We start from the raw sequence: 57,671 nt of genomic DNA, 5'->3' as shown, positions 1-57,671 counted from the left end.
CAAGAGAAAATGTCCCCTTTCCGCCAATTGTGGAGGCACTCATCATGGAGATAACGATTGAGCTGCTGCGGGAAGCTGGTTTAAGGCTGCCAAATCCGCTCGGTCAAACGATTGGACTTGTAGGCGGAGTCGTCATTGGGCAGGCGGCCGTTCAGGCTCATATTGTGAGCTCGATTATGGTGATTATCGTCAGTGTGATTGCCCTTGCTTCCTTTACTGTGCCTCAATACGGAATGGGCATGTCCTTCCGCGTGCTCCGCTTTGTGTCCATGTTTACGGCTGCTACTTTGGGTTTATATGGGATTGTGCTGTTCATGCTCGTTCTCCTTACCCATTTAACACGGCAAAAAAGTTTTGGTACGCCTTATTTCTCACCAGACTTTGTGTTCAGCTATAAAAATGAAGACAATTCCATCATTCGATTGCCTTTGAAAAATCAAAAGAAAGGAGAACGATATGGTCAATCATAAAGAGTCGATTTCCAGCTATCAGGCAAGTGCCATTATTGCCAATACAACATTAGGTGCAAGTATGATGATTCTGCCCAGAGCAATGGCACAGGCTGCAACTACACCTGACGGCTGGATTGCACTCTTACTCATGAGTGTCATTTACATTGTATTTATTTTTGTGAATGTCCTTATGATGAAAAAAGTCCCCTTCTCCTCTTACTATGATTATACAAATGAGGGGCTTGGAAAGTGGATTGGTGCTCTTGCTAACCTGCTCATTATTGTTTATTTTCTTGGCGTTGCCAGCTATGAAGTACGGGCTATGTCAGAAATGGTGAAGTTCTTTCTGCTTCAAAACACACCTGTAGCGATGACCATGATCAGCTTTATTTTGGTTGGTCTTTATCTCGTAGTCGGCGGGATTGGTGATTTTGCCAGACTGTGCCCTTTTTTCCTCATTGTCACCTTGATTATCTTATTTGTTGCATATGGACTCAGTGTTCAAGAATTTAAGTTAGATAACCTCCGGCCTGTTTTAGGAGAGGGATTCTCCCCTGTCTTCAAATCCCTTAACGCATCAGCCATTTCGTTTGTCGGCATTGAAATGATGCTGTTTATGCCTGTCTATATGAACACGCAAAAACACACCTTTGCTTATGGCGCAGTCGGCTTTTTGATTCCTGCGATCATCTATATTTTCACCTATATTCTTGTCGTTGGTGCGTTCACCGTGAAAGAAACTGCGACGTTGACTTGGCCGACGATTGCTTTATTTCAATCATTTGATATACAAGGGATTTTTATTGAACGGATTGAATCATTTTTGCTCATCGTTTGGCTTGTTCAGCTTTATACGAGCTTTGTAGGATATACGTTTTTTGCTGCAATGGGGGTATCTAAACTAACAAAATTACCAAAAAAGATCGTGCTCGCGTTGATGGGAATTGTCATCTACTTTGCCGCCGTTTTCCCAAAGGATGTTGATACAGTGCGTGATTATTTAACCTATGTGAACCATTTATTTTTCCTTTTATTCGGCATCCTCCCCTTTCTCTTATTTATCATCGTGTTTTTTAAAAGGAGGCGGAAAGCAGCATGAAAAAAAAGGCGGCCTTTGCATTAATGGCCCTTGTTCTATTAAGTGGATGCTGGGATAGTACCAATATTGAGGAGCTCAACATGGCGATTGGTTATGGCTTAGATAAAGGAGATGACGGTCATAAGCTTAAAGTATCTATGCAAGTCCTTGTTCCTCAAAAAATTGAGCAAGAATCCAGCGTAAAAGACCCAACAAAGATTATTGAAACTAGTGGTGATTCCGTACATCAAATATTCCGAACAACAACGCTCAAAAGTCACCGTATTTTCGCCCAGCAGCTGAGGGTGTATTTATTTTCTGAGGAGCTCATCACTGAGAATAATTTCGACCTCGTCATTAATCAATTTATTCGCGACAATGAAACACGGAGAGGAAGCCTTGTCTTTATGACCTCTGAGAAGCCTGGGGACTTGCTGAAAATCAATGACGATGGACAGCCAGCTTCTTCTACATTATATGATATTTCTAGGAATACTAAATCGACTATACGTATGTTCAAGCCCGTTTCATTAGGAGATATTTCTTCTGCTATGCAAAACAACGTATCTTTTGCTGTTCCAAAAGTCGGTGTGGATCAAGGGAAATTAATGCTGGACGGAGCCTCTATTATAAAGAACAGACGATTTCTCACCGACATCTCTCCGTTAGCCGTGCAGTCATATAACCTGTTGACCGGAGACGGAGAAGGAGGAGTCATTGAATTTGAATATGATCACAGCATCTATTCGTTTGAAATTTTTAAACTGAAACACAACATTGAAACGAATAAAACAGCCAGCGGAAAATATCAATTTAATGTGTCAGTGGCGCTTGAAGGAAGATTATCTGAGGATTGGAATGAGCGGGAAAATGCATTTAATGAAAAGTATCTCCAAGAGATTGAAGGTGTTGTGGAGCGTCGATTAGAGAAAAACGTAAAAGATTTCATTGAGGAATTACAGCATGAGATCAAAGCAGATATTTGCGGGTTTTATCAAAAAGCGAGTATTGTGTATCCAAAGGACTTTCGAAAAGAAGCGAAGCATTGGGATGAAATATTTAGTGAATCGGACATTCGTTACAAAGCAAATGTGAAAATCCGTGACTTCGGGACTAAGGGCGCAACACAATCTTTATAGAGTATGTTAAAATGGTAAGAAAAAAAGGGTGTCAATCATGAAACGAGCTTTACTTTCGGCCGGCATTCTATTTTTGATTCTGGGGATACTTCTGTTAATCGTTGTATTCACGCAATCAAAAGAAGATTTCTTCATTGAAGCCGACAGCTTTTCAAGCACATTTTTGATCGTGGTTTATTATGGACAAACCCCTGCGCTCCTTCTGTTGGGAGGCGGATTATTCGTAGGACTTTCACAGATCATTGATTTGCAGGAAAAAAAAGCGGCAGCAGCAAAGGAGAGCGTAAAGCTTTTATCCGAAATGAAGAAAACCCTGGAAGAAAAATCGGCCAAGGAGCAGGAGGCTTTTCCAGTTCCTGAGCTCCATCAACTATCCGAACGTCCGATCACAGGACAGAAGGACTAATTTTACGCATGTTCTAGCAGCTTTCACATGAAAGCTGTTTTTTTATTGAATCAGCTTATGACGGTGCGCATACACAGCCGCCTGCGTTCGATCTTCCACATCAAGTTTGGAAAGAATGTTGGTAATATGGGTCTTCACCGTTTTAATTGTAATAAATAATTCCTCGGCAATGACCTTATTCGATTTCCCATCCGCAATCAGCTTCAAGATCTCCATTTCTCTTGCTGTTAATGAATCGTGAAGGATGGACCCATTTGATGAATGACGGAGTTTATTCATGACCTTTCCAGCCACTTTTGATTCAAGTCTTGGTTCGCCGATACTTGCAGATCTGATGGCATCAGCAATTTCTCCTGCCTTGGATGTTTTTAATAAATAGCTTAAAGCACCCGCCTCAATCACCGGATAGACTTTATCATCGTCAATAAAGCTGGTCAAAACGATGATTTTGGCATCTTCAATTTCCTGACAAATTCTTTTCGTTGCTTCGATGCCATCCATCCCCTCCATGACAAGATCCATTAAAATCACATCTGGCTTTAACTCAACGGCTAGCTCTACACCTTTTTGTCCATCTGACGCTTCACCAATGACTTCAATATCAGCCTGCGCCTCTAAAAAGGCCGCAAGCCCCATTCTCACCATTTCATGATCGTCGATTAAAAGCACTCGAATCATCGAACGTTCTCTCCTTTTCCTTCATCAAAAATGGGAACCTTCACATCAATTTGTGTGCCTTTTCCCTCAAATGACATAATCTCTGCGACACCGCCTACTTCACTTGTTCTCTCTCGAATCGATTCAAGTCCGTAGGAGGCTGTCTTCACATGATCTGTTTGAAAGCCGATCCCATTATCAATAATCTTTAGCTGCACTTGCCGGTTTCTTATGAGCAGGCGCACAGTTACCTTTGTCGCCTTTGCATGCCTAAATACATTAGACAGGGCTTCTTGCACAATTCGGAAGAGGTGGTCCTCTACTCCTTTAGATAACGGAACATCATCTTCGATTTCCCAATCAATATCAATCGGCTGCTTTGCTTGGAATTCATTTAGCAGCTCAATTAAGCCTTTTTTCAGGTCTTTTCCTTCTAGCGTGATCGGTCTTAGGTGAAGCAGAAGAGCACGCATCTCATTTTGTGCATCGCCAGCCATTCGTTCGACAAGCTGCATTTGCTTTAATATCTTTTCGTCCTTTTCCTTCATGCCTTCAAGAATAGCTGAAGTCATCATTGAAATCGCAAATAACTGCTGACTGACCGCATCATGGAGCTCTCGTGCAAGCCGCTGCCGCTCTTCTGAGACGACCGATTTCTTCATTTGAACCTGCCATTCAGCCCGTTCATTTGAAAGTTTTTGCAAAGAGGCTACTTGCCCTTCGACCCGCTTCGCCATTTCATTTAATTGATCGGCGGCTAAGCCAATTTCATCGTCGCCAAGAGACGGCAGTCTGTATGCAAAGTTTCCATTTTCAAATTTCAAAATCGACTCTACAAGCTGATCGAGGCGTTTCTTATGCTGATAGCCAAATACACTCCCGGCAGAAATCCCAATCGCAAGACTAACGATGAGTAAAATACAAAAAAACGGTATCCCAAACCAGCGGGTAGAAAGCAGGATCATCGGATCGAGCTGATAATAAAAAAACATCGGCAGTGTCGTCATCGTCACAACACCTAGCGAGATACCGACGCCAAGACGAACAGATTGCCACTGGAGACCTAAATGCAATTTCCTCATAAGTATCTCACATCCACATCTCCGATCAGCAGAGAGATGGAGATTTTCACTTTTCGTTTGCTCTCATCGTAATCGTTGGTCATCACGTACACTTTACTGCCAAACCCGCTTCTTTTTTCATCTATGATTTTCATATCACCAATCGCGGCGGAAGCACTCACACATACTTCAATATCCTGCGGTACGTAAATATCCACATCTCCGATCAGCCCGCTAATCACGATCGTACTCTCTTCTTCTGCGATGATCGCCTTTGATAAATCGATTTTAACATCGCCAATAAAACCTGAAATCGTCAAATCACTTAATTGAAACGGCTTTTTCATCAGCCTGACTTCACCAATAAAAAAGTCATGCTCTTTGCGCGGCTTTGTCTGGCTTTTTGTTTTCTTCTGATCGCTCTTTTTTTCAAGATTGACTTTCAGTGAAGGCTTCCCGTCTTCTGATGTTTCCTTTTTATCGACATCAAAAACAGGTTTATTTTTCAATAAGCGATAGCCGGCATAAATCAAAAAGGCCGCAAATAAGTAACCTGTTAAACTAAATGTAATATTGAGCAGAAATTTTAAGAAGAGAAAGCCGGCAAAAATATAGGAAACTGAACCGAGCCAACGTTTGGATCGTGAGTGCAGCCAATAACCCGCCAGCGCAAAAAACACAGGCCAAAACAAATCTGCTCCGATCCCAATAATTTTGAGAAATAAATTAATACCAAATATCACGACAATGATGCCTAAAATTTGATTCCTTGTAAAACGCAGTTGACTCGCCTCCTTCCTTTCTTTCATTCATTACCGCAGCTTGAGGTTACCACTTGTCATTTCAATATCGACTAAATGTGTCCCTTTTCCCCGCGTACCTGTAAAGCCTCGACCTTCACTATCCACTTGATCAAAGTCATACGAGTGATCGACGCTTCCACTTGTTTTTTTCACCTGAACGTTGAAATCTCCGTCATCTGGCAAATTAAATTTCGCGCTCCCTGATGTCATATGAAAGGAGACAGGTGACTCAATTGTATCAAAACTTGCTGTCAATCGGCCGCTTGTCATGCCCAATTGCAGCTCGCCTTTGACATCATTAATATCAGCACGCCCTGAAGTTGCCCCAATATCACTATCCTTCGCATCAATGTGCGACACTGCCAGTCTGCCAGAGGTTGCTTTGATTTCTACATTTTTTGCTGAGAAATTCTCGGCTGTGAGGTTTCCGCTCGTTGATTTGAGTATCACATCTTGAAGGGACAGCTTTCCTTCTCCGTCAATCTCACTGACGCCGCTTCCACCCGTAATCTTCACATTTTTATGATAATCTGTTGGAATTTTAACTAAAAGCTCTCCTTTTTCAAATTGAGTAAAAAACAAGAAGCTTTTATTTTCAGCACGAATTTTGAACGTACCGCCTGTTTGCTCCGCATACATTTTCCCTTTTCCATTGACAGCAGTCACGGAAATATCGGAACGATTTTCAGGTTTTACCTTCACGCGAAACCCAGAAAGAGAAATATCTAATTGATCAATCTCCTCTTTTTTCGCTGAAGCTGTTGTCACTGGTTTTTCACGGGAAAAACTTAAATGAAAGAGATTTTCATTTTTGAAAAGCATGCCAATCATTAAAAAGATACCTACCAGTATACAAATTAGACCGATTAATCGCTTCATTCATACCATCCCTTTATCTTCTGACCTTTTCATTATAAGGAAAAGCGAAACAGAAAGAAATCAAATATCGGAAGAAAAAGCCTGCTTTTCTTCCGATGTGATCTCTATACGTTTGCTTGCTGTTGTTCAGGCTTTTTCTCGAGCTTGAGCTTCTGCCATTCTTTTTCAACCTCATCGGCATAATCTAAATGAGCATATGCCCCTTGATCTGCAAATTGTGCATAGCTGCCTGCTTTTGTTTCCATTTCTTCAATACGGTTCTCCATTCGCAGAAACTCTTTATATGCACTTTCACTGTCTACTTTATTGATGGAATCATTCATATGCTGCTTTGCCTGTGCGGCATTGGCTCTTGCAATCAGTGCCTGCTTCTTGTCTTTTATATCACGCAGCTTCGTTTCCAAGTGCTGCAATTGCTCTTTCAGCTCTTTTAATTGTTTCACAGATTGCTGATAGGCTTCCTGATATTCGTTGTGCTTTTCTTCAAAATACTTCATTTCTGTGAGCGCTTTTCGTGCAAGCTCCTCTTCTCCCGCATGATATGCCAGCTCGGCCTGCTTCTTTCGCTTTTCAGCAAATGCTTCCGTCTCTTCTGCTTTTCGCAGGAAGCCTTGCTGAATCGTTTGCTGTTTGATGATGGCATGTTTCGCTTTCGCAACATCATCCTCCATATCACGAACGTATTGATTCAGCATGACACGCGGATTCTCCAATTTATCTAAACCTTCATTGACAGTTGCAACAAACATATCTCTTACTCTTCTTAATACCATTTGATATTCCTCCCTTTATTTTTTCTTTAAAAAGTCTTCCCATTCTTGATCAAAAGACGTATGAATCGGTTCTTCCGTATTAGGTGCCGTGTTTGGCTCCATATATGCTCTGCTTGATGAGTTTTTGGTAGATTCACCATTGATCATCGACCAGCCAAAATAAAGAAGTACCCCTGCAAATGCGATGCCGAGTATAAACGGCAGAAATTGCACGACGATCAGTACACCAATGACTGCTAGAATGATCCCTAAGGTTTTACTGCCTTTTTCGTATTTTTTAACACCTACATAGATGAGGCCTGCCCCAATTAAAACCGGGATCAGTCCACCAAATGAACCACTAAAGAAGATGGATAAACCGACAAACAATAAAATTGAACCGATAATGGTTTTACTTGTTATTTTCATCTTCATGCCTCCTTTCTTGCTCCTTGCTTTAACTATAGTCAAAAAAGAAAGCCGGCAAAACGTGTCACAGATTGATCTTTGATTGCGACTAGAGTCGTAACAATGCTCAGACTGAGCGGCAGAACCTAATAAAAAAGCACTCTTCTATTTGAAGAGTGCTTTCCTTATTTAGAACGAAACACGTCGGCACTTCGTTCATATTCAACATCAGCTTCACCAAGCCGATGATTCACGATTCGGGCGGCTGCAAATAAATAATCGGATAGACGGTTTACGTAAGTGAGCGCAACGGCTGGTATCTCCTCCTGTTTCGCAAGCGTCACAATATGCCGCTCGGCTCTTCTGACGACTGTCCGCGCCACATGTAAGAGAGCAGCGCCTTCCTGACCACCCGGTAAAATAAACTTGGTAAGCGGCGCGGCCTCTTCTACATAGACATCCATTCTTTCCTCAAGGACTGTCACAGAGGCTTCTGTTAATTTGCCTTCCTTACGTGGTTTGACTGCTGCCAAATCACCGCCGCAGTCAAACAGCTCATGCTGTATAACGATCAGCTCTGACAAAAGGTCCGGAAACAATTCGCCATGCTGCCGTAATTTTGCATGCGCGAGTCCAATAAAGCTATTCGCCTCGTCTAACGTACCATACGCCTCTACTCTCACATCATCTTTATCGGCTCTTCCTCCGATCAAGCCTGTTTGGCCCTGATCCCCGGTTTTCGTATAAAGTTTCAACGGTTTTCCCTCTTTTCTACTGCTTTGTCTTTTTAGTATAACCCGAACTGAATAAGATGCAGTTGTTTTACTAAATCATGAGGAATGAATGTCATCAATGAAAAAGAAAAGTGAACCATTTGTTAAATTAAGATATTAAATAATAGGATAGATAGTCCATTATGAAGGCAAACCATCCTTTTTATTTCATTATAAAATAGTGATTGAAGATATAGTTTATAATGTAAAACATGATTAAGACAAAATGAAGGAGGATGGTATGAGTAAATTTAGTTTATTTAACAAGTTTTTGGTACAAGAAGGCGAAAGAGAAAAAATGGTTGATATTCTATTAGAAGCAGCAGAATCAATGAAGAATTTGGATGAATGTGACATATATCTTGTGAATATTTCCGAGAATGAACCAAGTTCTGTTTATGTTTATGAAGTGTGGGCAAATGAAGATGCCCATCAAGCGTCTCTAGGTCTCGAAGCTACCCAAACATTAATAAGTCGTGCGAAACCAATTATGACTGGCATGGAAAGAATCCGCACTTTAATAACAAAAGGCGGAAAGGGCATTTCATCTAATAAGAATTAAACCGCCTTATATATAAAATTAGAACTAGCTGGCATAGTTGCAATTTTTTCTTATTTAAAACAAAGATTAAGAACTATTGTAAGGACTACACATTTTAGATATGTGTAGTCCTTTTAATACCAACTGTCTTACTCAACTAACCTAAATATAATTGTACATTCACTTTTGAATGACATTCAACGTTTGAAGAAGCCTTTGTACCTTTTGTCCTAATCTTTCGTGTAAATGGTCAGCATCCTTCGTTTCTTGCGTATTGAGTGCAGCGATGCACAGATGATGGATTGGAATGCTTGTTTCTTGCTTCATGATATGCATAAGCTGCCCAATAAGCTGAACAGCTGCGCCGTCAGCTAAAGATCGTTTCAGGATAAGCCAAATGGTCAACGCTTCCTGCTGAAGCATGCCGTAAAGGATCATATCGTCTTCGGCGTCTTCTGCGGCATATTGCGCTAATCCGTTAGCTTGCTCGAAAAACAGCATATCTTCAGCTGACTCTAGCTGCTCGTGAAGCGTCTTCGTTCCCGTTCCAATAGACCTTTTCCAAAAGAACCCGCCGTTTTTCTTATGTGAGGAAAGGATGCGAAGAGGCTGATTAATGGAAAACGTCATCCCTTCTGAGCCATATGTCCTCCAGCCATCCGCTATGTTTACAATTGATGCTTTAGAAGGGGCTGCAGGCTCAACCATCAGCTGAGGGTTAGCCCTAAATGGATGCTGGAGCGGTGTCACATTTGTTTCATACACACGGTTGATTCGTTCAGTGGTCAAGACGTGATGCGGCATTCCTAACATGTCTGTCTTTCCTTCATGAAGCAGCAGCAGCCGATCACAATATAAACTGGCGATGTTTACATCATGGAATACGCCAATGACCGTTAATCTAGAGGAAGCAGTTTCTTCTTTAATTAAATCAAGCAAATCTTTTTGATAGGCTAAATCAAGGAAACTCGTTGGTTCATCCAGCAATAAATATTCAGGCTGCTGCGCCAATGCCTGTGCTAAATACACACGCTGCTGTTCTCCTCCGCTTAACTCGTGGATGGATTGATCCTTAAACTGTGCAACACCCGTTTGTTCCATGACTTTGGTGACGACCTGCACATCTTCTTGCGTGACAGATTGCAGCCACCCTTTTTGATATGGATAACGGCCAAATTGGACGGTTTCTTCCACCGTAAATGAAAAAGCTTGGTCCGTTTTCTGCGGCAGAACTGCCATCTTTTGCGCAAGCGTCTTTGGCTGATAGGATTGAATAAGGTGACCGCCGAGACGTACTTCACCGCTCATAGGTGCTAAAATCCCTGCCATCATTTTAAGAAGGGTCGTCTTACCGCTCCCGTTTGGTCCGAGTATACCGAGAAATTCTCCTTGCTTTACTTCAAGATTAATGCCACGAATGACCTCTTTCTCTCCATATCCACCTCTGATTTCCTTCACTTGAATCATACGTGCGTCCCCCCTCTATATTTACGAATGAGGATGATGCCAAATACAGGTGCACCAATTAACGCAGTAATGATGCCAATCGGTAATTCAGTCGGCTCAATGATGGTACGGGATAACACATCTGCTAATACAAGAAAGGAAGCACCATTCAGCATAGACAAAGGCAGTAGATGCCGATGATCCGTAATAGTTAAGAGACGGATAAAATGAGGAATCACAAGACCTACAAAACCGATCGTCCCTGATACCGCTACTGCACTTCCGGTCAGGATCGAGCCCGCCAGCAGCACAATATATTTGCTCCTTTTCACATGTACACCTAATAGCTTTGCCTTCTCCTCGCCATACGTCATCACATTCAAATCTCGTCCCATCAACATTAACGCAAAGGTCCCAACAAGAAAGAAAGGAAGAAAAAGCACAATATAACGCCAGCCCCTCATGGACACACTGCCAAGCAGCCAATGAATGATCTCTTTTAGATCATCACCTGTTAAAGCAATCATCAATGAAATGAGCGCACCCAAAAAAGAGCTGAAAATTACTCCTGTCAAAATTAAAGAAGATATGCTCATCCCCCGATGAACAAGACGCGCAAAAAAGAGAACGAGACAGAGGGTCACAAGCGCTGTTGTCATACTGAATAATGGCAGTGTGAAACTGCCAAAAAGCGGGAGCTGCAAGCTGAAAAACAGGGTCGCTACGGCTCCAACTGATGCCCCTTGAGATACCCCCAGCGTATAAGGGTCAGCGAGAGGATTTTTTAATAAACCTTGAAAAGCTGCACCAGATAATGCAAGTGCTGCACCGACTAATGCCGCTAATATGACTCTTGGCAGTCGAATGTTCATCATAATATTGCGATCGATGGAATCAATGGTTCCAAACTGCACTCCGAATAGTTCATGAACAAATATACGAAGAATAGAAGGAATGGGAATCCCTAAGCTTCCAAAGGAGATTCCCATTCCAATGCTCATCGCAAGAAGTAAAACACTTAGTGTATATGCGATGATCAATTTATTTGAACGTATCAGGATAGACGTTTTTCGCAAGAGCCTCGACTCCTTCAACCAATCGCGGTCCCGGTCTTGATGCGAGATCCGTATTCAATTGAAAGACTTGTTTTTCTTTCATTGCTTTCATTGCATTCCAGCCGTCTCTTTTTTTCAAATCAGCTAAGCTGGAACCATCAATTGTCACGATGACATCAGGATTTCGCTTGATGATCGATTCTTCCGTCATTTGCACCCAGCCAGTTTGATCGCCTGCAGCATTTTTGGCATGGATAACAGAAAGCATTTCATCCATAAATGTATTCTTACCAGTTGTATAGATTTCAGGTGCACCTGATACTTCGACAAAGACTGTTTTTTGCTTGTCTTTCGAAATCCCCTCTGCTTGTTTCTTGATGTCATTCAGCTTTGTTTTCATTTCGTCTACAAGCTTTGTTGATGCTTCTTTCACGCCAGCTGCTTCACCGATCATATTGATTGATTTGTACACATCCTTAAAGGACGTTGCATCATTTACAGTCAGCACTTGGATGCCTGCATCTTCAAGCTGTTTAAATCCATCTTTTGATCCCATCTGAGATGCATGTGCTAAGACAAGATCTGGCTTTAAGGAAATGACCTTCTCGACATTGAATTCAAGTCCGCCAATCTTCTCTACCTTTTCGACTTCCTTTGGATAATTGTCAAAGTCTGATCGTCCAACCATTTTATCTCCAAGCCCGAGTGCATAAGCAACTTCCGTATTACTTGGAATTAACGAAACAATTCGTTTAGGCTGTTCTCTGATTTCAACTGTTTTGCCAGCTGCATCTTTTATCGATACTGGAAAAGCCGCAGTGGCCGTTTCTTTATTTTGTGACCCTTTTGCTTTGTGATCTGTCTCAGCGCCTGCACATCCTGCTAAAACACCCATCACAAGCAATAAAGATAGCCAAATAGCTGTTAACTTTTTCATGAGTGAACCCCCTGGTTTATGTACTGCTTAACGAAATCTCTTTCGTCAATTCTTTTCTAATTTCGGGAATATTATACTACAGTGCAGATAGGTTGTATATGTGATTTCTAAAAGCGTTTTTTCTGTTCATAAAACAAAAAAACAGCCTCTAAAAAGACTGTTTTTCACTCTTCAATGAATTGATTTGTTCTCCATTGATGACGACTTTCTGAAAAGCAGGAGAAACGGCATGCTCTAAAGATAAGGGATACGCCACATCATCTATGACACAATCTTTCATTTTAAAATGTGTCACAGGAGAATGTGCGTATGCGGCTATTTTCACACCATATCGTCCGCCACTGCTTTTGAGTCCTTCCACTTCAATATGACGTACAACAGGACGATGCGGACCAGCATCTCCTTCCTCATACATCATGTCGATACAGACCACTTCATGCTTTAGACTTTTGACTGTATTGTTTTTAAAATAAATATGTTCAATGGTGCCGCCTCTGACAGAGTTGGTTTTAATACGCAGTGCCCGGTCAAGGTTCGGACTGTCCATGACATTATTTTCTGCATAAACATACTTTACCCCGCCAGAGATCTCGCTCCCGATCGTCACACCGCCGTGTCCATCCCGCATCTCATTTCTACGAATGACAATGTTTTCAGATGGAATCCCTATTCTCCGTCCATCCTCGTTTCTGCCCGATTTGATGGCAATACAATCATCTCCGTTATCAAAATAACAATCTTCAATGAGCACATTCCGGCAAGATTCCGGATTGACACCATCTGTGTTTGGTCCATGCCCAATGATTTTAACACCGCGGACGATGACATTATCACTTAACACAGGATGAATTTGCCACATCGGTGAATCCTTCACTGTCACTCCTTCGATTAGCACATGCTGACATTGGTATGGCTGAATAAAGCTCGACCTTAAATAATGACCTTCTCCAAATACCCTTTCTTCTACCGGTATTCTCTTTTCCGCCATTTCAAACAAAAGCTGGCGATCCCGATCCTGAGAGGGCTGGCCATTTGTCCCATACTTCCAAGGCCACCAATGATGCGCATCCCCTCTGCCATCAAGCGTTCCAGCTCCTGTAATAGCGATGTTTTCTGCATGGTGTGCATAAATGAGAGGAGAATAATTATAAAGCTCAACCCCTTCATATCTTGTCAGTACAAGAGGCAAGTAATCCTTTGGGTCTTGGCTGAATGCCACATAGGCTTTCTCATGCAGATGAAGTTCTACATTGCTTTTCAATTCTAAAGCACCTGTCATAAATGTCCCTGCTGGTATCAGCACCCGTCCCCCTTTCAACCGGTGCGCATCATCAATGGCAGACTGAATGGCATTTGTAGAAAGCTCTTGCCCTTCCGCATCTGCTCCATAATGCACCACATTCAATTCACGATCTGGGAACTGCGGTGCTTTTATCTGCTTTAGCACTTGATCGATTCCGTTTGCTTTCTTATTTTTCTTCCCTTGCTTTGCTAAACGAGCAATTCCGACTCCAGTTAGTACCGTTCCTGCTGTGATATACATCAAATCCCGCTTTTTAGACACGTACTCATCCCCCAGTCGACTTAAAGTGTGACACCTGTTTTGAAAATAGCCAGCTCTCTAAAATTGTTTTTTTCATGATTTAACAGCTTCCCGCTCGCCACATCAATGACAGTTGAAATGAATTTTTCTAATACAACATCTTCCGGTACATCTTCAAGCAGTTCTCCAGCATTAAAGTCAATCCAGTGCTTTTTTGTTTCATATAAGGCTGTGTTGGTCGAGATTTTCATTGTTGGTACAAACGTACCAAAGGGTGTCCCCCTGCCTGTTGTAAACAGGACCATTTGACAACCGGAAGCAGCCAGTGCAGATGAAGCAACCAAATCATTACCAGGTGCACTTAATAGGTTCAATCCCTTTTGTTTCAGCAGCTCTCCATATTTCAATACATCTTTAATTTCAGAAGTACCTGCTTTTTGTGTACAGCCAAGAGATTTATCCTCTAATGTCGAAATTCCACCTGCTTTATTTCCCGGGGAAGGATTTTCATATACCGGCTGTCGATGATCCATGAAGTATTGTTTAAAGTCATTGATCATTTGCACAATATTGTCGAAAGTCTTTTCTGATTCCGCTCTCTCCATTAAAATCGTTTCAGCACCAAACATTTCTGGCACTTCTGTTAACACTGTCGTGCCACCTTGAGCAACAATAAAATCGGACAGTCTGCCCAAAAGCGGATTTGCGGTAATACCAGAGAATCCATCTGATCCTCCGCACTTCAAACCGATTTTCAGCTCAGATAACGGAATATCTTCACGATGATCTTCTTTCGCGGCATCATAAATTTCCTTGAGTAATGCGACTCCCGTCTCAATCTCATCTCCTACTTCTTGGCTTCTTAAAAATTTCACTCTCGTATGGTCATATTCACCTAATGTGGACTGAAAATCCTCAATGTCATTGTTTTCACACCCAAGTCCAAGAACGAGTACTCCTCCAGCGTTAGGATGCTTCACCGCATTTTGTAAAATGGTTTTGGTGTTCTCATGATCGTCCCCAAGCTGTGAGCAGCCATAATTGTGCTTTAATACAAGGGCTGTTTCAAAAGGATGGATGTTTCCACCCATTTCAGCGGTGAATATTTGGATCATTTGATCGGCGATGCCATTCACGCATCCAACGGTAGGAACAATCCAAAGCTCATTGCGGATTCCGCTTCCGCCATTTTTTCGTTTATATCCTTTAAATGTAAGATTCGTTTTTTCATAGGGGTTTTCTGATAATGAAGGCTGGTATTCGTATTCTAGCTTGCCAGATAGATTGGTTTTGATATTATGCGTATGCACCCATTCTCCAGCAGAAATGGCAGTCACTGCATGACCAATGGGATAGCCATATTTGATAATATTCTCTCTTTGCTTGATTTCAGCCAATGCAAACTTATGACCTTTGGCGACGGTCTCTTTTAAGATAATCGTATGTCCTTGATGCTGCAGCTCCTCCCCTTGCTCAAGTCCTTTTAAAGCAATACCGACATTATCTGAAGGGTAGATGACAATAAAGTCTTTCATGCTTTCTCCCCCTGACTTTCATATTGATTAGGCATCATTCGATGAACAGCCGCTCTCATCCCATGCGTCTGTATGAGGGTAAGCTGATCAGCTACAGCTTGACTCAATCCATTTATATCCGTTAAATCTCTGCCCCATAATGACTCGCATGAAAGAATTTCCGCTGCAACTCCTTCATTAGAAGGGTTTTCCCCTTCCCATGCTTCCTTCATGAGCGTTAGCACAGTTTCATCATCCTTTACCCTTCCTGCATGTGCTCTGTAGAAATAAATGAGACTGCTAAGTGAAAACACAAGTTTCATTGGTAGCTGTTTCTTTCGCTCGACATAATCAAGCAATGACGGAAGATTACGGGTTCGGAATTTTGATATCCCATTCAGCGCAATATCCAGCAATTGATGCTTTATAAATGGATTGCAAAAACGATCCCAAACGGATTGTGTATAAAGAAGAAGTTCATCTTCAGGGAGTTCAAGCCCTGGAAGTACTTCCTCCTCCAGCATACGCCTGACGAACGGACCAACATGCTCATCATCCACAGCTTCTTTTACAGTTTCTAAACCGCATGAATAGGCAATCGGCACCATTGCCGTATGTGCACCATTTAAAATTCGTACCTTGCTCATACGATAAGGCGCAATATCCTCTACAAAAAGTACATTTAATCCTGCTTCTTGAAAGGGGAGCTCCTTTTGCACAAAAGCAGGCGCTTCAATGACAAAAAGATGATAATATTCTGCCGTGACAAGCAATTCGTCGATATACCCTTCCTCCTTTTGTACAATTTCAGCCGCTTCCTTAGAGAATCCAGGGACAATCCGGTCCACAAGTGTATTACAAAACGTATTGGCTTCCTTAATCCATGTAATAAACGCAGACGGCAGTTCCCACTCAGCTGCCATACTGATCACATATTCCTTCAATCGATCACCATTTTGTTCAACCAATTCACAAGGCAGAATGATCAGTCCTTTCTGCTCATCTCCAGCAAATGCTTTAAACCGGTGATACAAGAACGCTGTCAGCTTTCCTGGAAAACTGGCTTGCGGCCGATCCTCCAAACGATCCTCTTTTCTGAACACAAGTCCTGCCTCTGTCGTATTTGAGAAGACATAGCGAAGATTCGGGTTTTCCGCTACGTGTAAAAACTCCTCGTAATCCGTATACGTACTAATTCCTCTGCTAATCGATTGGATGATCATACGTTCATTCATTTCTTGCTGGTCATGATATCCCTGAATACATAATGTGTACAAGCCATCTTGTTCATTTAAGGCTGCTACCGATCCTTTTCGTGGAGGAACAACAACCGCTCTTCCTTTAAAATCTGTGCAGTCGTTCAGCTTCTGGATGTGCCAATTGATAAATCCTCGCATAAAATTTCCTTCGCCAATCTGCAAAATCGTTTCCGGATACTCAGCCGCCGGGTATATGGCTTTTGATAATCGTTTCAAATGGATTCCCCTCTCCAAGTATTATGCACACGTGAACATTTTTTCTAAGAAGGTGCTGATTACTGCACCTTTTTAACTGAATCTCTGATCATCAGTTCTGTGTGGACATACACTTTCTCCATATGATCCTCTTCTTGCTCTTCACCGTTTATTACTGAAAGGATAGCTTCTGCTCCAAGTGCACACATTTTTTCAATCGGTTTTTTCACCGTTGTCAATGCAGGTGTGGTATAGGACGAAAAAGCAATATCATCAAAACCAATAATAGAAATATCACCTGGACACGTTTTGCCTTTTGCAAATAAAGCATTCATTGCACCAATCGCCATGTCATCGTTTGAGCAAAAGAGCGCTGTTGGCGGATCATCGAGGGCCAGCAGCGATTCCATTGATTCATAGCCGCTTTTCATATGATAATCGCCTTTCATCATATATTCTTTCTTCATAGGTATTTGGTGATCAATTAACGCTTGCAGGAAACCAGCTTTTCTTTCCTGAGTTGATTTAAAGCCTTCTTTCCCTTCAATGATGGCGATTTGTTCATGACCTTGCTGAATGAAATGGTGTGCAGCCTGGTAAGCTCCTTGACTATCATCTGCTAATATATTCATGACCTCATGACTTTCTACACGGCGATTCAGCACAATGATGGGAATGCCCTGTTTCTTCACATGATGGATAAATGCTTCATCGTGTTCGCTTTGACTCATGAGCAAAATGCCATCGTAGCGTTGTTTATGAATGGTTGTGTAATCGTGAAAGTCGTCAATTCCTCTTACAAAGAGATTATAATACTCTGTCATGACGCTGTTGACACCTTTTAACGCATCCACAAAGAAGCTTGAAGATGTGCCTTCTGTTAAACTTGTAAAAAACAGACCAATTGTAAATGATTTTTGTGATACTAGGCCTCTCGCATGGACATTCGGTGAATAATTCAGCTGTTTTGCAATCGACAAAATCTTTTGTTTTGTCTTCTCTTTAATAAAAGGACTGTTATTCAAAGCCCTTGATACCGTGGTATGAGAGACGTTTGCCAATTTTGCTATGTCTTTAATTGTGACTGTCATGCTATTCCGCCTTTTATGATTTTTTACCATCTTATCATAAAACCGCTTTCATTTTCTTCATGTCATTTTGTTTGGGTGGTGCTTGAGCTGATTTGCCCGGTCAAATTTGAAATACTGCCTGGCATTTTCATAGCTGATTCTTTTCACGATTCCCCCTAACAGCTCAAGATCATAAGGGGCTTCTCCTTTTTCTACCCAATCTCCAATGATATCGCAAAGCAGTCTTCGAAAATATTCATGCCTTGTATACGACAAAAAGCTTCGTGAATCTGTCAGCATCCCAATGAAACGGCTGATCAGCCCAATACTGGATAGAGCCATCATCTGCTCTGTCATCCCTTGTTTCGTATCATTAAACCACCAAGCTGTGCCGTGCTGGATCTTCCCAGGTGTCGTTCCGTCTTGAAAGCTTCCAGCCAATGTGGAAATCACAACATTGTCCCGAGGATTCAAGGAATAGAGAATGGTTTTTGGCAGTGCCTGTTCTTGATCTAAACGGTCTAATATTCTGCAAAGCGGCTTGGCAATGTCTTCATCATTCATCGCATCATACCCTGTATCTGGCCCAAGCCGCTCAAACATTTTCGTATTGTTGTTCCTAAGCGCATTGATATGAAGCTGCATCGCCCAGCCCCGCTCATAGTAAGCCTGACCAAGCTTAATGAATGTTTGTGTTTTAAATTTAACCTTCTCTTTTTCCGTCAATGAATGCCCCGACATTTTTTTATGAAAGATGGCTTCCACTTCTTCTTCCGTCGTTTCTTCAAACGTCATTTCGTTAATGGCATGATCTGAGATCAGGCAGCCCTGTTCATGGAAAAAATCAATTCTTGCGAGGAGTGCTTTCAAAAAGTCTTGATAGGATTGGATTGGAGTAGATGAAGCCTTTGCCAGTTCGTGAACATACGATGTAAATAGGTGATTCGTTATATCGAGTGCCTTATCAGGCCGAAATCCGGGCAGTACTTGCACAGTGAATCCTTCTTCCCGCAGTTTTTGATGATAGCAAAGCGAATCGACTGGATCATCTGTTGTCACGACTGTTTCAACGTTCGATTTCACAATGAAGTCTCTTGCACCAAAACCCTCTCCTTGCAGCTTTTCATTTACTTTTTGCCAGATGATGTTTGCGGTTTTTTCGTTTAAAAGTTCTTCAACTCCAAAATATCGTCTCAGCTCTAAATGAGTCCAGTGATAGAGCGGGTTTCCAATGGTCATGGGAACGGTCTTCGCCCACGCCAGAAATTTCTCATAGTCTGAGGCATCCCCTGTGACGTGCGATTCGGGTATGCCATTTGCTCTCATGGCACGCCATTTGTAATGATCTCCGTAAAGCCATGCTTCGGTGATATTATGAAAGGTTTTATTTTCATAGATTTCTTTGGGGCTTAAATGACAATGGTAATCTATAATTGGAAGGTCCTTTGCAAATTCATGGTATAGCTTTTCCGCCGTTTGACTGTTGAGTAAAAACTGATCATCTAAAAAAGCTTTCATCAAACTCCCCCATCTCTCTTATAGATAAAAATAATTTGTTCACGTTAACAATTTTATTGTAATCGTTTACAAAACTGATTTCAATCCTAAAACAGGAAAAAACGATCTCCTTTAGAAAAGAAAATCGTTTTTTGGCTATTTTACAGGTGATGATTTTTTTAGGATAATCGCAATAGTTGTTCCAGTGCCTAGTTCACTTTCAACTTGAATATCACCGTCATGCAGCAAGACGAGCTCTTTTGCTATCGCAAGCCCGAGACCTGTTCCGTTCGTTGGATCGTTTGTATTTGTCCCTCTGTAATAGCGGTTAAATAGGTGATCCACCGTTTCCTGTGCCATTCCGCGGCCATTGTCTTTCATTTCGATTCGAACTTCTTCATCTGTTTCAGATAAAACAGCTGTAATATGTGTGCCTTTTTCGTTATGCTTCACTGCATTCGCCAGCAGGTTCTCAATCACTCGTCTGAACCATGCTTTATCGATCTCAAATATGACACCATCTGTTTGATCTTCAAAGGAGGATGGATAATCCTCAGATGAGGAGCTTCTTGAAAACTCGTCCATAATGGAAGCTAAAAATTCACTGAGTTCAACCGGTTTCCGATTAATGGGCAGGGCACCATTTTTCAATCGGTACGTGAGGTTTAAATCCTCAATCAATGTCGACATGTATTCTGATTTCTCACGAATCACCTGTCCCATTTCTATGACTTCTTCCTTGGACCATTGATATTGATCGGATTCAAGCATGAGTCCATAGCCGTAAATCGTACTTAGAGGCGTTTTCAAATCATGAGACAATCCTGCAATCCATTCTTCCCTTGTGGTTTGAATTTTTCTTCGGTTTGCTTCATTCTCTTTTAATGTAAGCGTGAGCTGATCCATTGTTTTTAGGATATCCTCAAATAATCGATATTCCCGCTTAATACGGCCTTTTTTATTTTTACTGACTGGAATTCCCTTTCTATTTGTTGGTTCCTGCAATTTATTTCTTGATAAGAAAATCAGCCAGCGAATAATGTGATAAATTGGCAGTCCATAGCGATACGAATACCATGAAGTCATGACAATAATAATGGTGAGTGCAAGACCTGCATTTAAGATGGTTGTATATTGATTTAAAGCGTCTGTCTCTTTATCGTAAAGCTCATCCGGGCTGTATACTTTATTTGGTACCGAAACAATAATATACAGGTTTTTATTCACTTTCATATAAGACAGATCACTTCTAAACTCCCAAGGCTTCGATTGATACTTGAGCAGTTCAACATCTGTTACGTTATGTTTCAAATCGGTGTTGGCTCGAATGCCTTTTAAATATTTTCCTTCGTCATTGAACAAATGCACCGATCCATTCATTCTCTTCAAGAATTCTTTCGTTTCAACCGAATATTGAGATAGTGCAGCCAAATTCTTCTCGTGCTGCTTCAGATAATTGGCTACCTTTGTGCTGTTCGTTTTGAACCCATATAACACGATAAAGCTTTTTTGGTCAATCTCAATTGGCCAGAAGTACATCTTGTAATCTTTAAATTGTCTCTTTTCAAAGATTTTGATCATTTCATCCTTTTGATAGGATGTTGGAATGGTTTTAGGGCGATGATAACTATAAACGTTTTTCTTTTTCGAATCAATTACTTGCAGCCAGCCGTCTCGTTTTTTCACTGCTTGCTTGAGCTGATCGTCGGCTTCCATTTTTCCATCCTCGTTAAAATAAAGCCAGCTCATGAGTGTATCTCCATCAGCTTTTGTTAAACCAGTTTCGGTCATGTTCTTGTAGTATTTATTTAAATATAAGTTCTCAGAGAACGTATTCCCAATCATCAAAATGGCAATCACAATAAACATTTGTCCGACAAAGTGAAAGAAAAGTTTTGCTCGTAAATTCATAAACTATTGAAGAACCTTTGCGGGGTGCGGTATAAATTTATAACCCATACCACGGATCGTCACAATATATTCAGGCTGACTCGGATCTAATTCAATCTTTTCTCTCAGCTTTCGAATATGAACCATGACGGTGTTGTTATCACCATATGATGGGACGCCCCATACTTTCTCATAGATTTGGTCTTTTGAAAGAACCATATTCGGATGATCACAAAAGTACTTCAGCAAAGAAAGAAGCTGAGCAGAGCATGCCGTCACCTCTCCTCTTACCTTCAATTCGGCTGCATGAGGATGATAGGAGAAATGGGCATAATGATATTGGCTTTGAGTGTCTTCTTGCTCCTCCTGTAAAGAGATATATGTTCGATTTAGGTGAGCCTTAATTCTAGCCACTAGCTCAAGCGGGTTAAATGGCTTGGTGATGTAATCGTCTGCCCCCTGCGCAAAGCCCGTCAGTTTATCGACATCAGACGTTCTTGCAGTTAAATAGAAAATGGGCGCTTTCGTTAATTTTCTGATTTCAGGCAGAACGTCAAAGCCAGACTTACCGGGCATCATCACATCTAGAAGTAAAAGGTGGATATCCTCATTTTTGACAATATCTAATGCTTCATCTGCATGGTAGGCTTTATAAATATGCTTGAATCCTTCTTTTTTTAATACGCGTTCAACCATTTTCACAATTGCTTCTTCGTCATCTGCAATCAATATTTTTGCTGTTTCCACGCATCTCTTTCCTTTCTAGCTATGATCTCTAACCGTATATTACCATTGTCTAAAGTAAAAAAGTACCTCTTTTCTGCATAAAAGCGAAAAAATATCAACTGGATAAAATGGCAGGAATAGGAAGTTTTAAACATACAAAAAAACCCGGCAGCTGCACCGGGTTCCTTTACATCTATTATCCATTCACAGCTTCTAGCTTTCGTTCACGATTCATTAAGTCATATGTTAAACAGATCGGCTTATTCGTTCTAGGATCAAGCACAATTTCTGCATCAATATGGAATACCCGACTGAGTACATCTTTGGTCATGACCTCATGAGGCGTACCATCTTTTATGACTTTCCCTTGATTGAGGGCAATCATGTAATGTGAAAAACGCGCCGCATGATTCAAATCATGGATGACCATCAACACAGTTCGACCCTGCTCTCTATTTAAGCGTTCTAACAGCTGAAGAATCTCGAGCTGATGTGCAAGATCCAAATACGTCGTAGGTTCATCTAATAGGAGCAGCTCTGTTTCCTGGGCAAGTGCCATCGCAATCCATACACGCTGACGCTGTCCGCCGGAAAGTGCTTCAATTGGCCGATCATGAAAAGCAATCATTCCCGTTTCCTCAAGTGCCCACCTAATAATTCGTTTATCTTCATTTGATAAGCGGCCAAACCCATTTTGATGCGGGAAACGTCCATATGACACGAGCTCATACACTGTCAATCCACTTGGTGCTTCGGGCGTTTGCGGTAAGATCGCCATTTGTTTTGAAATTTCTTTTGTCGGCGTCTCATGGATAGCCTTGCCATTTAAGTAAACAGCTCCTCGATTGGATTTCATAATACGAGACATCGTTTTTAAAATGGTTGATTTTCCGCAGCCATTCGGTCCAATCAGTGTTGTCACCTTGCCTTTTGGGATACTGACATTCAAATCTTCTACAATCAAACGGTCTTGATAACCGATACAAAGCTTTTCTGTTTCGAGTGATTTCATATGTTGTCTCTCCTTCCTCATTAGTTCGATTTCATCAATAAGTAAATGAAGTAAGGTGCGCCTAAAGCAGAAACGACAAGGCCAACTGGCACTTCTGATGGTGCAAGGATGACGCGGCCAATTGTATCTGCCAGTAATAATAACAGCGCGCCAATCAGTGCGGAGGCCGGTATCATTCCTTGATGCTTTGGCCCAACAAGCTTTCTAGCCAAGTGCGGTGCGGCTAATCCTAGGAAAGAAATACTTCCTGCAACAGCAACACTCGCACCTGCTAATGCAACGGCAATCAGCATGAGAAGGCTTCTTTCTTTATGAACAGAAATGCCCAATCCATAGGACAGCTGATCACCTAAATTCATAATGTTTAAGTAGCGTGATCTGACAAGCGCTAATATAAGGAAAATCAGCATCCATGGCAGAACAGATAAGACGTACGTCCAGCTCGAGCCATAAATGCTTCCAGATAACCACACGATGGCTTGGTTAAAATCATTTGGGCTCATTTTCAACTGGATGACCACAATTGCTGCTGAAAACGCAGCATTCACACCAATACCAGTTAAAATCAATCGAACAGGTGTGATGCCTTTTTTCCACGCTAACACATAGATGAGAAATGCAGCAAAGCCTGCACCTACGAACGCGAAAAGCGGCAGTACAAAAATCGTAAAATCACCTAAATTTGTCATCGTGCCTTGAAATGCAAAGATAAATAGCACAACGGCAAAACCAGCACCGGCATTGACACCGAGAATACCTGGGTCAGCTAAACCATTTTGAGAAACACCTTGCCAAATCGCTCCTGATACAGCGATAGAAGCGCCGACAAGTAAAGCGATGACCATTCTTGGAAGCCTGAACTCGAATAATACGAGTTCATCCATTTCACTTCCGAATCCAAAAAGTGTTTTCAATGTATCCATCGGAGAGATTCGAATTTCTCCGGTATTTAAACTAATGAGAAACACAGCTACGATCGCGAAAAAGATCATGAGCATCGTTCGTTGATATTTCTTTTTCTTTGCTTGCTGCACCATTTCCATTTAAATCCCGCTCCTTTCACGTCTAGCTAAGTATAAGAAGAAAGGAACGCCTATAATCGCTGTAATGGCACCGACTGGCGTTTCAAACGGAGCGTTGACCAGTCTTGCAGCAATGTCTGCATAAATTAACAAAGTGGCCCCTAAAATAGCGGAGCATGGGATAATCCAGCGATAGTCCACTCCGACCAAGAATCGAGTGACATGAGGGATCACAAGCCCAATAAAACCAATAGAGCCTGCTACCGACACGGCAGCACCCGTTAAAAGAATAACAACCAATATACCAAGCACCTTGACCGTTTTTGTATACTGTCCAAGTCCTTTCGCCAGTTCTTCACCTAAGCTCAAAACCGTGATCGAACGGGCAAGGATCATTGCAATAATTAGTCCTGCAATGGCAACTGGAATGATGATATGAATATTGCTCCAATTCACCCCTGCCACTCCGCCAGCATACCAAAAGCTCATATCTTGAGCGACGTCAAAACGGATGGCAATGGCTGAGGATACGGAGCTCAAAAGTGCTCCAACCGCTGTACCAGCTAGTGCGAGCTTTACAGGGGTCAGCCCCCCTTTTGACATAGTACCTACACCAAATACAATAGAGGCACCGAGTGCGGCTCCAACAAATGACCAAAGAATTAATGTAAAAGAAGATTGGCCAGGGAAAAATGCTAATGCAATGGCAATCGCAAATGCGGAGCCATTTGTCACACCCATAATCTCAGGTGACGCAAGCGCGTTTCTTGTCATTCCTTGCATAATGGCACCTGATACGGCTAAAAAGGCACCGACGAGGGCAGCTCCAACTGTACGCGGCAGCCTCAATTCCCGAATGATTTGATGTGAAGTTTGATGTGGATCAAAATGAAAAACGGCTTCCCATACAGTCTGTAGATGAATGTTTGCCGCTCCTAATGATACTGATAAAAAAAGACCAAATGCTAAAGCGATCATTCCTATGATGATAACAGCTGCTGTTCCAAAAGGCTTCGTGACAATATCGATCGTATCATCGCTGGCTGGCAGCTGTTTATTCGATTGTGAGCCCAAAACCAGTCTCTTCCTTTCCGTTCATGTCTATTCTCTATTAGTGATAATGATTATCAATCTCGAAGTCTAGTATATCACTTTCTTTTCTTTTTGAAATCACTGTTCTGATAAATTTCTTTATTTTCGGCAAAAAACTGTGAGAATTTCATCATTTTTCTTTTGGTTCTAAATTAGCCGATGCATTTTTGTTCCTATCATGTTACGATAAAATTGAAAATGAGAATCATTATCAAGGAAAAGTGAATAGGAGAGAACTTTTGTGAAAAAACGAACTGGATTTCTTTTGATTTCTTTATCCATCCTTATGATCTTTACAGCCGCTTGCGGCAGCACTTCAAATAAACAATCTGCAGCGAAAAAGAATGACATGATTACATATCAGGATGCCAAAGGTGAAGTGAAGCTTCCGAAAAATCCGAAACGAATAGTGCTTCTTGCAGAAAGCTATTACGGGGACCTCGTCACACTCGGCAAGACGCCGGTTGCTACAACATCGCCCATCTTTAAAAACCCTTTTTATAAAGGGAAAACAGATGGAGTGGAAAATCTCGGAAGGACCCCATCAGTTGAAAAGGTAGCCGCTTTGAAGCCAGATATGATTATTGCTTGGGGAGAAGACGAGAAGTTTGATCAATACAAAAAAATCGCCCCAACTGTAGCGGTTAAATACAACCAATATTCCTTCAAAGACCAGCTAAAAGAATTCGGTAAAATGACAGGTACATCAAAAAAAGCAACAGAATGGATCACGAAATGGGATACTAAAATTGCTGAGGTGAAACCAAAGGTAACAAAAGCTGTCGGCAGCAAAACGGTTTCGATCGTATCGCCATTTGATAAAGGTATTTATATCTTTGGAAACACCTTTGGCCGCGGGGGCGAAATCATTTATGACGAGCTGAAATTAAAAGCACCGAAAGCCGTCAAAAAAGAAGCGATCGACAGCGGTGTCGGCTATGCAAGCATTTCTCTTGAGAAGCTGCCAGAATTCGCTGGCGACTATATTTTCACAGGTCCATGGAGCGGCTCAAAAAGTAATGGTGACCAAGTATATCAAAGCAGCATTTGGACATCACTTCCTGCCGTCAAAAATAAACGTGTATTTGAAATAGATCCCGTCGGTTACTTTTTTAATGACCCAGTGTCACTAGAAGGTCAGCTAGAGTTCATTGTGGACCGATTGACATCTGCATCATAAAAAAACGTTTCTCCAGAGATGGAGAAACGTCTTCCTTATCTTATACCGTTTCTTTGGCAAATCCTTTTGACATAAGTGGATAAAGCAAAATACCCACTAAGAATAGACCGATTCCAAGACCAAAAGTTTTCAAGTCGGCTGTTCCTGAAATAATGACCCAAGCTGAATATCCCATCGCAACAAGTGCAATGATACCGTCTCTTGTTCGATTTCCTTTTTGAAGCTCATATGTGTCACCTTGCATGATGACCTTAAAGCTGTAGATGGAAGACACAATATACGGAATAAGATACGCAAGTGTCGCTGATGTGGTTAAAAAAGTAAAAGCTTCATTAATCGTACGTGACATCACAGAGAAGATAAACAGCTGTGACATAATATTTGTAACAGTCAAAGCGAAAGCAGGGCTTCCTTTTTTGTTTGTTTTTGCAAAAACTGCTGGAAAATCACCAGCCTTTGCTGCTTGATACGGTACTTCTGAACCAAGTAAAATCCAGCCAAGCATCGAACCAAACAAACAAATAATCGCCAGCAGTGCCATGACAATTCCGCCAGCTGGCCCAATAATAAGCTGAAGCACATCCACGAATGGTTTGTCAGAGCCTTGCAATTGATCATGCGGCAGAACGCCCATTGTAATCAATGTGATAATCATGTAGATCGAAAGTGCGATTAAAAGACCTGTAATCGTTGCACGTTTCACATCACGCTGTGAGGATGCTCTTCCTGATAAAATGACAGCTGATTCAATCCCAATAAATGCCCATAGTGTGGAAATAGCCGCATGATGAATTTGGCCACCAAGTCCGAGCACTCCTTCTCCGCCTGTTTCAACTGGGAAGTAATAATGTTCAAATAATGCCGTTTGAAATGCAAATAATCCCGCCACAATAAAAAGGACGAATCCAAGCACCTTCGAAAAGGTCGTAATAAAATTCAATTTACTTGCAGCACTTAAGCTAGTGATTAAAATGGTATGTGTTCCCCATAGAAGAAGGGTACATACGATAAACGTCATGAGCTGGCCAAGTGTGACCGCTTCTTTTCCAAAGGTAAAAACTTCAGTCTTCACGGTGAGAATAGGGAAAAAAGTCGTTAAATAACCAGCAAGGCTTGTAATAATTGCGACATTACTAATCCAGCTTGCCACCCAATATCCCCAAACCATTGTAAAACCGGCCGCTTTCCCTTTTTTCGGATCTTTAAAAAGCGCCCTTGCATAACTTTGTGGTCCAGCCGTCAGCTGCGGCTTATGAATGGACAAATGCCCAAATACAAGCGCAATCATCAGCACACCGCCGCCTGTGACAAGCCATGCCATCGTCACACCTAAAGGACTGGCGTGCTGGGCAAGCGTACTTGGCAGCATAAAGATGCCTGAACCTACCATATTTCCGACGACAAAAGCCGTCAATAACCAAAAACCCCATTTTTTTGTCTGTTCCATTTCCGTACCTCCGTTTTATTCACTTTGGACCAGACCCGGCAGTATCTTCATTGATATATTTGTGAAGCAATGACTTGCATTCTTTATGTTCATCATGGATTACTTATTCACAGCATACCCTTATTTTTGTTACTCAGAACATAAAAAAAAGCCTGAACAAAAGTCCATGCTTTTCAAAACATACACCTTGATCTCCGGATAGCCCTCCACGCTTCAAAGACGTGGCAGTCCTGCATTTATTCAATGCAGACCCAGCATAAAGAAAGTTGGAGCTCTCTTTACACTTCGGCGCTGATGCCTTTTTTCTCATGATCTACGATTCCATCTCTCCTATGAGTGACTCATCATCCGCGCAACCTCTACCTCACTGAGACATAGCGTGAGGATTTCTATTCATTTTTACTACACGAAGGTTATCAAACATTCTCACATCTGTCAAAGGGAAAAACATAGAAAAAAGGCAGAGAACGGTTTCTCTGCCCTTTACCTGCTTATTGTTGGTTGTTTTTCTTCTTTTGTACAGCTTCCTGAAGCGGATCGCCTGCTAGCTCTTTACTTGCTTCCTCTAACAGCTGATCTACCTGCTGATGGTTTTTCTCACTTTTCGCCTTTTTATCCTTTTGGAAAAATGACATCGCTGTTTCCTCCCTTTTCATATAATGCGGTTGCCTGTTTAATTTGCGCTACAGCGCTCAGCATTATACAAGGGAAGAGGCTCAATCATCATGAAAGGTCTGTCTCATTTTTTGCAAGTACGACAGAAAGGTTTTTAAATCATCCTTTGTGAAGTCTGACATCATATGCTGAATCACTTTTCCGAAAAGACGTGTATGCTTTTCATAAATCGCCATCCCTTTTTCCGTGACTTCTAAACGAACAAGTGATGAATCGTCCTTGTCCCGTTCTCTTTGAATATAACCCTGCTCACATAATTTATTGAGTGCAATAGAGGCTGCACCAGGGTTTAAAGAGAGTCTTTGCTTCAGCTCTTCGGCATGTGATACTTTGCCTTGTATCAAAATAGAAAGAGCATATATCTGCGGGGGCGTGATGTCTTTCTCTAACTCAAGTAACTTGCGGTTTAATTTACGGCTGACTTCATAATGTACAAGAACAATTTCTTTTAAAATGTCTGCATTACCCATCCGAATCGCATCCTTATCGTTAGTATCAACATGACTTCTCCCTTATTATAGAATGTTTTTCCATTCAGCCAACCATTTTGGCCTCTTTTTCTTTAGAAATAAGCCTTGCTGAATAAATCCACCCTTGATATAGTGAGTACTTGAACTAAAGATAGAACAGGAGTACGCATCATGACAGGAAAAACACACATCATGGGCGGAGTTGCCGCCTCTACAGCCGTTGCCTACTATTATGGATTCGACCCAGTGACGATGGCTGCTGCTGGATCAGTTGGTGCCCTGATCCCTGATCTTTGCCATACAAAAAGTAAAATCGGCAGAAAATTCCCGCTGCTCTCGGCACTGATCAGCAGTGTATTCGGTCATCGCACGTTTACACACAGTTTATTATTTTTGCTGATCATTTATTTTCTAGCGACAACATACATTCCAAATGACAGCCTAAGTATCGGTTTACTAGTCGGGATGGCAAGTCATCTGATCCTGGATGCAGGAACTGTGAACGGGATTAAATTTTTATTTCCAGCTTCCATTAAAGTGCGTCTTCCCTTCTATGTCAAAACAGGCAGCACAGGAGAACAAGTCGTACTAGCTGCTCTTACCGTCGTTACCTGCTATTACATCGCCGTCATCTGCGGCATATCCATCCCATTCTAATGAATCAAAAAGAGTTTTTCCGAAAAACACAGGATATGAATTGATCATTCCTCATTTTTTTAGTAGGTTTAAGATAAGTGTTTTTACCTTGCAGCTGAATACAGAATGGTGAGGAGCTACATAAATGAAAGCGTTCTTCAAAAATCACTGGTTTTTAGTGTATTCCATCCTCTTCATGTGGATGAAAACATACATTATATATCAATTCGGATTTCACATACGAACGGCCAATCTGTTTCATGAATGGCTGCTTTTAATCAATCCACTTAGCTTTTTGCTCCCTTTGTTTGGGATAGCTCTTTTTTTAAATGAAACGAAGCAAAAGGTTTTTTTATTGACCGCAAATTTTATTTTGACGGCGATTCTTATAGCGAATACGATCTTTTATGGATTTTATATTGATTTCATTACGATCCCTGTATTATTCCAAGCGAAAAACATGGGGGATATGGGCAGCAGTATGACAGAATTGTTCCACCCGCTGTTTTTGCTGATGCTCATTGATTTCGTAGTACTGGCATGGCTGTTAAAGCGTAAACCTTTAGCTCCAAAAGCCTCCTTCAAGACGATCAAAACATATTATGCCGTGTGCTGCAGCTTTCTATTGTTTCATGTCAGTTCAGCCATGATGGATCACCCTCGTTTTCTGACAAGCTCTTATGATCGAGAAGTGATTGTACGAAACCTTGGGCTGTTCCAGTTCCACCTGTATGACGGCGCTGCCCAAACAGCGCGAATTGGACAAAAAGCCTTTGCAGATGAAGATACACTTTCAACCGTAGCAAACTACACAAAGGCTGATTACAGTGCACCAAACGAAGAGTACTTTGGACTTGCTAAAGGCAAGAACGTTGTGTTCATTTCACTCGAATCAACCCAGCAATTTGTCGTTGATCAAAAGGTGAATGGACAATACATCACTCCCTTTTTAAATCAACTTGCTAAAAAGAGTTTTTATTTTGATGAATTTTATCAGCAGACTGAGCAAGGAAAGACGTCGGATTCAGAGTTTATTGTCGCAAATTCCCTCTATCCATCTAGCAGCGGCGCTGTCTTTTTCACAGCGAGTGACAACGAATACGACACGTTATACAAGCAGTTGAAAAAAGAGAACTATCAATCCGTCCAATTTCATGCGAATAATAAAACGTTTTGGAATCGTGATGTGATGTATGAATCGTTTGGGATTGACCGCTTTTATGATGTCGATTCGTATCAGGTCAATGAACAGAATTCAACTGGCTGGGGCTTAAAGGATATCGACTTCTTTGACCAATCCATTGATTATTTAAAAAAGTTGAAGGCGCCTTATTACAGCACGTTCATTACCTTGACCAATCACTTTCCATTTGAAATCGATCCAAAGGATCAATTGATTGATGAATATGATTCGTCCAGCGCCATTTTAAACCGCTATGTGACGACCGTCCGCTATCAGGATGAAGCCATAAAGACATTTTTTGAACGTATGAAAGAAGAAGGACTGTATGACAATACAATGTTTGTTCTCATGGGGGATCACTATGGCATCTCCGAGGCACATCATCAGGCAATGGCAGAGCTGCTCAATAAAGATGAAATCACACCGTTTGATGCTGTGAAATTGCAGCGGGTTCCCTTTTTGATTTACATTCCGGGAGTCACAGACCAAGCACCGCAGACAATTTCTGAAACAGCTGGGCAAATCGACGTGAAGCCGACACTCCTGCACTTACTCGGTATTGAAACGAAGGATGCCATTCAATTTGGCAATGACTTATTTTCAAACGAACGGACGCCTTTTGCTGTTTTGAGAAACGGAAACTTTATTACAAATGATTATCTCTATACAAAGAACACCTGCTATGATCAAAAAACAAAAGAGCCTGTTGAACAGGATGAGGTGTGTCAGCCTTATATCGAAAAAGCCAATAAAGAGCTTTCCTTATCAGACAAAGTGATCAATGGGAATTTGCTCCGTTTTTATCAGCAATAAAAGTCGCCTTCTGGCGGCTTTTTCTTTTCTCTTTTTACTGAAAGCCTATGAATGGTCAAATAAGTTTGCTTATAATAAAGGATACAGATGATATTGAATAATAAGAGGTGTGAACATGAAGTATGCGTTCTTCGCCTTCATCGCCATCTGTTTGCTCCTGAGCGGGTGTCAAACAGAGATGAAGTCATCGGGTACAACAATAAAAAAAACAGAGCTTGTCATTTCAGCTGCGGCAAGTCTTCAGGATGCACTAAAGGAAATTGAATCCACCTATAATGATGAGCATCCGAATGTGACATTAACAAATAATTTCGGGTCATCCGGCGCATTGAAGCAGCAAATTGCACAAGGGGCAAAGGCCGATCTCTTTTTCTCAGCAGCTGAAGCGCCCTTTGATGAGCTTGTGCAATCTGGAGACATCAATCAACATTTTATCAAGGATGCTATCCAAAATGAGCTTGTACTCATTGTGCCAAAAGATCACTCTTCCTCTATTAAAAGCTTTCAAGAAGTCGAGCACATAAAAGGAAAGGTTGCTCTTGGCACACCTGAATCCGTTCCTGCTGGTACATACGGCAAAGAGATTTTCACAAAGCTGAACATCTGGGATCAAGTGAAAAAGAACACTGTGTACGGCAAGGATGTGCGGCAGGTTTTAAGCTACGTAGAAACAGGAAATGTGGAAGCAGGTGTTGTGTATAAGACAGATGCCCTCGTTTCAAAAAAAGTAAAGATTGCAGCTGAAGCCAATCAGGACATGCATTCCCCGATCATTTACCCAGTAGGGATCGTAAAAGGGACAGAACATTTAGAGGAAGCCAAGTCCTTTTTTCAATTTCTTCAATCAAAAGCAGCCAAATCCATTTTTAAAAAGTACGGCTTTCAAGTAACATAATGCCCATGCTGACTGAAGAATTCCTATCTCCCATCTGGCTGTCCGTGCAAGTTGCCATTGTGAGCGGGCTGCTGGCAACAGTTTTTGGTACAATGATTGGCTATTGGATGGCGCGAACTTCATTTAAGGGGAAAATGATCGTAGAAACGCTTTTAATGATGCCGCTTGTCCTTCCACCAACAGTTGTAGGGTTTTTATTGCTCGTCATATTCGGAAGGCATAGCTTGATCGGAGGCGTGATTGAATGGATCTTCCACCAGCCGGTCATTTTCACATGGTGGGCGGCGGTAATTGCATCAACGGTTGTGGCATTCCCGCTTATGTATCAATCAGCAAAAGCCGGATTTTCTACGATTGAGTCAGATATTGAAGGGGCTGCAAAAGTAGATGGTGCTCATTCATTCCAAGTCTTTGCCTATATTACAGTACCACTTGCCCTGCCTTCCCTATTGTCAGGCAGCGTCCTCAGCTTTGCTAGAGCCCTTGGAGAATTCGGGGCGACCTTAATGTTTGCCGGCAACATCCCAGGAAAAACGCAAACACTCCCAACCGCTATCTATGTGGCAATTGATTCTGGACGAATGGAGCTTGCTTGGGCTTGGACGATTTGTATTGTGATCCTCTCTTTTATCATGCTCTTGGCTGTGCGCCGAAGCAGTACGTAAAAAATCCTCTTTCTCATATAAGAAAGAGGATTTTATTATTTATTCAAACCCAACCGTCATCGTCTCTGGATTTGAGCCGACGCGTTCGTTATTGTTTAATGCATCGATTTTTTCCATGTCTTCTTTGGAAAGCTCGAAGTCAAAGATGTCTGCATTTTGTTTAATGCGTTCTTCATTGATTGATTTAGGAATTGTCACGACACCGCTTTGCAGATCCCAGCGCAAGATGACTTGAGCAACAGATTTGTTGTAGCGTGCAGCAATGTCTTTCAATACGTCATGATCTAATAGCTTCCCTTGCATCAGCGGAGACCATGCCTCAATTTGAATGCCTTTTTCCTTTGCATATTGACGCAGTTCAACAAGTGTCAGTTTCGGATGAAATTCAACTTGGTTCACAGCTGGAACAACCTCAGCATCTTTTAACAGCTCTTCTAAATGCTGAATGTAGAAATTGCTGACTCCAATGGCTCTGACTTTCCCATCTTTATAAAGCTTCTCAAGTGCGCGCCATGTGTCTTTAAATGTATCTGCATTTGGTCCAGGCCAATGAATCAAATAGAGGTCTAAGTAATCAAGACCTAATCGGTTTAAGCTTGCGTCAAACGCTTCAAGCGCTTTTTCATAGCCTTGATCTGTGTTCCATACTTTAGATGTGATAAATAAGTCTTCTCGTTTCACGCCAGATTCTTTAATCGCTTTTCCTACGCCTGTCTCATTTTTATAAACAGCTGCCGTATCAATGCTGCGATATCCGTTTCGTATGGCTGCTTTTACGGCATCTACCACTTGATTGCCGTCCTCCACTTTGAATACACCTAAACCAAACCAAGGCATTTCGACTCCGTTATTCAATGTTACGGTATCATTCAAGCTTTTGACCATTTTAACAACCACCTTTTTTATAGATTCCATCTCTTTCATTATCTCATGTTGTGCTTCAAAACTCTATTATCAGGCGTTTCTCTTCGCTTCGATGGCTAAGAGCAGCGCACCTGTCATGCCAGCCTTGTCCTCAAGCCCGGGGGAGACAATGTATGTATCAAGCGGCGGCAGATCCACATAATCATTGACATAAGCAGCCAGCTTCTCTCGAATGAGTGGGAATAGCTGCTTTTGCTTCATGACGCCTCCGCCCATGATGATGCGCTCTGGGCTTAAAATGAGTGAGTACTGCATAAGCGCCTGCGCTAAATAATCCGCTTCAAGTGCCCAAACCGCTTCTTCCTGCGTAAGCTCTTTGGCAGGTTTCCCCCACCTTTTCTCAATCGCTGGTCCAGCTGCCAGCCCTTCTAAGCAATTTCCATGTGCCGGACAGACACCTGCAAACGGATCTGATTCATCCTGTCTGATTAGGATATGTCCCATCTCAGGATGTGAATGGCCGTGTAGAAGCTCATTTTTCACAACAGCTCCCGCACCAATGCCTGTACCGACCGTGATATACAAACAGCTGCTTAGCCCTTTGGCTGCCCCTTTTGTTAATTCACCTAGTGCTGCGGCATTGACATCTGTTGTAAAGGATACTGGGACACCTAATTGCTTCTCAAGCTCAGGAATGAACGGATAATGCTTCCACTCCACTTTCGGCGTGTTCATGATATAACCGTATGAAGGATCATCCTTTTGAACACAAATGGGTCCAAAGGAGCCAACCCCTAATGCTGCAATGTCATGCTGCTTAAAAAATGGAATAAGCTGCTGTATTGTTTTCTCTGGGTGCTTTGTCGGAATCGTCATTTCCTCTAAGATGTCTCCATGCTCATTGCCGATTGCACAACAAAATTTTGTACCCCCAGCTTCAATTGCTCCATAATACGCCATCATTGATCTCCCCCTGCTCGTTCTCTTTCTTCATCATAAAACATGGGGGAGAAGATGACAACATCACGTATTGGTGAGCAGAACAGCCTCCATATCATTGATATACTCCCTTAAATGATGGGCAATATCCCGGTTGATCTCACCATCTTCATATAAGGTTTGAATTTCATTTCGAATCGTCTGTACAGCTTGGAAGTTAAGCTCTTTTTTCTTCCGGTCAAATGAACGGTCTTTTTGCTGGAAGAAGCTTGGACCGTGTTCACAGCGGTAAATCACTTGGTTGTAAAAACCAATCACTTGGTGGCACGTTTGCTGGTTTTCATCTGTCATATGATGTTTGATCGAATTTACTGCAGCTTCAGCGGTTTTCTTACGGATTTGTTTGTACGATTCCTCGTTTTCTAAAATGCCGCTTGAAATGTGCTGATTCGGCCGCCATAATTGCAGCCATTGAAGCAAGCGCAGAAACTTCACCTTTGAAAAACGGATTTTGAAGGAGTTTGAATACAGCATTTCCAGCTCATGAAATCTCTCTTGCAGCTCATAGGCTTCTTCCTTGTCAATTTTCTCTTCATCGATTAATTGTTGAAGTTTCATCTGTTCTGCTTTGATGCCGTGCAGTCTGATTTTTCGCTCTTGTTTTCTCATTCCGAATTGGTATGGTTCACGCTGGATATTTCTTAGCTTCATTCGGTAATCATTGATGAGTGCAAGGGATACTTCCCTGTTGTCCTCATTCATCCCTTCTTTTAACGTTTTAATAGCACTTCTCAGCAGCTTCCGTTTTGCATGCTGAATCTTAGTATCCAAGTCCACGTCGATTTGTTTGTCTTTTTTCTCAGATAAAAGAGGCAGTAACACACTGGCTAAAATGAGTGTACATAAGATGACGCCTGCTGCGAGGAAAATAATCAAGTGCCGCTCAGGAAATGGTGATCCATCGGCAAGCGTAAATGGAATGGAGAAGGCACCGGCCAATGTCACAGCCCCGCGGACACCAGAGAATGTCATCAGCATCGAAGCCCGCAGCTTTGGTTTTTTCACATTCTGTTTTTTCGTTACACTCCAGTTACCTGCCCAGAACAGCCATACCCATAAAAATCTCAGTACCATGAGACATAGCGTAATGATTAAGATGTAACTAATGACCTGCATATTATTAAAGGCTTCATCCTGGAAAATGACCGTGGAAACATCCGGAATCTGCAGTCCAAGTATGACGAAAACAAGTCCGTTTAAAATAAATAAAATAATATTCCATGTGTTTGATGAAGCAATTTGCAGTTTGGCTAAATTTGCTTCCATTCGATCTTGCTCAATGGCATGAGTCACACCGCCAGCCACAACGGCTAAAATGCCGGATACACCGATTTCTTCCGCTGCTAAATAAATCACAAATGGTGTAAGGATTTGCAGGATGATATGCATTGTGACATCGTCCATTCCTAAACGGCGGAGGAAATAGCGAAAACGAATGATAAAAAAGGATAGAATAAATCCAGTCAATAACCCGCCTGCTGCAATCAGTACAAAACTAAAGGATGCCTGAGCAATTGAAAAGGCTCCCGTCACCGTTGCGGCAATGGCAAATTTAAAGGCGACAAGTCCTGATGCATCGTTCATCAGCCCTTCGCCTTCCAGCAGTCTCATGATGCCCTTTGGCATATTCACACGGCTGGATAAAGCACTTACTGCCACCACATCTGTCGGTGATAAAATCGCTGCAAGCGCAAATGCGGCTGGAAGCGGTATGCTTGGAATCATCCAATGAATGGTATATCCCGCTACAATGACGGTCGCAAACACTAAACCAAGCGCTAAAAGAAGAATCGGTGCTCTTAATTTCCATAGCTCATCCCTTGGGGTACGCTTCCCGTCATTAAATAACAGCGGCGCAATAAATAGAACGAAGAAGAGTTCAGGATTTAAAGAAATATGTAAACCTGAAGGAAAAGCTGCCACCAATATTCCTAAGCCCACTTGAATTAACGGAACGGGAATAAAGGGGACAAAACGATTGATAATATTAGATGCTGCAATGAGTGCCAGTAGTACGAGCACTGCCAAAAAAATCTCCACTAGTACATGTCCCTCCTATGTATATTTTTCGTCAAGTTTTGCTTACATGCAAAGATGTGTTCATTTCATCCATCCGTCCGCTCAGAAGTGCTTCTTTAGTATTCCGCAAAAAGTGAAACCAACACATAACAATCCATCTAGGCAAAAAAAGGCTGAATCTAGATATTCAGCCAGCTGACAAAATTTTCATCATATGTATTGTTCAAATGATGAACAAAAGACCCTGCTTTTATTTTACACGAAAACTCCATCATCTGCTGATTTTCAGCTCTTATTAAACACAAAAAAAAGAGCGGAATCGCCCTTTTTCGTTTTACCCTTTATTTAAAAAATAAGACCTGGCGGGAAGGCGCCATTTGAATAAGTAGGAACAAACCCTGCATACGACGAGGATGACAAACAGCAGATATAAAGCAAGCTCGCCTTGCGCTAAGCCGAGTCCAACGAATAAGCCACCAAGGGCTGCCCATACGGCGTAAATCTCTGCTTTTAGCACAAGCGGCTTTCGTCCTGCTAATAAATCACGCACAATTCCGCCGCCGCTTCCAGTCAAAATGGCTGCCACAATAATTGCACTGAGCGGGAGCTCTCTTTGCACAGCAAATAATGCGCCTTGAATCGCAAACGCTGCTAAACCGATTGCATCCGAGAAATTTCCCCATGTGCTCCAGTGCTTGAGCAAAAGCTTTGGAAAAAGAAACACAATCGTAATGGATACAAGGGCAATCGTAAACATTTTGCCCTGTGACCATAAAGCAGACACCGGCAGACCAATTAATAAATTCCGAATCGCTCCACCGCCAAATGCTGTCACAATCCCTAAAATGTACACCCCAAGAATATCGTACTCTTCCTCCATTGCCACAATCGCACCACTAATAGCGAATGCGACAATGCCAATGATACTTAAGACTTCCCATGCCATTTTCCGCTTATCTCCTTACCTTTATCTGATCATCTAACACTACTCCCTTAATGTATATCTGACACAGGTGAAAAGCAATACAAATTTTCTTTAAATTTTATCTTTTTGCAAAAATAAAAAATAGCCCACTTATAAGCAGGCTATCTCTTTCAATCTTCTTTTGCATTTAACAGCAGCATACTAATGATGATGAGAATAAATGCAATAAGGGCTAGTAGCGGAATGGTGATAAAACCAAACCAGTTCAAATAATCAACGGAACAAGGAATACCGCTCAGGCAAGGGCGAATCGATGCAAAGCCAGGTATCTTTTGTTCCATATAATGATAGATAGAAAAACAAGCGCCAATCACAGCCAAAGGCAGAACGTAATATTTCACTTTCACATCGCCTCTGAATGTCGCAATTCCAAGTAAAAGCACGAGCGGGTACATGAAAATGCGCTGAAACCAGCACATATCGCATGGGATAAACTTCTTTACTTCACTTAAATACAGGCTGCTCATCGTCGCAACGATAGAAACGATCCAAGCACTGTATAAGTAAACAAGCTTATTCCTCATGATTTTTTCCCTTTGAGCTCTTGATCAATTAATTCTTTGATTTCATCATAGTCATAAAAGTTTTCGACTTGTTTATTGTTAATGAAAAGAGTTGGTGTTGCATTCACTTTATATTGGTTCACAAGCTGATCGTCTGTGTTCAGCTGCGGCTGATATGTTTTTTTTGATAGGTTATCTTTAAGATTGTCCGTATCTATTTTTGTTGTCTTTTTCGCTAGCTCCGTCAGCTTAGCAGGCGTGACCCATTCGGCTTCACTATCTGGCTGTGCTTGATAGACAGCTTCATGAAATGCCCAAAAGTTTTTCGGATCTTCTTTCCACACTTCTTCAGAAGCTAGTGCTGCCAGCACTGCGCCATCTCCATGAACAGGAAGTGGTAAGTTAATAAACGAAAATGATACATCGCCTTTATCTATGTAGTCCGCTTTCAGCTTTGGGAAAATGTCTGTTTCAAATGATTTACATGATGGACATTTATAATCCCCAAACTCGACGATTTGTACGGCTGCGTTTTTATCTCCCATGACAGGCTGTCCTTTAATAGAAGGCTTACTGTCAACCGTTTGTGCTTCTTTGCTGTTGTTATTTCCAATGACGACGAATAATCCGATGAGAAGAGCTGCGATAATGGTTAAAATGACAGCAAATTTAATGGATGATGATTGATTATTTTTTTTACTCACATAAGCACCTACCTTATCTTTTTCATTCCTTCAAAAGAAAGGATAATAGCTTAGAATAATGCCATTATCCAACTTCTTCTATTTTAACAAGAGGGGATTCATTATGAAAGATGGTATTCATGAATTTTTCCTAACAATTTTATTTCATTACCCTCATGGCATTTAAAACAGCGAGTACAGTCACACCGACATCCGAGAAGACGGCTTCCCACATGGTCGCAATACCAAATGCTCCGAGTAATAGGAAAACCCCTTTAACCCCAAGAGCAAATGCAATATTCTGCCATACAATTCTTCTTGTTCGTTTAGCGACAGCGATGGCTTCTGCAACTTTTGACGGCTGGTCTGTCATAATGACGATATCAGCCGCTTCTACCGCTGCATCTGAACCAAGTCCGCCCATCGCAATTCCTATGTCTGCTCTTGCTAATACCGGTGTATCATTAATGCCGTCCCCAACAAATAATAATTTTTCTTGAGGCGCTTTTTTCTGATCAATTTCTTCTAATTTCGTTACTTTATCCTGCGGCAATAATTCGGCATGTACTTCATCAATGCCAATTTGCTGGGCGACCGCTGTTCCAACTTGCTTGGCATCACCAGTCAGCATGACTGTTTGAATGCCAGATGCTTTTAGAGCTGAGACCGCTTCAATTGCATCATCCTTTAATTCATCTGCAATCAAGATCGATCCGGCAAACTCACCATTAATGGCCATGTACACAACCGTTCCGCTTCGTTTTTCTTTTTCATATGAAATGCCTTCTCGTTCCATCAAGCGATGATTACCCGCTAACACTTTGGAACCACTGATGGTTGCTTTAATTCCATGTCCCGCAATATCTTCATATGCTTCGATCTTGCTTTCATCAAGCGGCGAACCATATGCCCCTTTAATTGATTCAGCAATCGGATGTGAGGAGTGGGCTTCTGCTAAAGCTGCAAAAGAAAGCAGCTCTTCTTCTGACCACTTGTCGCTCGTTGTCACGATATTGGTCACCGTAAAGTTCCCTTTTGTGAGTGTGCCCGTCTTATCAAATACAGCATAGCTCACAGAGTTTAGTGCTTCTAGATAGTTACTTCCTTTTACAAGGATACCTCGTTTAGAAGCTGCCCCAATTCCCCCGAAGAATCCTAATGGGATGGACACGACAAGCGCACAAGGACAAGAAATCACTAGGAAAACGAGTGCCCGGTAAACCCAGTCAGACAATTGAGCTGATGGAATGAGAAGTGGCGGCACAAAGGCAAGCAGCAATGCTAATACAACGACAGCCGGTGTATAGTATTTTGCAAACTTTGTGATAAAGTTTTCTGTCTGTGCTTTTCGGCTGCTCGCATTTTCAACCAAATCTAAAATTTTCGTCACTGCTGATTCGCTTAGCCCTTTTTGCACTTCAATTTCAAGAATACCGTTTTGATTCACAAATCCTGCAAGAACTTCTTTCCCTGCTTCTACATCCCGCGGCACAGACTCACCTGTTAATGCAGAGGTATCCACGAGTGAAAAGCCTTCAATGACGAGACCATCAAGTGGAATTTTTTCGCCCGGTTTTACGACGATACGGTCACCGACTTTTACTTCTTCCGGCTTCACTTTTTTCGTTTCATTTCCTACTTTGAGATTCGCATATTCAGGGCGAATATTCATTAATTCACTAATGGATCGTCTTGAACGATTCACTGCTGCCCCTTGGAACAGCTCTCCAATTTGGTAAAATAGCATCACTGCCAGTGCCTCTGGATATTGCTGAATGACAAAAGCGCCAGCTGTTGCAATGGTCATTAAGAAGTTTTCATCAAATACTTGGCCGCGCACGATATTTTTCAGCGCTTTAAAAACCACATCACCGCCGACTAGTAAATACGCTGCGAAAAACATGATAAATTTCAGCAAGCCATCTTCTGGTATAAAATAAGCTGCTGTTCCAATGACTGCACCGCCAATTAATTTCAGCACAATCGCTTTTAAATTCTTTGTCCCATGATCATGATCGTGGTGATGTCCTTCTTCTTTTGGTGATACACTCACATGAGGTTCGATGGACTGAACCGTTTTTTCAATACGCTTTGACATCGTTTCTTGCTTATCTGCATGTGTGACAGTCAATGTCCCTGTCGCAAAATTAACGGAACAAGCTTCAACGCCATCCATTTTGCTGACACCTGTTTCAATTTTACGTGCACAGTTTCCACAATCAAGACCGCTTAATACGTATTCATCCTTCATTTTTTTCATGTTCTCACCTTTTTTCTATATGATAAGTAACGTTCCCTGGATCGATGAAACCTATTAAAAATCAAGAACTTTATATATGAGCATATATTCATATATTAGATTACCTTTATTATATGAAGAGTTCTTGTCTTCTGTCAATCCTTTCTGAAGAAATCATTGGTTTTTTGTGTCCAATTCTGTCACACGGATTTTCAATAAACCAAGCTCATGTCCCCCCCTCCCCGCATAACATAAAAACGATCGTTTGCAGTTTTTCTCTTTACAAAAGAAGGACAAACGCTTAGAATAAAATAAAAGTTTCCCCAAGGAAACAAATTAGCGTTAGAGAATCATTTCATCCTTTAGTCAAAATTATTTAATGTATGCATATATCTTTAGGAAGCGCAATGATGATTGAAAGGGGCCGCAAGAGATGTCAAATGCTTTAACAATCGACCGTCTTCATGTCTCATATCACGGACAGGATGCATTAGAGAACGTCTCTCTTTCCATACAGGAAGGGACAATGACAGGAATCATCGGTCCAAATGGTGCTGGTAAATCGACGTTACTCAAGGCATGTTTGGATCTCATTGAAAAAGACCAAGGGGATATTCTTTTTTTTGAACAGCCCTTTAAACAAGTCAGAAAACAGATCGCCTATGTACCGCAGAGAAATGATTTAGATTGGACGTTTCCGATTCATGTACTGGATACCGTACTACTTGGAACATATCCGAAGCTCGGACTAATCAAACGTCCAAAAAAAGAAGACCGGGCATATGCGTATCACTGTTTAGAAAAAGTCGGGATGCAGGACTTTGCCAAAAGACAAATCGGTGAGTTATCCGGCGGACAGCAGCAGCGTGTCTTCCTTGCAAGGGCACTTGCTCAAAACGCACAGCTCTTCTGTTTGGATGAACCATTTGTCGGGATTGATATGGCAAGTGAAGAAACGATGGTTCGCATTTTGAAGGAATTGCGAGATGAAGGGAAAACCATTTTGGTTGTCCATCATGATTTGAGTAAGGCAGATGATTATTTCAGCCATCTTGTTCTGTTAAATAAAAAACTCATCAAAGCAGGGCCTGTACACGACATCCTTCGCCCAGAGATCATGCTGGAAGCATATGAAACACAGCTGCCATTCTTAAAATCAGCAGGAGGAGACGTGTAATGGAATTTTTAACCGGACTCTTTGAATATGCTTTTTTACAAAAAGCGCTATTTACATCCGTCATGGTAGGCATCATTTGCGGTGTTATCGGCTGCTTTATCATTTTACGCGGCATGGCCCTGATGGGAGACGCCATTTCTCACGCCGTACTGCCAGGGGTCGCCATCTCTTATATGCTTGGAATTAACTTTTTCTTCGGGGCTGTTTTAACTGGGGTGTTAACAGCGATTGGGATCGGTTATGTGAGTCAAAACAGCCGCATAAAAAATGATTCTGCCATTGGCATTGTCTTTACAGCCTTTTTCTCAATCGGAATTATTTTGATCACATTTTTGAAAAGTTCAAGTGATCTCTATCATATTCTATTTGGAAATGTTCTAGCTGTTCGATCATCTGATATGTGGATTACACTGGGAATCGGTATTTTTATTTTGCTAGCCGTCATTGTTTTCTACAAGGAACTGCTCATTAGTTCATTTGATCCGGTGATTTCTTCGGTTTACGGTTTGCCGAATCGTATGATTCATTATTTTCTCATGACCTTATTGACCCTTGTGACCGTTGCATCACTGCAAACCGTTGGGATTATTCTTGTCGTTGCCATGCTGATCACACCGGCAGCCACCGCTTATCTCTTAACGGACCGGCTCTGGATCATGATTTATTTATCTGCTTTTTTCGGTGCTGTTTCTGCCGTCGTAGGTCTAGGGCTTAGCTTTACGTATAACTTGTCATCTGGCGCTTCCATCGTGCTGGTCGCGACCATTTTATTCGGCAGTGCCTTTATCTTTTCACCAAAGCAAGGCATTCTATGGAGATCATTAAAATCTAAACGAAAACGAACGCACTTAAAAAAGGAAGCGTCTATGTAAAAGGAGGACATATATGAAGAAGGTATTTGCTATCCGTTTGACCGCAGTATTCATTGCCCTTATGATCATCGCAGGCTGTTCGACCCAGCAAAGTAATTCCGGTAAAGATGACGGCACATTAAAAGTTGTCACGACCTACTCAATTATTTATGACATTGTGAAGGAAGTAGGCGGGCAGCATGTCTCTATTCACAGCATTGTTCCCATTGGTACAGATCCACACGAATTTGACCCACTGCCAAAGGATGTACAGTATACGACGGATGCAGACCTTGTTCTATATAATGGCTTGAACCTTGAAACAGGAAACGGCTGGTTTCAAAAGCTGCTTGAATCGAGCGGCAAGAACGGGGATGATGCACCTGTAGCCGAGCTGAGTAAAGGCGTCAAAGTGAAGCATTTGTCCTCAAAAGGCCTTGAAAGCCAGCAGGACCCGCACGCATGGCTGAATGTTGAGAATGGGATCCTTTATGCCCAAAATGCCCGAGATGCGCTCATTCAAGCGGACCCCGAACATAAAGAGGATTACGAAAAAAATGCAGAAGCCTATATCAAAAAGCTTCAAGCTCTTCACGATGAAGCAAAAGACAAGTTTGATCAGCTGCCAAAAGACAAAAAGCTCCTAGTCACAAGTGAAGGGGCATTCAAATATTTTGCAGAGGCGTATGGACTGAAAGCCGGCTACATTTGGGAGATCAACACAGAAAATGAAGGAACACCAGGACAAATGAAGCGCATTATTCATTTTGTCAAAGATCATCAAGTTCCTGCGCTCTTTCTTGAAACAAGTGTTGATAAACGCAGTCTTGAAAGCCTCTCTGAGGAAACCGGGGTTCCGATCAAAGGAAAAGTCTTCACTGACTCTATTGGAAAAGAAGGTGAAGATGGAGACAGCTACTATAAGATGATGAAATGGAATATCGACACCATTTACAAAGGGCTGTCATCATAAGAAAAGACAGGTGGAGTGAATCCGCCTGTCTTTTTTGTCAGCCTGTTATATTTTCCGGATGTTTTTTCGGCCAAATGACGTAGCTGATGCTAATGATGAAATCAATAGTTAAGATCATCCCCCATGTATTGACAAGCTGCATCAGCGCTTCCGTCCGCTCTGGTGCTTGGATGAGATAGGTCAATCCATATAACAGCCCCGCTCCAATAACATAAGAAATGAAATGCCGCGCCCAGCCGACCATTTCATACACAGACCGCTCCTTACCGTACTTTGGTTTTCCCTTTGGCTTAGGGCCTCCTGCAAATCGATAGGCAAACCTAGCATCTGCCCATTTCACCATTTGATGTCCGAAGGCAAGGCTCACACCAATATAAACAGCCGCAAGCCCGTGAATGACACTCGCCACAGCCCCTTGCCTTAAATCTATATAAGTAGCCGCAAGAAGGATTAAATCCAAAATCGGCGTACAGACAAGAAAGAAAGCACCCAACTTTTTCTGTTTAAACACATAACGCAGCGTTAAGCCCATTAGAATAAACAGCCAAAAACCAATTTCACATGCCACAATCAATAACCCGACCAATTTTTCCACATCCTTTTTTAATACGATTGTATTAAATAAAAAATAACACAGATGTGTTAAAAAAACAACAGCTATGCTAAAATCAATGTATGCCAAAAATCGTCGATCACCATAAACAAAAACAAAAGGTCGCTCAAGCTGCAATGAGAGTGATTAAACAAGAGGGATTGGAAAACGCTTCTGTACGAAAAATAGCAGTCGAAGCTGGAATTTCAGCCGGCTCTATGCGTCATTATTTTTCCACACAGCAAGAGTTATTTCTATTCTCTATGAGTTTAATTCAGGAAAGAGTCAAAGAGCGGATTACAGGGCTTTCATTAAACGGTTCAACGGCGGAAAATGTCCTCACTTTATTGGAGCAGCTTCTTCCACTTGATGAAGAAAGAAAATTTGAAATGGAGGTGTGGCAGGCTTTTTCAGTCAAGGCACTGACTGAACCAGATCTACAGCCGCTCAATGCAAAGATGTATGACGAACTTTTCCAAACGGTCCAATATTGTTTAATGAAATTGAAAGAGGATGGGCTGCTGCTAACTGATATCGATCTTTTATTAGAAACCGAGCGGCTTTATGCGGTCATCAATGGGCTTGCATTGAATGGAATCGTGCAGCCCGAACGTATACCGCCTCAGCTCATACGCTCCGTATTGCAGATGCACCTGCAATCCATCACAAAAAAAGACATGTCTCCTTAATTGGAGAGCATGTCTTTTTTTAATCTTCCATAAAAATACGTTTCGCTTCGTAGTAAAGCACCTGCACAAATTTCTTCACATTGATACGGGTGTGTTCTTCTCTTCCGCTCATCTCTTTCGTCAATTCACTCATTTTCTTTCGTACGATGGTGAAATCGAAAAATTTAGATGCATAATTTTCAAATGTTGGATGGGAAAAATCAGTTAGCCCAAGTGATGCGATGTGTTTCAATGATTGATTGATCGCACGCCTTACCCGCTGTTCGGCTGCCTTTGCTTCTCTTGCGATGTCTGCCGATGTATAGGGCTCACCTAACTTATCCTCCGTAATCCCAGTGAAAATGATCTTTAAAGAAGGAAAGGAATCATGATGATCAGCATGCAGCGCTAAATACTGGTCTGTAAACAGAATCATATCTAATAAATCTTTAGACCCCTTCTCACCAACAATACCAAGCTCCGCCAGCAAAAACTGACCTGCCTCTGCAAGACTTTTCCCCCGCTGCTTCGTTTTCGTCTGACCGCGCTGCTGAAATTGCATGACCGATTTGAGTGAGTGCTGAATATTTTCAATTGAATGCTCTAAATGAAGACGTTCAATCATCAGATGGAGGACACTTAAGACCTCTACACGATTGATCGGCTTTGTCACATAATATTCGACGCCAAGCGTATACGCCTGTCCGATTAATTCCTTTGTTTCAACCTGTGACAGCATTAAGTATTTCCCATGAAACTCATCCTTGATCGCTCGAATCGTTTCAAGCCCGTCCCTTTCCGGCATCAATAGATCAATACATAAGATATCAATGTGCAAATCATTTAAGTAGCTGGCTGTTAACTCTGCGCCATCCTCTGCTTCCCCGGCCACAATGCCAAGCTCTTCATCTTCAATGAGCTGAGCCAGTGAAGAACGAACGGCTTCATCATCATCAACAATAAAAAATCTCATCTCCCAATCCCCTCTTTTCTACTGACTTGATCTACTGGTATCGTTAATGTGAAAATCGTTTGTTCATTTGGGATACTCTTCATTTCAACACTTCCGCCAAGCTTCTCTGCTGTATCCTTTACATAGGCCAGCCCGATACCGCTCGATGGATTCCCAGCCTGGTCGTATTTTAAAGTGAAGCCAGGTTTAAAAATCACATGATGATTACGTTCTTTTATGCCAGGCCCGTTGTCGCTGATTTGAAAAATCACGTGGTTTTCTTTCTGTGAAATAGAAAGTGACACCTCTCCTTCTACAGGAATGGCTTCCACAGCGTTGGATACGATGTTATTTAACAAAGATAGAATGGTATACACGTGATAGGCGGGATGCTGCCCATCTTCATCATAATGAAAGACGATGTTTTTTTTAAGAGATTCTGCATAATTTTCATGAATGCGAATGACAAGCCCAGCGATATGAGAAGGACTCTCATAAGCCTGGAAGTTTTCCTCATGAATCAGCTTTGATAAGGCAGAAAAAATCCGCTGATTATCCTTTTTGATTTCATGCACCTCTCCTGCAATTTGCAAGGCGGTTTTACCGAGCTTTTTCAAATCCAATGATTCCGCATCCTTTGCGTGGTGAAGGGATTGATACAATTGATAGGATGTGGCCGTAATGTGCTCAGCATGTGCGAGTGTTTTATGAAAATATGTAGATTCCGTGTAAAGGTTGGACAGGAGCATCAGCAAATGTTCCTTTTCCTTTTTCAACTGACGCTCTCTCGCCTGCTCTTCGTATAAGCGAATCATTGTATAACAAGCCAACACGAAAAAGCTTCTGAAAATCGCCAAAACAAATAATTGAAAAAGCGTCCGCACCGTTAAAATTTCATCCATCGTGCCTCGAAGTGCGATGATCTCAACAACGCTTGCGCACAGCTCCATGACGATGCCTGTTGCGCCAATCAGCCATGGCTGATCGCGGAAACGTCTGACCTTCAATAAATAAAAAAGTGTGCCATAGACGACATAATAAAGCAGGGAAGGAAATCTTAATGAAACTGCCTCTTCAAGCGGAAGATGCCCTGTCACGGCTGTATCAAGCAGCACGCGAAACGCAAAAACAGATATCCCAGCGATGATGCCGCTTGCCCATGCCGGAAATCTTTTCATTTGAAGCAGGATAAAGAAAAAGACAACGGTTCCAAAGCTGACCCGAAAGCTGTCCTCAAACGGATAAAATTTAAACTCTCCGCCAATCGGCGTCAGTACAATGAGCAGCACAATTAAATAAGGCTCTGTATTCAGCCATTTTTTCAGTAGATTCAAACGCAGTCACATCCCTAATAATTGACGATAGTATACTATGTGAGCTAAAGAAAAACAAACCTCCATGAAAAAGCGCACACCGGAACTTTGCCGGTGTGCGCTTCTCATGATGCCGCTTAATCTTCTAAACGATCCTTTTCTAAAAGTGATGCACCAGCAATACCTGGTTTTGTCATTTCAAAAGGATTTAAGATGACATCAAGCTCTTCCTCTGTTAACACATCATTTTGCAGACAAAGCTCACGTACAGATGCACCTGTAAGGATGGCTTCTCTTGCAATTCGTGCAGCCGCTTCATAACCAATGTGCGGGTTCACCGCCGTCATGACACCGGCACTCTTTTCTACATATTCTTTTAATCTAGATTCATCTGCTTTTAGGTCACGCAAGCAGTTGTCCACGAAGGACTCGAATACATTTTTCATCATGCTGAGAGATTGAAGCAGGTTGAACACTAACACTGGTTCCATGACGTTTAGTTCAAGCTGGCCAGCCTCTGATGCAAGACAGATTGTATGGTCGTTCCCAATGACTTGGAATGCCACTTGGTTCATGACCTCAGGCATAACTGGGTTGACTTTTCCTGGCATGATGGATGAACCTGGCTGTCTCGGCGGCAGGTGCAGCTCACCAAATCCTGCTCTTGGACCTGAAGCCATCAGACGAATATCGTTCGCCATTTTGGACATGTTCATCATACATACTTTAAGCGCAGCCGATACTTCTGTATAAGCATCCGTATTTTGCGTTGCATCGACTAAGTCTTCAGCGCCAACTAACGGTAATCCGCTAATGTCAGATAGGTAGCCAACCACTTGGCGAATATATTTAGGATCTGCATTCAATCCAGTTCCGACTGCTGTTGCACCCATATTGACTTCATATAAATGCTGTCTAGACTGCTTGATACGTTTAATATCACGAGCAAGAACTTTTGCATAAGCACTAAACTCTTGTCCAAGTCTGATTGGAACAGCGTCCTGAAGATGCGTGCGTCCCATTTTGATGACATGATCGAATTCCTGCGCTTTTTCGGTCATGACTTGATGCATGTTTTCCATCGTATAAAGTAGTTTTTCAATCATATTCAATGTTGAAATATGAATCGCTGTTGGGAAAACGTCGTTTGTTGACTGCGACATGTTCACATGCGTGTTTGGACTTAGCTCAGTATAAGCGCCTTTTTCCTTTCCTAGTAGTTCAAGCGCTCTGTTTGCAATGACTTCATTGGCATTCATATTCATTGAAGTGCCAGCCCCGCCTTGAATTGGATCGACAATAAATTGATTGTTCCATTTTCCTTCGATGACCTCATCTGCGGCTTGAACAATTTTTTCTCCAAGACCAGAATATAGTCGCTGTGTATCCATATTTGCAAGTGCGGCTGCCTTTTTGACAATCCCTAATGCTTTGATGAGTTCCTCATGAATACGGTAGCCAGTAATTGGAAAGTTCTCCACTGCACGTAATGTTTGAATTCCATAATATGCTTGAGTGTCTACTTCCTTTTCACCTAGAAAGTCTCGTTCGATTCGAACTTGCTTGTCCTGTAGCTTCGTCATTTGAAAAGATCTCCTTTTTTACGCTGCTTTTGTTTGTTGTTTTAATTCCTCAATATACTTCTTCGATTTCTCTTGATCAAATACTTTTTCCCACTTAGACATGACAATGGCTGCAAGTGAGTTACCAAATACGTTCACTGTTGTACGAACCATGTCAAGAAGTCGGTCGATCCCAACGATGAAGGCAAGTCCTTCAAGCGGCAGTCCCATAGCACCAAGAGTTGTGATGACAACAACGATCGATGCACCTGGTACACCAGCCATTCCTTTAGATGTCAGCATTAAGATTAATAGTAACGTAATTTGCTCATAGATGGAAAGCGGCATGCCGTACATTTGTGCAACAAATATCGCAGCAATGGATTGATAGATGGCACTTCCATCTAAGTTAAAGGTGTAGCCTGTTGGAATAACGAACGACGTGATCGCTTTCGGGCAGCCGAACTTCTCCATTTTGTCCATTAATCTAGGCAGTACAGCTTCTGAACTTGCTGTTGAGAATGCAAGAATGATTTCTTCTTTTAATACTTTAAATAGTGTAAAGACGCTTGTTCCAGCCATTTTCGCAATAATGCCAAGTACAACAATGACGAAGAATGCCATTGTACCGTAAACGACAAGTACCAGTTTGCCTAGCGGGAGAAGCGCTCCGACCCCGAATTTGATCACCGTCACACTGATGAGCGCGAATACACCAAATGGTGCAAACTTCATCACTTTATTGGTCACCCAGAACATGGCTTCGAGTATACCCTCAAAGAATCCTAATACTGGTTTTCCTTTGTCTCCAACTGCGGCAATTCCTAATCCGAATAAGACTGTAAAGAAGATGGTTGGTAATAGATCACCTTCTGCAATGGATTGGAAAACGTTTGTCGGTACAAGATGCACCAACGTTTCTGAGAAAGTCGCTTTTTCAGATGAAGCTTTAGATGTCTCTTCATATTTAGAGATATCGCCTTTCTCCATGTTGCTCATATCAATTCCTGTACCAGGATGGAACAAGTTTGCTGCAAGCAGTCCAACTGCTAATGCAATCGTTGTCACAATCTCGAAGTAAAGAATGGTTTTTCCGCCGAGTCTTCCGATCGTTTTCATATCTCCTACACCTGCAACTGCTACAATCAACGCAGCAATAACAATTGGAAGAACAATCATTTTAATTAAATGGATGAATATATCGCCAATTGGCGTTAACACATTAATAACGGTTTCATTTTGATAAAACAGCGCTCCTACGACAACACCCAGAACAAGTGCAATGAGTATTTGAGAAGCTAACCCTAACTTTTTCATACGTGAACCCCCTTTTTTTGATAACGCTTTCTTTGTTGCTTAATCGCATCTTAACGACGAACCTACAAAAAACGACAAAAAAGAACAAAAAGAAGTGAATTTTTTATGAAAAATCTTTAAAAAGGTGGGTTTTTCCACAATATTGTAAAAAAAAGACTTCGCTTTTGGCGATGTCTTAGAATATAGACAACGTGCTAAAATGATTTTGTTTTAGCACGTTGTCTTCTTTTCAGCGTGATAGAAAACCTTTGCAGTCTAGGAAGGGCGAGCACTGGCGCGGAGCGAATTTGACATTCGTGAGCACCGGAGCGCAGAACTGACACCGAATGCGAGGGTTTGTCTACACGCTGGGACTTCGCTTTTGGCGAAGTCTTAATGATTTTGCATCTGTTCACTTGGTGTATGCTGATTTGAATAAAATTCGTCATAAATCGCATATCCAATAAGTACAAGAGCAACATAGAGCAATGCACTAACGGTCCAAACCCATTTGACATTCAGCTTCATTCTGCCACTCCCTCTCTAACTGGCTTCAATCGCTGCAATCTGAGCGCATTCAGCACAACGGACACGGAGCTAAAGGCCATTGCTGCTCCTGCAAGCCATGGCGCAAGGAAACCAAATGCAGCAATCGGTATCCCAATACAGTTATAGGCAAGCGCCCAAAATAGGTTTTGTTTAATGTTTCTCATTGTTTTTTTACTAAATTCCAGCGCATCTGCAATGGCATGGAGATCTCCCGTCATGAGCGTAATATCTGCTGCTTCCATGGCAACATCTGTCCCTGTTCCCACAGCCATCCCAATATTCGCTGTTGCAAGAGCTGGGGCATCATTGATACCGTCTCCGACCATGGCGACTTTTTTTCCTTGTTCCTGAAGTGCTGCAATGTGAGCCGCTTTTTCTTCAGGCAGCACTTCAGCAATGACATGATCAATGCCTGCCTGTTTCGCAATCGCCTCTGCTGTTAGTTTATTATCACCTGTCATCATCACAACGTGAATCCCCTGCTCTTTTAGACGAGAGATGGCTTGTGGAGAGGACGATTTGATTGTATCTGCGACCGCGACAATGCCGGCGACTTCGCCGTCAATCGCAACGAGCATAGCCGTTTTCCCTTGCTCCTCGAGCGTTGTGACAGATGCTTCAATTTGCTCATATTGGATATGATGTTTCTGTAATAGCTTACGCGTTCCAATCAAAAGCTTGTGTCCTGCTGCCTTTGCTTCAATTCCATGACCTGGATCTGCTTGGAATGCTTCAACCTCGACTGCTTCAAGACCTCGTTCCTTCATACCGTCTGTGATCGCCCGGGCAAGCGGGTGTTCCGACTGCTGTTCTGCCGATCCTGCTAGCTGCAGCAGCGTATCTTCTGTCCAGTTGGCATATGCCAGTACATCTGTCAGACTAGGCTCTCCTTTTGTCACAGTCCCTGTTTTATCTAACACGACCGTGTCGAGTGATTGAGTCACTTCTAAATGCTCTCCGCCTTTAAACAGAATGCCTGATTCAGCCGCACGGCCGCTGCCAGCCATAATAGAGGTTGGTGTCGCAAGGCCGAGCGCACACGGACATGCGATGACAATGACGGCTATAAAGGTTTCAAGTGCTGACGTCACATTTCCTGGGTCCACAAAGAAAAACCATATGAGGAATGTGAGCACAGCAATTCCTACAACAATAGGAACAAATATCCCTGATATTTGATCTGCCATTCTTTGAATCGGTGCCTTTGAGCCCTGCGCTTGTTCTACGACTCGGATAATCTGTGAAAGAGCGGTCTCTTTCCCGACTTTAGTCGCTTTTATTTTGATGAATCCATTTTTATTGATTGTTGCCCCAATGACCATATCTCCTGCTGTTTTATCAACAGGCAGACTTTCTCCTGTAATCATGGACTCATCTATTGCGGTTGTCCCCTCTATGATTTCTCCATCTACCGGCACTTTTTCCCCGGGTTTGACAAACACAAGATCATTCACTTTCACGTCAGAAATAGGCACAGTCATCTGTTTGCCATCTCGCTCGATAACCGCTTCTTTCGCTTGTAAGCCCATCAGCTTTTGAATCGCTTCTGATGATCTTCCTTTTGCTCTTGCTTCCATTAATTTTCCGAGCACGATCAACGTAATGAGGACAGCACTTGTTTCATAATAGAGGGCTGCCTCATGTGTGCCTCTAATCGCTGACTGAATGCTTTCATATAAACTATAGAAAAACGCGGCAGATGTCCCAAGTGCGACAAGAACATCCATATTGGCACTTTTATTTCTTAAAGCCTTATACGCCCCTACATAAAAGGGCCAGCCGACAATGAACTGCACCGGCGCTGCTAACGCCAACTGTACCCATGGATTCATAAACGCTTCTGGCAGCCAAATAAAGGACGTAAAAGAAAAATGGCTGACCATTGCCCAAAGAAGCGGCAGTGATAAAATCATCGAGAATAAAAAGCGTGCCGTTTGCTTTTCTATTGCAGCTTGCCGGTGATCTTTTTTTCCTTCCTCCGCTTGATCTGCTGCTGGTTCAATCAAAGAATACCCAATAGAATGCACCGCATCTTTTATGTCATTTGTAGACGTTTGGCCCGGATGATATGTGACCTGAAGTGTCTCAAGCGCAAAGTTTACAGAGCCGTGATCGACACCGTCCATTCGGTTAATTTTTTTCTCGATTCGGTTTGCACAAGCTGCACACGTCATTCCCTCTATATCAAATTCTGCTTGCTCCATCACCACATCATAGCCAAGAGATTGAACTTTTCGCTTCAAATCATCTGGTGTTAGCTGCTCTGTTTCATAGACGATATGGGAAGTTTCAAGCGCCAGATTCACACTGGCATCCTCCACACCTTCCAGCCTATTCAATCCCTTTTCGATTCGGCCTGCACAGGCAGCACAGGTCATCCCCGTAATTTGAAAATCAATTTCCTTTTTCATTGATCTCACCTCTCCACATACTCCATGGGGGTATTATATTTTGAAAAAAATACGTGCTGTTTTGCAGCACGTCTACTTATTTATACAACATCATATCCCTGTTCTTCAATCACATCAGAGATACGGTGTAACGTGACTTGATCCGGGTGAAATGAAACCTCCACCTGTCCTTTGTCTAAATGGACTTTCACAGATTCCACACCTGCTAATTCTCCTACATTTCCTTCGACTGCTTTCACGCAATGTCCGCAAGACATGCCCTGCACTTGAAGTGTTGCTTGTTCCACTTCTCATCGCCTCCATCAATCATTTTCTACAATTTACTATACCCTAGTAGGGTATCAATGTAAACATAAATGCTACGATTTTGTCAGTTTCGTAAAGACCGTCATTAACTCTTCAATGGCTTCATCCCCATTGCCGCTCTTGATAGCATCTGCAACACAATGGTGTGTATGCTTTTCCATCAAATGAAGACTGACTTTTTTCAAAGCCGCATTGACTGCGGAAATTTGATTCACAACATCTATACAGTAACGATCGTTTTCAATCATTTGCTGAATCCCGCGCACTTGTCCTTCCACTCGTTTTAAACGATTGATCAATTGGTCCTTTTCCTTTTCGGCTCTAGGCGAAGCCATATGTCTTTCTTCATGTTCTGTCATGTGATCACCTTTTTTCCATTATGACTTGTCTGTACCTAAATTAAAGCATATCTCCACCGGAAAAGGCAAAGATATGCTGAGCACCGCATATAAAGCGGTGTTTGTCCTAATTTGTTAATTGTTCGATATCCTGCAAAAGATTGACGGATTGCTGAAGCTGTTTCATCAATCCCTGCTGACCCTCCAGTATGGCGGCAGCATCGATATCGCCTGCTTTCAATTGCTGTAAATACGTTTGGATTTCCTCTGACAGCACTTTATTTTTTTCAATGATTTGCGCATGCAGGTCTTCTGCCATTTTTGGCGCTGTGACGTCATTAAAATCTTGAATGTCTTTCTTCAATGATTCAAGCTGCTGCGTTAATTCTGCTTTTTTGGCGGCATTTTGCATAGCTTCTTCAGCGAGTTTTGGAAAATCCTCTGTAAATTGCTGAATGTCTGTCACATAGTCATTTGCCTCAGTGACATATGTCGTTGTATCGTTGACCTGATCAAGCAAGCCGGAGCAGCCGCTTAATACAAGCGTTCCGGAAAATAGACAAGCCATCACGTATTTTTTCAAGATCGATCATCCTTTCATCTGTAGGATTAAAAGCATCATTTGTTCCGCTTCCCTATCACACAGATGCAAAAAGACCTTAAAAATAGCCAGACCTTTGCCTCATGTGTGATAGGCAAAGGTCTGGCTAACATTGTTCATGCCGGAATGGCCGAGAAACAACGAATGTTTCTGTAGTGACGACCAAACCGTAAAAGCTACTCCCCTTTAGGAAACCGTTCAAATGTTATGTTTATCATATCGAATGTCAGGACAACAGTCAATGCGGAAGATCCTGTTCTTGATACAGCACATGGCCCGTACCAGTTGAGGCATAAATCCGGTTCCGTCCTTGACGTTTTGACATATACAAAGCTTGGTCTGCTTCAAAGAGAAGTGTTTCTAATACACAAGGATCATTGGCTGTATGAGCAATTCCAAAGCTCGCTGTCACTCGCACTTTTTCCTCATCATTCTGAAAGAAACTTGCTTCAAACGAATGTCTTATTTGTTCCGCGATATGACAAGCCTCTTTAAATGACTGATGCGGCAGACAAATGGCAAACTCTTCTCCCCCATATCGTCCAAATAAATCATCCATTTGTAAATGCTCCTGACAAATAGAGACAACATGACGCAGCGCTTCATCCCCGATATGATGTCCGTGTGTGTCATTGATTTGTTTAAAAAAATCAATATCAAACAGCATAACAGCGGTATCCTGCGCATCCTCTTCCAGGATCAACTGCGTTCGTTCGATGAAAGAAGAACGATTGAAAATATTCGTCAAACCATCGATATACGCACGACGCTCCAGCTCTTCCTGCAGCAGACGCTGCTCTGTAACATCACCGATCACTATTTGCCTGCCCTCAATCTCTCCTCTTCTATTAAATAGCGACGAAGCAGTAAGATGATAATAATAGGACTGGTCTTTTTCCTTTTTCCACATTAAATCATATTGCGAATGATCCTGCGGAGAGCGCAGCCACTGAATGAACGCTGAATCTTTGATGATTGCTGAGAAAATATCGTCGATTTTATAGCCAATTCCCTTTTTATTCGCAAGTGCTGGAATGATCGATGCAGCAGCGGGATTGTAATCAATGAGTGTCCGATATCGATCTAAAATCAGAACCCCTTCAGACATATGCTCAAACACACGCTCCATTGCAATAGGAGACAGCTTAAAGAGCTGGAACGACATAATTGCCCATAAATAGAGTGCGTTGGTGATAAACATCACCACAGGAACCGGATCAATATGTAGGGGTGTAACGCCTAATAAATAAATAAAAGAAGTCAAAATTGGTAATGACATTCCCACTAACAGGATCAGAATCTGCTTTAAATATTCTTTTTTTGTGACACGTAAAAACCAAAGCAGCATAAAGATAGCAAGCATCGAACAGCCAAACGTATAAACGCCATGAATGATATACCAATAGCCAATCGTAAAATCAGCCAATAAAAACCCATCTACTGGATTCGTCGTGATGCTTCGATAAAAGAGTGAATGTAAAGAGTTGGTGAACACCATAATGGTTGTGAGAGTTGGAATCAATAAGATGAGAAGCACGCGGCGCTTTGTGAAATATTGATGGAACCCCGTAAATTGCAGCACAATCAGCAGACTGAGCGGTGCGATAAACGGAAGACCTATGTATTGAAAACAAACCCAGAACATGATTTCTCCAGGAGTACGAGCCAATAATTCAAACGTATGCCCAAAGATATAAATCGCAGTTGCTCCAGACATGTACATAAACAATTGACAGCCAATATATCGATGGCGGTTTGCATGAGCAATGATTGATAATATCACGGACAGAATGCCAGAAACACTCATGATCACAATAAAATGTAAAACAATCGAATCCATGTAAACGCCCCAATTTCAGTTATTTAGAACTAGTCTAATCTTACTATATATGAGGACGTCTCAAATGGGAAGATGTGATTTTGAATTGGTTGGAGGTTTTTTGTAAAATTTCAGGCGTCATCGGTTCGTGATTCCTTATATTTTCACTACTTTTTGCTTAATTTGAGGGAGAAGTATGTTGCGTTCGGAGAAATATCTGTACAATGTGGGGATGAATGGAGAGGAGACTCGAAAGGAATATGACTTTTTGGATGATTATGACGGGGCTGTTTATGCTGATTCTTTTAGAAAAACCGTTTAAAAAGAGAAGTTCTGGATTGTTATTTTTGATCAGTTACTTGCTGCTGATTGCGGTTTATGTGATTCAGACAACGTTTGTAAAACTTATGCCGGATGGATTTTTGATGATGATTGCGGTGGTTGTCGTTTTTCCTTTGTTTGTTCGGTTGGTGCAGTCTTCTTTGAGAAACCGTACAATAATTAAAGAAACTCCGGTTATTCCTTGTAGGAATAACCCAATCAAAAATGTAAATAAATTCAAAAAATATTAAATATCAAAATCAAAACTAACTTAAAAGTTAATATTTATTATTAACTTTCAAGGCTAGTTAACTTAACTTCTTAAATTAGATAAAAAAAGCCCCCTTTCTAGGGGACTGACCCCATAAAGTGAGACAAATAAAAACACCTTTAAATTGAAAAATCGGGTATAGCATATCTGAAAACAATTTGGAGGTGTTTTTTGTATGGGAAAAAGAGTTAGTTATCCGATTAGTGTA

Annotated in this window: 56 protein-coding genes and 1 riboswitch (1 of these 57 running past the window's edge); of the genes, 15 read left to right on the top strand and 41 right to left on the bottom strand. The window is 41.9% G+C overall.

Annotated features, from left to right (window positions below):
* The 4 genes in view from AAZR19_RS14845 to AAZR19_RS14830 are tightly spaced (at most 37 nt apart) and all read left to right on the top strand, a layout consistent with a single transcriptional unit that may run on beyond the window.
* Window positions 1-470 carry the 3' end of a spore germination protein gene (locus AAZR19_RS14845; RefSeq protein ID WP_041107733.1) on the top strand. 955 nt of this gene lie to the left of the window's left edge, so only the last 470 of its 1,425 coding nucleotides appear in the window; the start codon falls outside the window, past its left edge; the stop codon is at window positions 468-470.
* Window positions 457-1,551: a GerAB/ArcD/ProY family transporter gene (locus AAZR19_RS14840; RefSeq protein WP_041107735.1), complete on the top strand. Its 1,095-nt coding sequence runs from the start codon at window positions 457-459 to the stop codon at window positions 1,549-1,551. The genes AAZR19_RS14845 and AAZR19_RS14840 overlap by 14 nt, the downstream gene beginning before the upstream one ends.
* Entirely contained in the window at window positions 1,548-2,669 is a 1,122-nt protein-coding gene (locus AAZR19_RS14835) for a Ger(x)C family spore germination protein (RefSeq protein WP_226014970.1), read from the top strand. Before AAZR19_RS14840 ends, AAZR19_RS14835 begins: the two co-directional genes overlap by 4 nt.
* Window positions 2,670-2,706: 37 nt before the next feature.
* Window positions 2,707-3,075: a hypothetical protein gene (locus tag AAZR19_RS14830; RefSeq protein WP_041107739.1), complete on the top strand. Its 369-nt coding sequence runs from the start codon at window positions 2,707-2,709 to the stop codon at window positions 3,073-3,075.
* A 42-nt stretch (window positions 3,076-3,117) separates the two neighbouring features.
* Here the strand turns inward: AAZR19_RS14830 and AAZR19_RS14825 are convergent, their stop codons facing one another.
* The 7 genes from AAZR19_RS14825 to AAZR19_RS14795 all read right to left on the bottom strand — a co-directional run bounded on the left by AAZR19_RS14825 (window position 3,118) and on the right by AAZR19_RS14795 (window position 8,390).
* The gene (locus AAZR19_RS14825; protein WP_024423423.1) at window positions 3,118-3,753 is read right to left on the bottom strand and encodes a response regulator; all 636 of its coding nucleotides are present in this window, start codon (window positions 3,751-3,753) and stop codon (window positions 3,118-3,120) included.
* Window positions 3,750-4,814, bottom strand: a complete 1,065-nt coding sequence (gene liaS, locus AAZR19_RS14820) for a two-component system sensor histidine kinase LiaS (RefSeq protein ID WP_024426016.1) — start codon at window positions 4,812-4,814, stop codon at window positions 3,750-3,752. The genes AAZR19_RS14825 and liaS overlap by 4 nt, the downstream gene beginning before the upstream one ends.
* Window positions 4,811-5,602 carry a cell wall-active antibiotics response protein LiaF gene (gene liaF / locus AAZR19_RS14815; RefSeq protein ID WP_169510657.1) on the bottom strand — a complete coding sequence of 264 codons (792 nt, stop codon included), beginning with the start codon at window positions 5,600-5,602 and terminating at the stop codon, window positions 4,811-4,813. The genes liaS and liaF overlap by 4 nt, the downstream gene beginning before the upstream one ends.
* Window positions 5,603-5,605: 3 nt before the next feature.
* Window positions 5,606-6,475, bottom strand: a complete 870-nt coding sequence (gene liaG / locus AAZR19_RS14810) for a LiaG family protein (protein ID WP_041107741.1) — start codon at window positions 6,473-6,475, stop codon at window positions 5,606-5,608.
* A 104-nt stretch (window positions 6,476-6,579) separates the two neighbouring features.
* Window positions 6,580-7,248, bottom strand: a complete 669-nt coding sequence (liaH, locus tag AAZR19_RS14805) for a stress responsive protein LiaH (protein WP_024423427.1) — start codon at window positions 7,246-7,248, stop codon at window positions 6,580-6,582.
* A gap of 15 nt (window positions 7,249-7,263) precedes the next feature.
* Window positions 7,264-7,656, bottom strand: coding sequence for a membrane protein (locus AAZR19_RS14800; RefSeq protein ID WP_041107743.1), 393 nt, complete (start codon window positions 7,654-7,656; stop codon window positions 7,264-7,266).
* A 164-nt stretch (window positions 7,657-7,820) separates the two neighbouring features.
* Window positions 7,821-8,390: a cob(I)yrinic acid a,c-diamide adenosyltransferase gene (locus AAZR19_RS14795; RefSeq protein WP_075621793.1), complete on the bottom strand. Its 570-nt coding sequence runs from the start codon at window positions 8,388-8,390 to the stop codon at window positions 7,821-7,823.
* Between the two features lie 259 nt (window positions 8,391-8,649).
* On the opposite strand from AAZR19_RS14795, the gene AAZR19_RS14790 reads away from it, so the two are divergent.
* Window positions 8,650-8,970, top strand: coding sequence for a putative quinol monooxygenase (locus tag AAZR19_RS14790; RefSeq protein WP_087976162.1), 321 nt, complete (start codon window positions 8,650-8,652; stop codon window positions 8,968-8,970).
* Window positions 8,971-9,129: 159 nt separating this feature from the next.
* Here AAZR19_RS14790 and AAZR19_RS14785 read toward each other — a convergent pair whose 3' ends face one another.
* The 13 genes from AAZR19_RS14785 to AAZR19_RS14725 form a co-directional block, all read right to left on the bottom strand.
* Complete coding sequence (locus AAZR19_RS14785) at window positions 9,130-10,416, bottom strand: heme ABC transporter ATP-binding protein (protein WP_087976161.1); 1,287 nt, start codon at window positions 10,414-10,416, stop codon at window positions 9,130-9,132.
* Entirely contained in the window at window positions 10,413-11,471 is a 1,059-nt protein-coding gene (locus AAZR19_RS14780) for a FecCD family ABC transporter permease (protein ID WP_087976160.1), read from the bottom strand. The genes AAZR19_RS14785 and AAZR19_RS14780 overlap by 4 nt, the downstream gene beginning before the upstream one ends.
* Window positions 11,437-12,387, bottom strand: coding sequence for an ABC transporter substrate-binding protein (locus AAZR19_RS14775; protein ID WP_434703600.1), 951 nt, complete (start codon window positions 12,385-12,387; stop codon window positions 11,437-11,439). The genes AAZR19_RS14780 and AAZR19_RS14775 overlap by 35 nt, the downstream gene beginning before the upstream one ends.
* A 148-nt stretch (window positions 12,388-12,535) precedes the next feature.
* A complete protein-coding gene (locus AAZR19_RS14770; RefSeq protein ID WP_087976158.1) occupies window positions 12,536-13,951 on the bottom strand; it encodes a glycoside hydrolase family 28 protein in 1,416 nt (471 codons plus the stop codon).
* A gap of 20 nt (window positions 13,952-13,971) precedes the next feature.
* The gene (locus tag AAZR19_RS14765; RefSeq protein ID WP_087976157.1) at window positions 13,972-15,465 is read right to left on the bottom strand and encodes a UxaA family hydrolase; all 1,494 of its coding nucleotides are present in this window, start codon (window positions 15,463-15,465) and stop codon (window positions 13,972-13,974) included.
* Complete coding sequence (locus AAZR19_RS14760) at window positions 15,462-16,919, bottom strand: tagaturonate reductase (RefSeq protein ID WP_087976156.1); 1,458 nt, start codon at window positions 16,917-16,919, stop codon at window positions 15,462-15,464. The genes AAZR19_RS14765 and AAZR19_RS14760 overlap by 4 nt, the downstream gene beginning before the upstream one ends.
* Window positions 16,920-16,978: 59 nt before the next feature.
* On the bottom strand, window positions 16,979-17,989 hold the full coding sequence (locus tag AAZR19_RS14755; protein WP_034280892.1) for a LacI family DNA-binding transcriptional regulator: 1,011 nt from the start codon (window positions 17,987-17,989) through the stop codon (window positions 16,979-16,981).
* Window positions 17,990-18,046: 57 nt separating this feature from the next.
* Window positions 18,047-19,486, bottom strand: a complete 1,440-nt coding sequence (gene uxaC, locus AAZR19_RS14750; RefSeq protein ID WP_218677036.1) for a glucuronate isomerase — start codon at window positions 19,484-19,486, stop codon at window positions 18,047-18,049.
* 135 nt (window positions 19,487-19,621) lie between these two features.
* Window positions 19,622-21,376, bottom strand: a complete 1,755-nt coding sequence (locus tag AAZR19_RS14745) for a HAMP domain-containing sensor histidine kinase (RefSeq protein ID WP_075621784.1) — start codon at window positions 21,374-21,376, stop codon at window positions 19,622-19,624.
* Between the two features lie 3 nt (window positions 21,377-21,379).
* Entirely contained in the window at window positions 21,380-22,102 is a 723-nt protein-coding gene (locus AAZR19_RS14740; protein WP_087976154.1) for a response regulator transcription factor, read from the bottom strand.
* A gap of 175 nt (window positions 22,103-22,277) precedes the next feature.
* Window positions 22,278-23,093 carry an ABC transporter ATP-binding protein gene (locus tag AAZR19_RS14735; RefSeq protein ID WP_087976153.1) on the bottom strand — a complete coding sequence of 272 codons (816 nt, stop codon included), beginning with the start codon at window positions 23,091-23,093 and terminating at the stop codon, window positions 22,278-22,280.
* Between the two features lie 20 nt (window positions 23,094-23,113).
* Window positions 23,114-24,136, bottom strand: coding sequence for a FecCD family ABC transporter permease (locus tag AAZR19_RS14730; RefSeq protein WP_048237425.1), 1,023 nt, complete (start codon window positions 24,134-24,136; stop codon window positions 23,114-23,116).
* Window positions 24,137-25,189, bottom strand: coding sequence for a FecCD family ABC transporter permease (locus AAZR19_RS14725; RefSeq protein WP_024426037.1), 1,053 nt, complete (start codon window positions 25,187-25,189; stop codon window positions 24,137-24,139).
* A 259-nt stretch (window positions 25,190-25,448) separates the two neighbouring features.
* On the opposite strand from AAZR19_RS14725, the gene AAZR19_RS14720 reads away from it, so the two are divergent.
* Complete coding sequence (locus tag AAZR19_RS14720; protein WP_076840011.1) at window positions 25,449-26,387, top strand: iron-hydroxamate ABC transporter substrate-binding protein; 939 nt, start codon at window positions 25,449-25,451, stop codon at window positions 26,385-26,387.
* A gap of 40 nt (window positions 26,388-26,427) precedes the next feature.
* Here the strand turns inward: AAZR19_RS14720 and AAZR19_RS14715 are convergent, their stop codons facing one another.
* The 3 genes from AAZR19_RS14715 to AAZR19_RS14705 all read right to left on the bottom strand — a co-directional run bounded on the left by AAZR19_RS14715 (window position 26,428) and on the right by AAZR19_RS14705 (window position 28,979).
* Window positions 26,428-27,834: an amino acid permease gene (locus AAZR19_RS14715; protein ID WP_041107769.1), complete on the bottom strand. Its 1,407-nt coding sequence runs from the start codon at window positions 27,832-27,834 to the stop codon at window positions 26,428-26,430.
* Between the two features lie 191 nt (window positions 27,835-28,025).
* Window positions 28,026-28,204: riboswitch (Lysine riboswitch) on the bottom strand.
* Window positions 28,205-28,325: 121 nt separating this feature from the next.
* Window positions 28,326-28,469: a small acid-soluble spore protein SspJ gene (sspJ, locus tag AAZR19_RS14710; protein ID WP_024423454.1), complete on the bottom strand. Its 144-nt coding sequence runs from the start codon at window positions 28,467-28,469 to the stop codon at window positions 28,326-28,328.
* Window positions 28,470-28,550: 81 nt separating this feature from the next.
* A complete protein-coding gene (locus AAZR19_RS14705; protein WP_024423455.1) occupies window positions 28,551-28,979 on the bottom strand; it encodes a MarR family winged helix-turn-helix transcriptional regulator in 429 nt (142 codons plus the stop codon).
* Window positions 28,980-29,150: 171 nt separating this feature from the next.
* Between AAZR19_RS14705 and AAZR19_RS14700 the strand changes: the two genes are divergently transcribed.
* The 4 genes from AAZR19_RS14700 (at window position 29,151) to modB (ending at window position 33,171) form a co-directional block, all read left to right on the top strand.
* A complete protein-coding gene (locus tag AAZR19_RS14700; RefSeq protein ID WP_056765800.1) occupies window positions 29,151-29,636 on the top strand; it encodes a metal-dependent hydrolase in 486 nt (161 codons plus the stop codon).
* A 124-nt stretch (window positions 29,637-29,760) separates the two neighbouring features.
* Window positions 29,761-31,611, top strand: coding sequence for an LTA synthase family protein (locus tag AAZR19_RS14695; protein WP_076840013.1), 1,851 nt, complete (start codon window positions 29,761-29,763; stop codon window positions 31,609-31,611).
* Between the two features lie 115 nt (window positions 31,612-31,726).
* Window positions 31,727-32,506, top strand: coding sequence for a molybdate ABC transporter substrate-binding protein (gene modA / locus AAZR19_RS14690; RefSeq protein ID WP_076840014.1), 780 nt, complete (start codon window positions 31,727-31,729; stop codon window positions 32,504-32,506).
* Window positions 32,506-33,171, top strand: coding sequence for a molybdate ABC transporter permease subunit (modB, locus tag AAZR19_RS14685; protein ID WP_075621778.1), 666 nt, complete (start codon window positions 32,506-32,508; stop codon window positions 33,169-33,171). Before modA ends, modB begins: the two co-directional genes overlap by 1 nt.
* A gap of 39 nt (window positions 33,172-33,210) precedes the next feature.
* Here modB and AAZR19_RS14680 read toward each other — a convergent pair whose 3' ends face one another.
* The 7 genes from AAZR19_RS14680 to AAZR19_RS14650 form a co-directional block, all read right to left on the bottom strand.
* A complete protein-coding gene (locus tag AAZR19_RS14680; RefSeq protein WP_024423460.1) occupies window positions 33,211-34,056 on the bottom strand; it encodes an aldo/keto reductase in 846 nt (281 codons plus the stop codon).
* 69 nt (window positions 34,057-34,125) lie between these two features.
* On the bottom strand, window positions 34,126-34,995 hold the full coding sequence (locus AAZR19_RS14675; protein WP_076840016.1) for an ROK family protein: 870 nt from the start codon (window positions 34,993-34,995) through the stop codon (window positions 34,126-34,128).
* Window positions 34,996-35,058: 63 nt separating this feature from the next.
* Window positions 35,059-37,074, bottom strand: a complete 2,016-nt coding sequence (locus tag AAZR19_RS14670) for a Na+/H+ antiporter (RefSeq protein WP_076840018.1) — start codon at window positions 37,072-37,074, stop codon at window positions 35,059-35,061.
* 313 nt (window positions 37,075-37,387) lie between these two features.
* Complete coding sequence (locus AAZR19_RS14665) at window positions 37,388-37,999, bottom strand: trimeric intracellular cation channel family protein (protein WP_076840020.1); 612 nt, start codon at window positions 37,997-37,999, stop codon at window positions 37,388-37,390.
* A 149-nt stretch (window positions 38,000-38,148) separates the two neighbouring features.
* On the bottom strand, window positions 38,149-38,562 hold the full coding sequence (locus tag AAZR19_RS14660; protein WP_041107782.1) for a disulfide oxidoreductase: 414 nt from the start codon (window positions 38,560-38,562) through the stop codon (window positions 38,149-38,151).
* Window positions 38,559-39,245, bottom strand: coding sequence for a DsbA family protein (locus AAZR19_RS14655; protein ID WP_395894076.1), 687 nt, complete (start codon window positions 39,243-39,245; stop codon window positions 38,559-38,561). The genes AAZR19_RS14660 and AAZR19_RS14655 overlap by 4 nt, the downstream gene beginning before the upstream one ends.
* Window positions 39,246-39,384: 139 nt before the next feature.
* Window positions 39,385-41,484 carry a heavy metal translocating P-type ATPase gene (locus AAZR19_RS14650; RefSeq protein ID WP_434703590.1) on the bottom strand — a complete coding sequence of 700 codons (2,100 nt, stop codon included), beginning with the start codon at window positions 41,482-41,484 and terminating at the stop codon, window positions 39,385-39,387.
* A gap of 412 nt (window positions 41,485-41,896) precedes the next feature.
* Here AAZR19_RS14650 and AAZR19_RS14645 point away from each other — a divergent pair, with 412 nt between their 5' ends.
* The 3 genes from AAZR19_RS14645 to AAZR19_RS14635 are packed head-to-tail and all read left to right on the top strand — an operon-like array spanning window position 41,897 to window position 44,464.
* On the top strand, window positions 41,897-42,640 hold the full coding sequence (locus AAZR19_RS14645; RefSeq protein ID WP_041107786.1) for a metal ABC transporter ATP-binding protein: 744 nt from the start codon (window positions 41,897-41,899) through the stop codon (window positions 42,638-42,640).
* Entirely contained in the window at window positions 42,640-43,512 is an 873-nt protein-coding gene (locus AAZR19_RS14640; protein ID WP_024423468.1) for a metal ABC transporter permease, read from the top strand. Before AAZR19_RS14645 ends, AAZR19_RS14640 begins: the two co-directional genes overlap by 1 nt.
* 13 nt (window positions 43,513-43,525) lie before the next feature.
* A complete protein-coding gene (locus AAZR19_RS14635) occupies window positions 43,526-44,464 on the top strand; it encodes a metal ABC transporter substrate-binding protein (RefSeq protein ID WP_202738608.1) in 939 nt (312 codons plus the stop codon).
* Between the two features lie 37 nt (window positions 44,465-44,501).
* Here AAZR19_RS14635 and AAZR19_RS14630 read toward each other — a convergent pair whose 3' ends face one another.
* A complete protein-coding gene (locus tag AAZR19_RS14630; RefSeq protein ID WP_034280914.1) occupies window positions 44,502-45,050 on the bottom strand; it encodes a hypothetical protein in 549 nt (182 codons plus the stop codon).
* 89 nt (window positions 45,051-45,139) lie between these two features.
* Between AAZR19_RS14630 and AAZR19_RS14625 the strand changes: the two genes are divergently transcribed.
* Window positions 45,140-45,745 carry a TetR/AcrR family transcriptional regulator gene (locus AAZR19_RS14625; RefSeq protein WP_218677044.1) on the top strand — a complete coding sequence of 202 codons (606 nt, stop codon included), beginning with the start codon at window positions 45,140-45,142 and terminating at the stop codon, window positions 45,743-45,745.
* Window positions 45,746-45,764: 19 nt separating this feature from the next.
* On the opposite strand, the gene AAZR19_RS14620 is transcribed toward AAZR19_RS14625, so the two are convergent.
* The 10 genes from AAZR19_RS14620 to AAZR19_RS14575 all read right to left on the bottom strand — a co-directional run bounded on the left by AAZR19_RS14620 (window position 45,765) and on the right by AAZR19_RS14575 (window position 56,892).
* The gene (locus tag AAZR19_RS14620; RefSeq protein ID WP_041107794.1) at window positions 45,765-46,697 is read right to left on the bottom strand and encodes a response regulator; all 933 of its coding nucleotides are present in this window, start codon (window positions 46,695-46,697) and stop codon (window positions 45,765-45,767) included.
* Window positions 46,694-48,010 (bottom strand): ATP-binding protein, encoded by a 1,317-nt coding sequence (locus AAZR19_RS14615; protein ID WP_434703586.1) that lies wholly within the window; start codon window positions 48,008-48,010, stop codon window positions 46,694-46,696. The genes AAZR19_RS14620 and AAZR19_RS14615 overlap by 4 nt, the downstream gene beginning before the upstream one ends.
* Before the next feature lie 116 nt (window positions 48,011-48,126).
* The gene (gene aspA / locus AAZR19_RS14610) at window positions 48,127-49,572 is read right to left on the bottom strand and encodes an aspartate ammonia-lyase (RefSeq protein ID WP_024426050.1); all 1,446 of its coding nucleotides are present in this window, start codon (window positions 49,570-49,572) and stop codon (window positions 48,127-48,129) included.
* Window positions 49,573-49,590: 18 nt separating this feature from the next.
* On the bottom strand, window positions 49,591-50,868 hold the full coding sequence (locus AAZR19_RS14605; protein WP_024426051.1) for a cation:dicarboxylate symporter family transporter: 1,278 nt from the start codon (window positions 50,866-50,868) through the stop codon (window positions 49,591-49,593).
* Between the two features lie 372 nt (window positions 50,869-51,240).
* On the bottom strand, window positions 51,241-51,375 hold the full coding sequence (locus AAZR19_RS14600; RefSeq protein WP_404460841.1) for a hypothetical protein: 135 nt from the start codon (window positions 51,373-51,375) through the stop codon (window positions 51,241-51,243).
* Window positions 51,372-53,807, bottom strand: a complete 2,436-nt coding sequence (locus AAZR19_RS14595) for a heavy metal translocating P-type ATPase (RefSeq protein WP_326349835.1) — start codon at window positions 53,805-53,807, stop codon at window positions 51,372-51,374. Before AAZR19_RS14595 ends, AAZR19_RS14600 begins: the two co-directional genes overlap by 4 nt.
* A gap of 80 nt (window positions 53,808-53,887) precedes the next feature.
* Window positions 53,888-54,094, bottom strand: coding sequence for a copper chaperone CopZ (gene copZ, locus AAZR19_RS14590; protein WP_024423475.1), 207 nt, complete (start codon window positions 54,092-54,094; stop codon window positions 53,888-53,890).
* 72 nt (window positions 54,095-54,166) lie between these two features.
* Complete coding sequence (locus AAZR19_RS14585) at window positions 54,167-54,472, bottom strand: metal-sensing transcriptional repressor (RefSeq protein WP_012011272.1); 306 nt, start codon at window positions 54,470-54,472, stop codon at window positions 54,167-54,169.
* Between the two features lie 106 nt (window positions 54,473-54,578).
* A complete protein-coding gene (locus AAZR19_RS14580; protein WP_434703582.1) occupies window positions 54,579-55,034 on the bottom strand; it encodes a DUF6376 family protein in 456 nt (151 codons plus the stop codon).
* Between the two features lie 256 nt (window positions 55,035-55,290).
* Window positions 55,291-56,892, bottom strand: a complete 1,602-nt coding sequence (locus tag AAZR19_RS14575) for a histidine kinase N-terminal 7TM domain-containing diguanylate cyclase (RefSeq protein ID WP_434703580.1) — start codon at window positions 56,890-56,892, stop codon at window positions 55,291-55,293.
* Window positions 56,893-57,131: 239 nt separating this feature from the next.
* On the opposite strand from AAZR19_RS14575, the gene AAZR19_RS14570 reads away from it, so the two are divergent.
* On the top strand, window positions 57,132-57,443 hold the full coding sequence (locus AAZR19_RS14570; RefSeq protein WP_256928329.1) for a hypothetical protein: 312 nt from the start codon (window positions 57,132-57,134) through the stop codon (window positions 57,441-57,443).
* Window positions 57,444-57,671: the final 228 nt, after the last annotated feature.

It is taken from the genome of Bacillus sp. Je.9.29.b (assembly GCF_051129925.1).
In the GTDB taxonomy this organism is placed as follows: Bacteria; Bacillota; Bacilli; order Bacillales; family Bacillaceae; genus Bacillus; species Bacillus safensis.
The sequence above is the reverse complement of the archived record's forward strand: the minus strand, read 5'-3'. Positions and strand labels throughout refer to the sequence as shown.

What these genes read in the sequence shown, in the direction of transcription:
- AAZR19_RS14840 (WP_041107735.1), top strand. Translation starts at nt 457, where the DNA reads ATGGTCAATCATAAAGAGTCGATTTCCAGCTATCAGGCAAGTGCCATT.
- AAZR19_RS14835 (WP_226014970.1), top strand. Translation starts at nt 1,548, where the DNA reads ATGAAAAAAAAGGCGGCCTTTGCATTAATGGCCCTTGTTCTATTAAGT.
- AAZR19_RS14830 (WP_041107739.1), top strand. Translation starts at nt 2,707, where the DNA reads ATGAAACGAGCTTTACTTTCGGCCGGCATTCTATTTTTGATTCTGGGG.
- AAZR19_RS14825 (WP_024423423.1), bottom strand. Translation starts at nt 3,753, where the DNA reads ATGATTCGAGTGCTTTTAATCGACGATCATGAAATGGTGAGAATGGGG.
- liaS (WP_024426016.1), bottom strand. Translation starts at nt 4,814, where the DNA reads ATGAGGAAATTGCATTTAGGTCTCCAGTGGCAATCTGTTCGTCTTGGC.
- liaF (WP_169510657.1), bottom strand. Translation starts at nt 5,602, where the DNA reads ATGAAAGAAAGGAAGGAGGCGAGTCAACTGCGTTTTACAAGGAATCAA.
- liaG (WP_041107741.1), bottom strand. Translation starts at nt 6,475, where the DNA reads ATGAAGCGATTAATCGGTCTAATTTGTATACTGGTAGGTATCTTTTTA.
- liaH (WP_024423427.1), bottom strand. Translation starts at nt 7,248, where the DNA reads ATGGTATTAAGAAGAGTAAGAGATATGTTTGTTGCAACTGTCAATGAA.
- AAZR19_RS14800 (WP_041107743.1), bottom strand. Translation starts at nt 7,656, where the DNA reads ATGAAAATAACAAGTAAAACCATTATCGGTTCAATTTTATTGTTTGTC.
- AAZR19_RS14790 (WP_087976162.1), top strand. Translation starts at nt 8,650, where the DNA reads ATGAGTAAATTTAGTTTATTTAACAAGTTTTTGGTACAAGAAGGCGAA.
- AAZR19_RS14785 (WP_087976161.1), bottom strand. Translation starts at nt 10,416, where the DNA reads ATGATTCAAGTGAAGGAAATCAGAGGTGGATATGGAGAGAAAGAGGTC.
- AAZR19_RS14775 (WP_434703600.1), bottom strand. Translation starts at nt 12,387, where the DNA reads ATGAAAAAGTTAACAGCTATTTGGCTATCTTTATTGCTTGTGATGGGT.
- AAZR19_RS14765 (WP_087976157.1), bottom strand. Translation starts at nt 15,465, where the DNA reads ATGAAAGACTTTATTGTCATCTACCCTTCAGATAATGTCGGTATTGCT.
- AAZR19_RS14755 (WP_034280892.1), bottom strand. Translation starts at nt 17,989, where the DNA reads ATGACAGTCACAATTAAAGACATAGCAAAATTGGCAAACGTCTCTCAT.
- uxaC (WP_218677036.1), bottom strand. Translation starts at nt 19,486, where the DNA reads ATGAAAGCTTTTTTAGATGATCAGTTTTTACTCAACAGTCAAACGGCG.
- AAZR19_RS14745 (WP_075621784.1), bottom strand. Translation starts at nt 21,376, where the DNA reads ATGAATTTACGAGCAAAACTTTTCTTTCACTTTGTCGGACAAATGTTT.
- AAZR19_RS14735 (WP_087976153.1), bottom strand. Translation starts at nt 23,093, where the DNA reads ATGAAATCACTCGAAACAGAAAAGCTTTGTATCGGTTATCAAGACCGT.
- AAZR19_RS14730 (WP_048237425.1), bottom strand. Translation starts at nt 24,136, where the DNA reads ATGGAAATGGTGCAGCAAGCAAAGAAAAAGAAATATCAACGAACGATG.
- AAZR19_RS14715 (WP_041107769.1), bottom strand. Translation starts at nt 27,834, where the DNA reads ATGGAACAGACAAAAAAATGGGGTTTTTGGTTATTGACGGCTTTTGTC.
- sspJ (WP_024423454.1), bottom strand. Translation starts at nt 28,469, where the DNA reads ATGTCATTTTTCCAAAAGGATAAAAAGGCGAAAAGTGAGAAAAACCAT.
- AAZR19_RS14705 (WP_024423455.1), bottom strand. Translation starts at nt 28,979, where the DNA reads ATGGGTAATGCAGACATTTTAAAAGAAATTGTTCTTGTACATTATGAA.
- AAZR19_RS14700 (WP_056765800.1), top strand. Translation starts at nt 29,151, where the DNA reads ATGACAGGAAAAACACACATCATGGGCGGAGTTGCCGCCTCTACAGCC.
- AAZR19_RS14695 (WP_076840013.1), top strand. Translation starts at nt 29,761, where the DNA reads ATGAAAGCGTTCTTCAAAAATCACTGGTTTTTAGTGTATTCCATCCTC.
- modA (WP_076840014.1), top strand. Translation starts at nt 31,727, where the DNA reads ATGAAGTATGCGTTCTTCGCCTTCATCGCCATCTGTTTGCTCCTGAGC.
- modB (WP_075621778.1), top strand. Translation starts at nt 32,506, where the DNA reads ATGCCCATGCTGACTGAAGAATTCCTATCTCCCATCTGGCTGTCCGTG.
- AAZR19_RS14680 (WP_024423460.1), bottom strand. Translation starts at nt 34,056, where the DNA reads ATGGTCAAAAGCTTGAATGATACCGTAACATTGAATAACGGAGTCGAA.
- AAZR19_RS14675 (WP_076840016.1), bottom strand. Translation starts at nt 34,995, where the DNA reads ATGGCGTATTATGGAGCAATTGAAGCTGGGGGTACAAAATTTTGTTGT.
- AAZR19_RS14665 (WP_076840020.1), bottom strand. Translation starts at nt 37,999, where the DNA reads ATGGCATGGGAAGTCTTAAGTATCATTGGCATTGTCGCATTCGCTATT.
- AAZR19_RS14660 (WP_041107782.1), bottom strand. Translation starts at nt 38,562, where the DNA reads ATGAGGAATAAGCTTGTTTACTTATACAGTGCTTGGATCGTTTCTATC.
- AAZR19_RS14650 (WP_434703590.1), bottom strand. Translation starts at nt 41,484, where the DNA reads ATGAAAAAAATGAAGGATGAATACGTATTAAGCGGTCTTGATTGTGGA.
- AAZR19_RS14645 (WP_041107786.1), top strand. Translation starts at nt 41,897, where the DNA reads ATGTCAAATGCTTTAACAATCGACCGTCTTCATGTCTCATATCACGGA.
- AAZR19_RS14640 (WP_024423468.1), top strand. Translation starts at nt 42,640, where the DNA reads ATGGAATTTTTAACCGGACTCTTTGAATATGCTTTTTTACAAAAAGCG.
- AAZR19_RS14635 (WP_202738608.1), top strand. Translation starts at nt 43,526, where the DNA reads ATGAAGAAGGTATTTGCTATCCGTTTGACCGCAGTATTCATTGCCCTT.
- AAZR19_RS14625 (WP_218677044.1), top strand. Translation starts at nt 45,140, where the DNA reads ATGCCAAAAATCGTCGATCACCATAAACAAAAACAAAAGGTCGCTCAA.
- AAZR19_RS14620 (WP_041107794.1), bottom strand. Translation starts at nt 46,697, where the DNA reads ATGAGATTTTTTATTGTTGATGATGATGAAGCCGTTCGTTCTTCACTG.
- aspA (WP_024426050.1), bottom strand. Translation starts at nt 49,572, where the DNA reads ATGACGAAGCTACAGGACAAGCAAGTTCGAATCGAACGAGACTTTCTA.
- AAZR19_RS14605 (WP_024426051.1), bottom strand. Translation starts at nt 50,868, where the DNA reads ATGAAAAAGTTAGGGTTAGCTTCTCAAATACTCATTGCACTTGTTCTG.
- AAZR19_RS14600 (WP_404460841.1), bottom strand. Translation starts at nt 51,375, where the DNA reads ATGAAGCTGAATGTCAAATGGGTTTGGACCGTTAGTGCATTGCTCTAT.
- AAZR19_RS14595 (WP_326349835.1), bottom strand. Translation starts at nt 53,807, where the DNA reads ATGAAAAAGGAAATTGATTTTCAAATTACGGGGATGACCTGTGCTGCC.
- AAZR19_RS14585 (WP_012011272.1), bottom strand. Translation starts at nt 54,472, where the DNA reads ATGACAGAACATGAAGAAAGACATATGGCTTCGCCTAGAGCCGAAAAG.
- AAZR19_RS14575 (WP_434703580.1), bottom strand. Translation starts at nt 56,892, where the DNA reads ATGGATTCGATTGTTTTACATTTTATTGTGATCATGAGTGTTTCTGGC.
- AAZR19_RS14570 (WP_256928329.1), top strand. Translation starts at nt 57,132, where the DNA reads ATGACTTTTTGGATGATTATGACGGGGCTGTTTATGCTGATTCTTTTA.